The sequence below is a fragment of the Kitasatospora xanthocidica genome (genome assembly GCF_014656195.1).
Classification (GTDB): domain Bacteria; phylum Actinomycetota; class Actinomycetes; order Streptomycetales; family Streptomycetaceae; genus Kitasatospora; species Kitasatospora xanthocidica.
Genome location: NZ_BNBY01000004.1, coordinates 299,790 through 356,613 on the forward strand (window position 1 = coordinate 299,790; position 56,824 = coordinate 356,613).

Below are 56,824 nucleotides of genomic sequence, written 5' to 3' on the forward strand. Positions count from 1 at the left end.
GGAGCCACCCCGCACCCACCCTCCCGAAAGCCCCACCCCACCCCAGCCCCGCGCAGCGGAACCCCACCCCACCCCAGCCCCGCGCAGCGGAACCCCACCCCAGCCCCGCGCAGCGAAACCCCACACCCCGAACACACCAAAAAGGCGCCCCCTCCCCGACCCGAAGGTCGAAAAGGGGACGCCCTCAAAGAGCTCGGCTACAACCTCAGTTGTCGCCGTCCTCGTCGATCAGGAAGCCCCGCATCGGCGCCGGAGCCTGCTGCATCGGCTGCGGCGGCTGCGGACGGACGGCCGCCATCGGCTGGGTCATCCCGGCCGGCTGCATCTGCGGAGCCCCGCTGCCGCCGGCGGACTGCCCGCCGAAGCTCGGCGCCGAGGTGTTGCCGCCGAAGGAGCTGTTCCCGCCGAAGGACGGCGAGTTGCCACCGAAGGACGGCTGGTTGCCACCGAAGCTCGGCGCACTGCCCATCGCACCGGCACCGGCCGGAGCCATCGACGAGGCCGCCGGCGGCAGCGACGCGGTGGCGGGGATCCGCGGCGGGGCGAGCGAGTCGTCGGCCTGCGACTCCAGCTGGCGCAGCTGGGTCTCCAGGTACGACTTCAGGCGGGTGCGGTACTCACGCTCGAAGGCCCGCAGGTCCTCGACCTTGCGCTCCAGCGTGGCGCGGGCGGACTCCAGCGAGCCCATCGCGACGCGGTGCTTCTCCTGCGCGTCCCGCTCCAGGGCGTCGGCCTTGGCACGGGCGTCGCGCTCCAGGCCCTCGGCCCGGCTGCGCGCCTCGCCGACGATCTTGTTGGCCTCGGAGCGGGCCTCGGAGATCGCCTGGTCGGCGGTCTGCTGAGCGAGCGCCAGGACGCGGGCGGCGCTGTCGCCACCGGGGCCCTGCTGCTGCATGGGGGCGCCCATCGGGCCGCCCATCTGCTGCGGCGGGCCGCCCATGGGGCCGCCCATCTGCTGCATCTGCTGCTGGCCCATGCCCTGGCTCATGCCCTGGCCCATGGGGTTGCCCATCTGCTGCGGGCCACCGGGGCCGCCCATGGGCTGCAGCATCTGACCGCCCATCGGCTGGACCAGCTGCTGCTGGCCGCCCATGGTCTGGCCCATCTGCTGCTGCTGGCCGGCCGGCGGGAGCTGCGGCGCGGAGCCGGCGGGCAGGCCGAGGGGCTGGTTGCCCATCTGCTGCTGGGGGCCGGGGCCCATCTGCTGCTGCTGGGGACCACCCGGGCCCATCTGCTGCGGGCCGCCGGGGCCCATCTGCTGCGGGCCGCCCGGGCCCTGCTGGCCGGGGACCGGCGGGCCGGATATGGCGGCCGGCACCGGGGCACCACCCTGGCGGGGGGCGTCCTGCTGCTGCGGCTCCTTGCGCAGGTTGGCCTGGTTCTGCGCGGCGGCACGAGTCGCGGCGGCCAGCTTGGCGCGCAGGTCCTCGTTCTCCCGGAGGAGGCGGGTCAGCTCCGCCTCGACCTCGTCGAGGAAGGCATCGACCTCGTCCTCGTCATAGCCTTCACGCAGGCGGACGGTCGTGAACTGCTTGTTCCGAACGTCCTCGGGGGTCAATGGCATCTCTTCACCTCAACGTGATCGTCGGCACACCGGCATCCTGTCGCATCGCTCACCTACGACTAGGGGTGCACAAGCGAGATCAGGACATACACAATGATCATCAGTACGAAGAAGGACAGGTCGAGCGCCACGCCCCCGAAACGCAACGGCGGAATGAGCCGCCGAAGAAGCTTGAGCGGCGGATCCGTGACAGTGTACGTGGCCTCCAGGACCAGGACCATGGCCTTGCCAGGCCGCCACGAACGCGCGAACTGGAAGACCCAGTCCATGACCAGCCGCACGAGCAGGAACACCAGGAAGACGGTCAGGGCGTAGTAGAGCACCGCCCACACGATGTCCATCGCGTTTTCCCTCTCCCCGGTCCCGGGCCGCTGGGGCCCGCCGCTCGTCACCTGTCGCTAACCCACTGTTGATCAGATCCACACGTAAAGTCGTGGCCGGGTCAGCTCTGGTTGAAGAACCCACCCTCGGCGATCCGAGCCTTGTCCTCCGCCGTGACATCGACGTTAGCAGGCGACAGCAGGAACACCTTCTGTGTCACGCGCTCGATACTGCCGTGCAGACCGAAGACGAGTCCAGCGGCGAAGTCTACGAGCCGCTTGGCGTCGGTGTCGTCCATCTCGGTCAGATTCATGATCACAGGAGTGCCGCCGCGGAACTGTTCCCCGATGGTACGGGCCTCGTTGTAGGTCCGGGGGTGCAGCGTGGTGATGCGGTAGGGCTCTCGTTCGTTCACTACCTTGGGCATGATCACCGGGGAGCTCTTCTCCAGGTTGTGGCGGCGGTCGGGTGTGATGGACGACACGGGGGCCATCCTCGGGGTCTCCTGCCGGATCGGCACCGCCGCCGGCACCGGCTGGGGCGTGATCGAGGAGACCGGGGCGGGCGTGGCGGCGGCCGCGGCGGCCGGCCGGGGAATGTCCTCGGTCCGCTGCCCGGTCCGGATCGGCTCGGGGTCCGCGTCGTAGTCGTCGTCGGGGTCGTACCCCTGGCCGTCGTACGTCTCGTCCTCCACGAGGCCGAGGTAGACCGCCATCTTGCGCATTGCGCCGGCCATGCTCCTGTCTCCTCCGCTCATGGCCACCCGGCTGGCACCCGGTGGCTACTCCGCGAAGCCGCGCCCCTTCCGATGGTCGCTCGCTTCGCTCACTCCGTCGGACCGGCTCCGTCTCCCGGCGGCCCGGGCCCGTACGGCCCTGCCTGCGGATTGCGCGGTCCATCCACGACGGCGCGTCAGGCCGGCGGCCTGTCAGGTTTCGTGGAGTGGGGTCCGCGGAGCTGCGATCCACGGTTCGCTAGCGCTCCGGGGAGCTGCTAGATTCTGTCCTATTTTGTCCTGCAGTCTGATCTACTACCCGGTGACGTTACCTGAGGGGTGACCTCACTCCGAGTACCGCCGTTCCGACGCGCACATGTGTCGCCCCGGCGGCAATCGCCTGCTCAAGGTCGCCGCTCATCCCTGCGGAGACCATGGTGGCAGCCGGATGGTCCGTCCGTACGGCGGTTGCGATTTCCGCCAGCCGATCGAAGGCGCGGGCCGGGTCCCCGGCCAGCGGTCCGGCCAGCGGAGCGACGGTCATCACACCGTCCAGCCGCAGCCCGGGCGTGTCGGCGATGGTGTCGGCCAGTCGCGCGACATCCTCCGGCGCGACCCCGGCCCGGTGCGCGCCCTCGCCGTGCGCCTTGTCGAGCGCCACCTGCACCAGGCAACCCAGCTCCGGCCGCTCCGACTTGAGCACCGCCGCGGCGAGCGACTCGGCCAGCCTCGGCCGGTCCACCGAGTGCACGTGGTTCGCGTACCGGACGACCGAGCGGACCTTGTTGGTCTGCAGCTGTCCGACGAAGTGCCAGTCAAGAGGAAGGTTTCTGCACTGCTCCGCCTTGGGTGCGGCGTCCTGATCGCGGTTCTCCGCGACATCCGTCACACCCAGGCCGGCCAGCAGCGCGGTGTCCTCGGCCGGGTAGGTCTTGGTGACGACGATCAGGGTGACCTCGTCCCGCGCGCGGCCGGCGGCCGCACAGGCGTCCGCGATCCGGCGCTCGACCACCTCGAGGTTGGTCCCGAGCTCCTCGTACCGGGCCCGTTGGCCGTCCGTCAGCCCGTGGAGGAAGTCGGCGCCCCCCGGGAACGGTCCGTAGATGTCGTTCGTCATCAGTGATCAGAGCCCAACCAGACGTAGCTCGCGAGCCGGCCCGTGCGCTGCTCGCGGCGGTAGGAGTAGTGATCGGCGGATTCGAGGGTGCAGACCGGTGACCGCACCAGCTCGCTGACCCCCAGCGCGGCCAGCTGGGCCGCGACTCCCTCCGGCACGTCCAGCGCCGGTGTCCCCCACGAGGTCTCGGCGAAGGCCTCCGGCACCACGGCGGCGACCTCGGCGCGCAGTTCGGCCGGCACCTCGTAGCAGCTGCCGCAGACCGCGGGGCCGGTGGCGGCGGTGATCCGCCCGGGCTCGGCCCCCAGTCCGACCATCGCCCGGACCACCGCGGGCACCACCCCGGCCGCCAGCCCGGGCCGGCCCGCGTGGGCCGCGCCCACCACGCCCGCCACCGGGTCGGCCAGCAGCACCGGCGTGCAGTCGGCGGTCAGCACCGCCAGCGCGAGCGGCCGGTCGGTGACCACCGCGTCGACCGTCGGGGCCTCCCCGAGCGGCTGGCGCTCGGTCACCACGGCGACCTCGGCGCCGTGCACCTGGTTCATCCAGACCACGTCGGCCGGTTCGAGCCCCAGCTCCCGGGCGGCGAGCGCCCGGTTCTCCCGGACGGCCTCCGGGTCGTCCCCGACGGCCCCGCCGAGGTTGAGCTCCCCGTACGGCGAAGTGCTCACCCCGCCCCACCTGTCGGTGAAGGCGAAGTGAGCACCCGCGTGGACCGCGTGATCGATCACTTAAGGAAATCCGGGACGTCGAGCTCCTCGGCCGGGCTCTCCACGTACGGCTGCCGGACCGGCTGCACCTGCGGCGGCACCGGGGCGGCGGTCGTGGTGGCCGGGGTCTCGGCCTGCCGGCTCGGCGCGGCCGGGGCCTCGCCCTCCGAGCGGGACGTCACCGAGCCGATGCTCCCGTACGAGGGGCGGCCGGCCGGCCGCTCCGGGGCGGCCGGCGGGGTCGCCGGGCGGTCCTGGGAGGCGGACTTGACCACCGGGTCGCGGACGATCGCCGGCGGCTGCCCGCCGTCGAAGCCGGCCGCGATGACGGTGACCCGGACCTCGTCGCCGAGCGCGTCGTCGATGACCGCACCGAAGATGATGTTGGCCTCGGGGTGGGCGGCCTCGCTGACCAGCTGGGCCGACTCGTTGATCTCGAACAGACCGAGGTCGGAGCCGCCCGAGATGGAGAGCAGCACGCCGCGGGCGCCGTCGATCGAGGCCTCCAGCAGCGGCGAGGAGATCGCCATCACGGCGGCGGCCTTGGCGCGGTCCTCACCGCGGGCCGAGCCGATGCCCATGAGCGCCGAACCGGCCTCCGACATGACGGACTTGACGTCCGCGAAGTCGAGGTTGATCAGGCCCGGGGTGGTGATCAGGTCGGTGATGCCCTGGACGCCGGAGAGCAGGACCTGGTCGGCCGAGCGGAACGCGTCGAGCACGCTGACCTGGCGGTCCGAGATGGACAGCAGCCGGTCGTTGGGGATGACGATGAGGGTGTCGACCTCTTCGCGCAGGCTCGCGATGCCGTCCTCGGCCTGGTTGGCGCGGCGACGGCCCTCGAAGGTGAAGGGGCGGGTGACCACGCCGATGGTCAGGGCGCCCAGGGAGCGCGCGATGTTGGCGACGACGGGCGCGCCGCCCGTGCCCGTGCCACCGCCCTCACCGGCGGTCACGAAGACCATGTCGGCCCCCTTGAGGACCTCCTCGATCTCCTCGCGGTGGTCCTCGGCGGCCTTGCGGCCGACCTCGGGGTTGGCGCCGGCGCCGAGGCCCCGGGTGAGTTCACGGCCCACATCGAGCTTGACGTCGGCGTCGCTCATCAGGAGGGCCTGCGCATCGGTGTTGATCGCGATGAACTCGACGCCCTTGAGACCGACCTCGATCATCCGGTTGATGGCGTTGACACCACCGCCGCCGATACCGACGACCTTGATGACTGCGAGGTAGTTCTGCGGTGCTGCCACGTCGAAGGCCTCTCGCCTCGAATTTCCGGGTCGGCCCGGCCCGGCGAGGGTCCGTTCCGACGGATGTCGATGGGTAGGGAGCCTGGTTTCTGACTGAATGTCCGAAATGCCGACCGCCGACCCCAACCCTAAACTTGACCTTTAGGGTTAGTCCTGTGCCTCCGTCACATCACCAGGGGACACAGTCTGGTGACACAGGACACTAGGTCGCCCCGGGCACGTGTTTCAACGAACACGCCGAGCTTCCCTTTTTCTTTTGAGCCTATGTGATCATCAGCCGGCTTAGGAAACCGGGGTGACCACCAAGGGTCGGGCCGACACTCCAAGGCGTCAACCCCTCCCTCTGGGACAGAACCTACCGGATCATCCGGACACCGCCGGCGCCTCGGGCGCCGTGACGTCGAAGTTCGTACCCTTCTGGTTCATCAGCGCCACCAGCACCCGGGCTTTCCGCCCGATCTGCTCCGGACTCCCCCAGCGCACCGTGGCACCCCCGCTGAGCTGCAGCTCGATGTCGTCGTACGAGTGCACCAGCACCGCCCCGGCCCGCTTGGCGACCTCCGGCGGCAGCCCGGCGGCCACCGCCACCGCGCCCTGCACCAACTGCGGACGGGAGATCACCCCGTCCACGTCATTCGCCTGCTGACTGAGCCGCAGTTCCACCACCGGCACGCCCTCCGGCGGGGCCGCCTCGGTGGCGAAGCTCACGCCGGCGGCATCCACCTGGGTGAACTGCCCGTCCTCCCCCTTGACGGCGGCCACCGCCGTGCGCTGGACGACCTTCACCTGGAGGGTGTGCGGCCAGCCCCGCCACACCTCGGCCTTCGCCACCCGGGGGATCGACTCCACCCGGCGCCGGACGTCGTCCAGGTCCACCCGGGCCAGCGGGCCGTCGCCAAGCCCGCCGATCGCGTCCCGGACCTGGGTCACCGTCAGTCTGTCGTCGCCGGCGCCCTGGACGGCGACGCTGCGCACGTCCAGCACCGACGAGAGGAACACCAGCCAGGCCAGCCCGCCCAGCACCGCGGTGCCGAGCACGCTCAGCACCACGATGCCCCGCCGGGAGAGCCGGAGGCGAGGAGCGGACTCCTCCTCCTCCAGCTCCGCCTCGAGCGGGTCGGCGAGCCGGCCGTCAGCCACGGCGGCGGCCGCCGCGGTGGGCCTGGATGGCCTCGTAGACCATGCCGACCAGCAGGTCGTCGGCGTCCCGGCGGCCGAACTCGGCGGCGGCCCGGCTCATGTCCCACAGCCGCTGCGGGTCGGTGAGCACCGGCAGCACGTTCTGCAGCACCCAGTCCGGGGTCAGCTCGGCGTCGTCCACCAGCAGGCCGCCGCCGGCCTTGACCATCGGCTGGGCGTTCAGCCGCTGCTCGCCGTTGCCGATCGGCAGCGGGACGAAGGCGGCGGGCAGGCCGACGGCCGCCAGCTCGGCCACCGTCATGGCACCGGCCCGGCAGAGCATCATGTCGGCCGCCGCGTAGGCCAGGTCCATCCGGTCCAGGTACGGCACCGGGCGGTAGGGCGGCATCCCGGGGACGTCCGCGACCTGCGGCAGCTCGTTCTTCGGGCCGACCGCGTGCAGGATCTGCACGCCGTACTGCTGCAGCCGCGGGGCGATCGCGGTGACCGTCTCGTTGAGCCGGCGGGCGCCCTGGGAGCCGCCGGAGACCAGCAGGGTGGGCAGCCGCTGGTCGAGGCCGAAGTACTGCCGGGCCTCGGGGCGGGCGGCGCCGCGGTCCAGGGTGGCGATGGTCCGGCGCAGCGGGATGCCGATGTACCGGGAGTCGCGCAGCTTGCTGTCGGGCGTGGAGACCGCCACGAAGTCGCTGTAGCGGGCGCCGATCTTGTTGGCCAGGCCCGGGCGGGCGTTCGCCTCGTGCACCACGATCGGCACACCGGCCCGCTTGGCGGCCAGGTAGGCGGGCATCGCGACGTAGCCGCCGAAGCCGACCACCGCGTCCGCGTTGACCCGCTCGATGATCTCCTGGGCGGCCCGGACGGTGCCGCGCAGCCGTCCTGGGACGGTGATCAGCTCCGGGGTGGGCTTGCGGGGCAGCGGGACGGCCGGGATGAGCTCCAACTGGTAGCCGCGCTCGGGTACCAGCCGGGTCTCCAGACCGCGCTCGGTGCCCAGGGCGGTGATCCCGATGGACGGGTCGTGCCTGCGGAGGGCGTCCGCGAGGGCCATGGCCGGCTCGATGTGACCGGCGGTCCCCCCGCCGGCGAGTACGACATGCACCGAAATTCACCGCTCCCTGCGTGCCGGCCCGGGGACCGGGCGCGCTGTGGTTCGTCGTCGTGGCAGCACCCGGGCCAGTCGCTTCCTGATCCGGGAGTTCTTGGTCCGGGCGGCCAGGGCCGCCTTCGCGCCCGAGGTGCTCCGTGCCAGGCACAGCAGCACACCGATCGCGGACATGGCCGACAGCATGGCGGAACCGCCGTAGGAGAACAGCGGGAGCGGGACGCCCGCGATGGGCAGCAGTCCCAGCGCCGACCCCAGGTTGATCATGGCCTGCGCCATGACCCAGGTGGTGGCGGCTCCCGCGGCGTACCTGACGAAGGGGTCCTTCGTGCCGATGGCCACACGGATACCCGCGTAGCCTAGTGCCGCGAAGAGACCGATCACCGACAGCGTCCCCACGAGGCCGAGTTCCTCGCCGGTCGCGGCGAAGATGAAGTCGGTGTGCGCCTCGGGCAGCTGGCCCCATTTCTCCACCCCGGCGCCGAGGCCGGTGCCGAAGCCGCCGCCGTTCGCGAACGCGAAGACCCCGTGCAGGGCCTGGAAGCAGGCGCCCTCGGGGTCGAGCTTGGTGACGCCGATGCAGCCGAGGCGCTCCGCCCGGTGCGGGACGGTGACGACCAGCGCGGTGCAGACCACCACCGCCACGCCGAGGGTCGCCACGAACAGCCGCAGCGGTGCGCCGACCATCCAGAGCAGCGCGAACACCATGGCCACCAGGATCATCGAGGTGCCCATGTCGCCGCCGAACATGATCAGCGCGAGCAGCAGCAGGGCACCCGGCACCAGCGGCACCAGCAGGTGCTTCCAGGAGTTCAGGGTGCCGGCCTTCTGCTTGCGGGCTAGCAGGTCGGCGCCCCAGAGGACCAGCGCGAGCTTGGCGAACTCGGACGGCTGGAACTGGAAGAAGCCGAAATCCAGCCAGTTCTGGTTGCCGTTGATCCGCACCCCGATGCCGGGCACGGCGACCAGCGTGAGCGCGCCGATCACCCCGAACATCACCGGGTAGACGATCACCCGCAGCACGGCCACCGGGACGGAGGCGAAGCCGATCAGCAGGACCAGGCCGAGGATGGCCGCGATCAGCTGCTTGAGGAAGTAGTACTGGGCCGCGTGGTGCTGGTTCAGGGCGAGGATCTGCGAGGCCGAGAACACCATCATCAGACCGAGCACGACCAGCAGCAGCGTGCTGCCGACGATCAGCAGGTACGGCGTGAGCGGCCGGTCCAGCCAGTACCCGAGCCGGGCCCGGAAGGCCTGGACGCGGGCCAGCGGACCGGCCGACTTGTACTTGGTCGTGGTGGCGGAGATCACTCGCCACGGCTCGGCGGCGTCCTGCTTCCCCACACCGGATTCCGCCCTGCCCTGCCCCGCCACCACTCTCCCCTTCTCCGCGGCTCCTTCGCCCCCGGGTCGCCCGGCGCGACCCTTCGGCTCACTCGCCGGTGTCCGCCAGCTCCCGGACGGCCGTGGCGAACAGGTCGCCGCGCTCTCCGTAGTTGGTGAACATGTCCATCGAGGCACAGGCCGGGGCCAGCAGCACCGTGTCACCCGATCGGGCGAGCGACGCGGCCGTGCGGACGACCTCGGCCATCGCCACCGCGCCAGTCTGGCCCTCGGCCGCCTCGATCACCGGCACATCCGGAGCGTGTCGCTCCAGCGCCTCGCGGATCAGCGCCCGGTCCTGGCCGATCAGCACCACCGCGCGCAGCCGCTCGGCCGCGCCCTGCACCAGGTCGTCGAAGGTCGCGCCCTTGGCGAGGCCCCCGGCGATCCACACGATCGGCCGGTAGGCGGCCAGCGAGGCCGCCGCGGCGTGGGTGTTGGTGGCCTTGGAGTCGTCGATGTACGTGACCTCGCGGACCACGCCGACCTCGGCGATCCGGTGGGCGTCCGGGCGGAAGGCCCGCAGGCCCTCCCGGACGGCCTTCGGCTCGACGCCGTACGCCCGGGCCAGCGCCGCCGCGGCGAGCGCGTTGGCGATGTTGTGCGGGGCCGGCGGGTTCACGTCCTCGACGGCGCCCAGCTCGGCCGCGTTCTTGGCCCGGTCCTCGACGAAGGCGCGGTCCACCAGCAGCCCGTCCACCACGCCGAAGTTCGACGGGCCGGGGGCGCCGAGGCCGAAACCGATCGCCCGGCAGCCCTCCTCGACGTCGGCCTCGCGGACCAGCGCCTCGGTGGCCGGGTCGGCCAGGTTGTACACGCAGGCGACGACGTTGCCCTCGTAGATCCGGCCCTTGTCGGCGGCGTACGCCTCCATCGAGCCGTGCCAGTCGAGGTGGTCGGGCGCCAGGTTGAGCACCGCGGCCGAGTACGGGCGCAGCGAGGGCGCCCAGTGCAGCTGGTAGCTGGAGAGCTCGACGGCGAGGACGTCGTACGGCTCCTCGGCGAGCACCGCGTCCAGCACCGAGACCCCGACGTTGCCGACGGCGGCGGTGCGCTTGCCGGCGGCGGTGAGGATCGAGGCGAGCATCTGGACCGTGGTGGTCTTGCCGTTGGTGCCGGTGACGGCCAGCCAGGGGGCGGGCTCGCCGGTGCCGGGCAGCGGCTTGCGCAGCCGCCAGGCGAGCTCGACGTCGCCCCAGACCGGCACCCCGGCGGCCCCGGCGGCGGCGAACAGCGCGCTGTCCGGCGCCCAGCCGGGCGAGGTGACGATCAGTTCGGTGCCCTCGGGCAGGCTCGCGCCGTCGCCGAGGCGCACGGTGACGCCCTGCGCCTCCAGCTCGGCGGCCCGGGCGGTCAGGCCCGGCCCGCTGCCGCCGTCCACGACGGTGACACGGGCGCCGAGGCCGTGCAGGACGCGCGCGGCGCTGATGCCCGAGACGCCGAGTCCGGCGACGACGACGGGCAGGTCGGCAAAGTCGGTGTTCGTCATCCGGTCCGGTATCCCGCGTAGAAGAGGCCGAGGCCGACGGCGACGCAGAGGCCCTGGATGATCCAGAAGCGGACCACGACCAGGACTTCGCCCCAGCCCTTGAGTTCGAAGTGGTGCTGCAGCGGCGCCATCTTGAAGACCCGCTTGCCGGTCATCCGGAAGGAGCCGACCTGGATGATCACCGACAGGGTGATCACCATGAAGAGGCCGCCGAGCATGATGAGCAGCAGCTCGGTGCGGGAGCAGATCGCCAGGCCTGCCAGGGCCCCGCCGAGGGCCAGCGAGCCGGTGTCACCCATGAAGATCTTGGCGGGCGAGGTGTTCCACCACAGGAAGCCGAAGCAGGAGCCCATCAGGGCGGCCGCGACCACCGCGAGGTCCAAGGGGTCTCGGACGTCGTAGCAGCTGACGGTCGCGGTCACGGTGTAGGCGCAGCTCTGGGTGTACTCCCAGACGCCGATGAAGGTGTAGGCGCCGAAGGCCATCACCGAGGCGCCGGTGGCCAGGCCGTCCAGGCCGTCCGTCAGGTTCACGCCGTTGGAGGTCGCCGCGATCATGAAGTAGGCGAAGATCACGAACAGGACCGGGCCGATCGACCACTTGAAGTCCCGGACGAAGGACAGCGACTGCGAGGCCGGGCTGAGCCCGCGGTCGTCGTGGAACTGCAGCGCCAGGACGGCGAAGGCGAGGCCGACGATGGACTGGCCCGCCAGCTTCGCCTTGGCCCGCAGGCCCAGCGAGCGGCGCTTGACCACCTTGATGTAGTCGTCCAGGAAGCCGACCAGGCCGAGGCCCGTGGTCAGGAAGAGCACCAACAGCCCGGAGGCGGTCGGGCTCTCGCCCGTTATCGCCTTGGTGCCGAAGTACGCGATCAGGGTCGCCAGGATGAAGGCGATGCCGCCCATGGTGGGCGTGCCCTTCTTGCTGTGGTGCGCCTTCGGGCCGTCGTCGCGGATGTACTGGCCGTAGCCCTGCCGGGCGAGCAGCTTGATCAGGGCGGGCGTGCCGGCCAGCGAGAGGATCAGGCCGATCATCCCGGAGAAGAGGATCTGCTTCATCATCGGGCAGCACCATCCGCCAGGAGGGCCTCGGCCACCTTCTCCAGCCCCACCGAACGGGACGCCTTCACCAGGACCACATCCCCCGGCCGCAGCTGACTGCGCAGCAGTTCGACCGCCGCGTCCGCGTCGGACACCAGCACCGACTCCTCACCCCACGAACCTTCGTTCCTCGCGCCGAGTTCCATGCAGGCCGCCTCGCGTCCGCCGACCGCCACCAGCTTGGTGACGTCCAGCCGGACGGCGAGCCGTCCGATGGCGTCGTGCTCGGCCAGGCTCTCCTCGCCGAGCTCCCGCATCTCGCCGAGCACCGCCCAGGTGCGACGGCGCTCCGGACCGCGGCCCCCCATCGAGACCAGCGCCCGCAGCGCGGCCCGCATCGAGTCGGGGTTCGCGTTGTAGGCGTCGTTGACGACGGTGAGACCATCGGCCCGGTCGACGACCTCCATGCGCCAGCGGGACAGCGCACCCGCCTCGCCCAGGGCTGCCGCGGTGTCGTCGACGGACATCCCGAGCTCCACCGCCACCGCGGCGGCGGCGAGGGCGTTCGAGACGTGGTGCTCACCGTACAGGCGCAGCTGCACGGGCGCGGAACCGGCCGGGGTGGTGAGCGTGAAGGATGGCCGCCCGGTGGCGTCCAGGCGAACGTCGGTCGCCCGGACGTGGGCGTCCGGGGACTCCCCGAACAGGACCACCTTCGCCTTGGTGCGGGAGGCCATCGCGCGCACCAGCCGGTCGTCCGCGTTGAGGATCGCGGCCCCGTCGGCCGGAAGCGCCTCGACCAGCTCGCCCTTGGCCTCGGCGATCGCCTCCTTGGAGCCGAACTCGCCGACGTGGGCGGTGCCGACGTTCAGCACCACGCCGATCCGGGGCGGGGTGATCGAGGTGAGGTACTCGATGTCGCCCTTGTGCCGGGCGCCCATCTCCATCACCAGGTGCCGGGTGCCGGCCTCGACCCGCAGCGCGGTCATCGGGTGGCCGATCTCGTTGTTGAGCGAGCCGGGCGGGTAGACGGTCTCGCCGTGGCGCTGGAGCAGCTGGGCGATCAGGTCCTTGGTGCTGGTCTTGCCGGCCGAGCCGGTCAGCGCGACCACGGCGGTGTCCTCGGCGCGGGCGACCACGGTACGGGCCAGCCTGCCGAGCGCCTCCACCACGCTGTCGACCAGGACGGCGGGGACGCCGACCGGGCGGGAGGCCAGCACCGCGACGGCGCCGGCCCCGACCGCCGTGGCGGCGTAGTCGTGGCCGTCCACGTGCTCGCCGACGAAGGCCGCGAACAGGCCGCCGGGGCTCACCTTCCGCGAGTCGACCTCGACCGGGCCGGTGACCAGGGCGTCCGGGTCCGCGCCGTCCAGGGTGCCTCCGACTGCGGCGGCCACCTCGGCGAGGGTCAGTGCGATCACTGCTGCTCTACTCCTCGGTCGCCCCGCGCGGCCGCGGTCCGCGCGACGGAGCTCTGTTCGATCTCATCGTGCAGCACCTCCCGGTCGTCGAAGGGGCGGATCTCGTCTCGTACGTACTGGCCGAGCTCGTGGCCCTTGCCGGCCACCAGCACCGTGTCGCCCGCCTGGGCGCGGGTGACCGCGAGCCGGATCGCCTCCGCCCGGTCGGGGACGACCAGGACGGTCCCGCGCTCGGCCTCGGGCACCGCCGCGGCGCCGGTCAGCATAGTGGCCAGGATCGCCAGCGGGTCCTCGCTGCGGGGGTTGTCGCTGGTCAGCAGGGCGGTGTCGGCGAGGCGGGCGGCGATGGCGCCCATCGGGCCGCGCTTGTGCGGGTCGCGGTCGCCGCCGCAGCCGACGACGACGTGCAGCCGGCCCTTGGTGACCTCGCGCAGCGAGGCGAGGACGGCCTGCAGGGCGTCCGGCTTGTGCGCGTAGTCCACGACGGCCACGAACGGCTGCCCGGCGTCCACCCGCTCCAGCCGGCCCGGCACGCCGGGCACGGCGGCGACGCCGGCCACGGCCCGCTCCAGCGGGAGGCCGGCGGCGACCAGCAGGGTGATCGCGGCGAGCGCGTTGGCGACGTTGAACGGGCCGGGCAGCGGGACGGCCGCGTCGGCCTCGGCACCGTCCGGGCCGAGCACCCGGAAGGTGGAGCCGACCGGGCCGAGCTGGACGTCCACAGCCCGCCAGTCGGCCTGCGCGGCGCCGGTGGCGGAGAAGGTGGTCACCGGGATCTTGGCCTCGGCGGCGAGCCGGCGGCCGTACTCGTCGTCCAGGTTGACCACGCCGTGGCGGGACTTGCCGGGCTGGAAGAGCCGGGCCTTCGCCTGGAAGTAGTCCTCCATGTCCGGGTGGAAGTCGAGGTGCTCCGGCGTGAGGTTGTTGAACAGCGCGACGTCGTACGAGACGCCGTCGGTGCGGCCGAAGACCAGGGCGTGGCTGGAGACCTCCATGGTCACCGCGTCGGCACCGCGCTCGGCCATCACACCGAGGATCGCGTGCAGGTCGGTGGCCTCGGGGGTGGTGCGCTCGCTCTTGATCCGCTCCTCGCCGACCCGCATCTCGACGGTGCCGATCACCCCGGGGGTGCGCCCGGCGCCGCGCAGGCCGCCCTCGACCAGGTACGAGGTGGTGGTCTTGCCGTTGGTGCCGGTCAGCCCGATCATCAGCAGCCGCTCGGAGGGGCGGCCGTAGACGATCGCGGCGAGCTCGCCCATGACGGCCCGCGGCCGGTCCACGACCAGCAGCGGCAGGCCGGTGCCGGCCGCCAGTTCGGCGCCGGCCGGGTCGGTGAGCACCGCCACCGCGCCGGAGTCCGCGGCCTTGGCCGCGAAGGCCGCGCCGTGGTGGTTGGCGCCCGGGAAGGCCACGTACACATCGCCCGGGCGGACGGCGCGGGAGTCGTGGGTCACGCCGGTGACGGCGCCGCCCTCGACGGGCGCGAGACCGAGCCGGACGGCCAGCTCGGCGAGCGGCAGAGGGGCGGTCCCGGTCGGGCGGGGCGGACTCACGGTGGTTTGATCGGGTTTCGGCACGGCGGGAAGGCTATCCGCCGAAGGGTGCCCAGGGCCAAACCGGCCCTCCGCCGCGCCGTCCGCCGGCCCGGTCCGCTCGTTGCTCATCCTTGCTCACGGCTTCCACTCGACGGGCAGGTTCGGCGCCTGGCTGCCGCTCGGCGGGACCTGCAGGGTCTTCAGGGTGAACTCCATCACCTGCTTGAACACCGGACCGCACAGCTGGCCGCCGAAGTGGCCGTTGACCGGGCCCTGGAGGGTGCAGGAGACGGTGACCCGGGGCGCGTCGGCCGGGGCGAAGCCGATGAAGGAGGCGGTGTAGCCGTCGTAGCCGACGCCGTTGGCCGCCCCCCGGTTGGCCGTTCCGGTCTTGCCGGCGACCCGGTAGCCGGGGATGGCGGCCTTGCCGCCGGTGCCCTGCTCGTCGTCGACGACCGACTCCAGCATCGAGGTGAGGGTCTTGGCGGTCTGCTCGCCGACCACCCGGGTCTGCTCCCCGGGCGGCGTCGGGGTGTACTTGCCGTCCGGGCCGGTGGTCCCCTGGACGATGCTGGGCGCGACCCGCACCCCGCCGTTGGCGATGGTCGAGTAGACCGAGGTGGCCTGCAGCGCGTTCATCTGCAGCGGGCCCTGGCCGAAGGAGATGTTGTACTTCTCCGAGGCGACCAGGTCCTCCGGCTTCTTGAGCATCCCGGCGGTCTCCCCCGGGAAGTTCAGGCCGGTCGGCCGGGCCACGCCGAACTTGCGCATGTAGCCGTCCAGCACCTTGTTGGCCTGGAGCTGGTCGCCGCCGCCGAGGGTCTCGACGGCCTCGATGGTGCCGATGTTGGAGGACTTGGCCAGCACCCCGGCCAGCGTCAGGTACCAGTCCCCGTGCTCGACGTCGTCCTTGAACTGCTGGCCCGCGCGGACCAGCCGGTTGGGCACGGTGACCCTGGTGTCCCAGTTGGCCTTGCCGGAGTCCAGGACGGCGGCCAGGCTCATCAGCTTGGCGGTGCTGCCCGGCTCGTACGCGTCGCCCAGCGCCGGGTTGCCCAGCTGGGCCTGCTTGGACAGGCTCAGGTCGTTGGGGTTGAAGCCGGGCGCGGTGGCCATCGCCAGGACCTGACCGGTCTTCACGTCCTGGACGACGACGTAGCCCTTCTCCGCACCGGAGTTGGCCACCTGGTCGGTGATCGCCCGCTGGGCGGCCCACTGGATGTCCCGGTTGATGGTCAGCTTGACGTCGTCGCCGGGCACCGCCGGGTCCTTCGAGCCGCCGGCGGTGGGCACCAGCCGCCCGCCCGCCTGGGCGTAGCTGCTGTGCCCGTCCTTGCCGGCCAGCTGCTTCTGGAACTGCAGCTCCAGGCCGCCGGCGCCCTCGCCCTCGCCGTTGACGAAGCCGACCAGGTTGGCGGCCAGTCCGTCGGCGGGGTAGACGCGCTTCTGGGTCTCCCGGTTGAACACCCCGGCCAGCGGGTTGGCGCACTCGTTGTCCACCCGGGTGCGCCCGCCCTGGTCGGCGGGCTTGCCGAGCAGCTTCTTCTGGACCTGGCAGGCCCGCGATCCGGCCTGCTTCTCCAGGCCCGACTTGAGGTCGCTGATCTGGTTCTTGGCGGCCGGGGTCTGCTGGGCGGCGAGCCGCTTGTAGCGGGTCTTGGGGGTGTGCAGGTCGGCGGCGATCCGCTCCTTGGGCACGCCGAGGATCGGCGACAGCAGCGCCGCCGCCTGTTCCGGCGCGTCCGGGATGCCGGTCGCCTCCGGGGTGAACATCGCCGGGTCGGCGGTGATGTCGTACGCGTCGACGGTCGCGGCCAGCGCCACGCCGTCGGCGGACGTTATCGAGCCGCGCTCGGCGGTGATCGGGATGTTCAGGTAGCGGTTGGTGTTGGCGTCGGCGGCCAGCGCGTCCGAGTCGACCAGCTGGAGCTGGACCAGACGGCCCGCGAAGACCGAGAACACCAGCGACATCGCCACGGTGATCACCCGCAGCCGGCGCTTCGACTCGGCCAGCTTGAGCGCCTTGGGGCGCTGCGGCGGCCTGGCCTTCGGGCGCGGCCGCACCGCCGCCTGGCCGCGGGCCGGCGGGCGGCCCTCGGGGCGGCGCTGCTGCGGCGTGCGCGGGGCGCTGCGGGAGACGGCGGCCTTGGCGGGCTGCACCTTCGCGGACGGGGTCTTGGCGGCCGGGGCCTTGGCCGAGGGGGACTTCGCCGCGGGCGGCTTGGCGGACTGGCCGCGGACGGGCTGGCCCCGGGTGGGCTGGGGCTTGGCCGACTGTCCCCTGGCCGGCTGTCCCTTGGCCGGTTGTCCCTTGGCCGGCTGGACGCGGCCGGAGGCGGACCGCCCGCTCGGCGCGGCGCCCCTGGGCAGCGGGCGGCGGCCGTTTCCGGAACCGGAGCCCGAACCGGAGGGCTGACGAGGCGTGGTCATCGGCCGGGCCCCCCGTTCGGCGCGGCGGGCGCGGCCGGGTTGAGCTGGATCACCGAGTCACCGGCCGAGGCCGCCGCCGTCGGCGTCGGCGTGGCCGGCGCGGGAGGTGCGGGCGGCGCGGTGGACGGAGCCGCCGACGGAGCCGGCGGCTGGACGGCCGGCGGCTGGGCGGCGCTCGGTACGGGCTTGGTGGGCCAGGGCTCGACCGTCGACCGCTTCACCGGCGGGCTGTCCTGCGCCGGTCCGGGCGTGCCGACCACCTTGCCCCCGTTCGGGACGTCCAGGAAGGCCATCCCCCCGGCCGGGACCATGCCCAGCTCGGCGGCCCGCCGGGCCAGCGCGTCCGGGGCCGAGCTCTGGTCGATCTGGTGCTGCAGGCTCTGCTGCTCGTCGGTCGCCACGGTGGTCTGCCGCTGCAGCCGGGACAGCTCGAAGGAGCCCTCGTTGAGCGCGGTGTTCAGCGCCAGCAGGCCGAGCAGCCCCGCCGCGAGCAGGACCACCACCAGCACCGCGAACGGTGTGCGCCCCCGGACCGGCCGCTTCCCCGGCCGAACCGTGATCCGCGCCCTGCCCTGCCCGGGGAGTCCTCCCCGCCCCACCCGGACCTCACCGGCCACCGGCCCCACCGCTCTCCTCCGCCCTTCGGACCCCGCCGGGGCCGGTTCGTCAGCCCCGCTTGCTTCGGTCCCTGATCCTCTCCGCCACCCGCAGCCGTACGGGCGCGGCGCGCCGGTTCTCCTCGATCTCCTCCTCGGTGGCCAGCTCGGCACCGCGGGTGATCAGTTTGAGCCAGGGCTGGTGCTCCTCCGGGATGAACGGCAGCCCCGGCGGGGCCGTGTTGGTCGCCCCGGCGGCGAGGTACTGCTTCACCAGGCGGTCCTCCAGCGACTGGTAGGACATCACCACGATCCGGCCACCGATCGCGAGGACGTCCAGCGCCCCGGGGATCGCCCGGTCCAGGACCTCCAGCTCGCCGTTGACCTCGATCCGCAGCGCCTGGAACGTCCGCTTGGCCGGGTTCCCGCCGGTGCGGCGGGTCGCCGCCGGAATGGAGTTGCGCACCAACTCGACCAGACGCGCGCTGTTGGTGAACGGTTCCTTCTCCCGCTCCCGGAGGATCGCCGAGGCGATCTTCCCGGCGAACCGCTCCTCGCCGTAGACCTTGAGGATCCGGGCCAGGTCGCCGTGGCCGTAGGTGTTCAGCACCTCCGCCGCGCTGATCCCCCGGGTCTGGTCCATCCGCATGTCCAGCGGCGCGTCCTGCGCGTACGCGAAACCGCGGTCGGCCTCGTCCAGCTGCATCGAGGAGACGCCGAGGTCGAACAGGACGCCGTCCACCCGGTCGATGTCCAGGCGCTCCAGCACCTCGGGGATCTCGTCGTAGACGGCGTGCACCAGGGTCGCCCGGTCGCCGAAGCGGGCCAGCCGCTCGCCGGAGAGCTTCAGCGCCTGCGGGTCGCGGTCCACCGCGACGAGCCGGACCTCGGGGAACTGGGTGAGCAGCGCCTCGCTGTGCCCGCCGAGGCCGAGGGTGGCGTCCACCACCACGGCACCGGGGCGCGAGATCGCCGGAGCCAGTGCGTCCATGCACCGCTGCAGCATCACCGGAACGTGCTTGGGGCCCGGTTCGTTGGTGGTCATGCGCGGCGGCGCCCTTCCTCGGTGCGGAGCAGCCCGACGTCCGGGAGCTGCGACCATTCTCGCCCACCGCCCCCCGGCACGACGAAGCGGCCCGTGGTCCCCGCCCGCTCAGGGGGAAGATCGTGACCGCCCGGCGCCGGGGAAGGTGCGCCAGGTGGGCACGGAGCGGGTGGAGGCCACGGACCGCGTCGACCGGGCCGCACCGGCCGGGAAGGCCCGGTTGACGGGCCCCGACGGGTGTGCTGCACTGCGCCGCAACTCTATCGCCCGGGCCCTTCCAGTCAATGGTCCGCTCCGGCGCACCACCCGGGCGGCGGTACGGATCACCGCAGGTCGCGGCCGTTGGGGTGGCCCCGCGGCGGCCCGATCCGGGGGCCCTCGGACGAGGCCGCGCGCCCCCTCCCCCGCGACCGCGTACGACCCACTCCGGGACCAGGCGGGACAAACCCTCCCGTTGTGGCGATGCACTCGATCACGGCCCCCGGTTCTGTAGCTCCCCGCCCCACCGCGGACACCGGATCGGCACTAACGTCGCCGACATGACAGTGACTCCCGACCGGCCCACGCCGAACGCCGCTGCCGCCCCTGCCGGACCCACCATCATCGACCGCTTCGTCGCGGCCAACCGCGACTACGCGGTGACCTTCCAGGACGGCGGCATGGACGCCCGCCCGGTGCAGAAGATCGCCGTGGTGGCCTGCATGGACGCCCGCCTCGACCTGTTCGCGGCCCTCGGCCTCGAACTCGGCGACGCGCACGTCATCCGCAACGCCGGCGGCGTCGTCACCGACGACACCATCCGGTCCCTGACCATCAGCCAGCGCGCCCTCGGCACCCGCTCGATCGCGCTCATCCACCACACCGGCTGCGGCCTGCTCGGGCTCACCGAGGACTTCCGCCGCGAGCTGGAGCTGGAGGTCGGCCAGCGCCCGCAGTGGGCGGTGGAGGCCTTCGTCGACCTGGACGGCGACGTCCGCCAGTCGATGCAGCGCGTCCGCACCTCCCCCTTCCTGCCGCACACCGACGACGTCCGCGGCTTCGTCTTCGACGTCCACACCGGCCTGCTGCGCGAGATCCACTAGAACACTGGCACCGCTCCGGGCCGCACGGCTTCCGGCCGGCGGGCGGCTCCCCCTCCATTCGGGATCCGCCGAATGGTGACTTCTGGCCATCCCGCGGGGGAGAATGCGCCTGCCGGTCGGACCCCGAACCACCTGGGGCGGCCCGGCCGCAGGCCGCCTCCCCGACGGCGGATCCACCATCGGAACCGACCCCGGGACGGCCGCGTCAAGCATGGGGTGGGGTCCGGCCTCGGCACGGGGCGGGCACAGGTGCCAGGGAGCGTAAACGGGTGACGAGCTACAACGATCAGGCCGGTCTCGGCGGTCCTGCGGGGGGCGAGCAGAGGACGAACGGGTACCAGCAGGTCGGGCTCCCCGAGCTGGCCGCGGTCGTGGACCGGGTGCGCGGCAACATCGAGAGCGTGATCGAGGGCAAGCCGGAGGCCATCCGGATCGCCCTGACCGTCCTGCTCGCCGAGGGCCACCTGCTGCTGGAGGACGTGCCCGGCGTCGGCAAGACCATGCTGGCCAAGGCGCTCGCCCGGTCGGTCGACTGCACCGTGCGCCGCATCCAGTTCACGCCCGACCTGCTGCCCTCGGACGTCACCGGCACCAACATCTACGACCAGCAGCGGCACGACTTCGAGTTCCGCCCGGGCGCGATCTTCGCCCAGATCGTGGTCGGCGACGAGATCAACCGCGCCTCGCCCAAGACCCAGTCCGCGCTGCTGGAGTCCATGGAGGAGCGCCAGGTCACCATCGACGGCACCAGCTACGAGCTGCCGTCGCCGTTCATGGTCGTGGCCACCCAGAACCCGGTCGAGATGGAGGGCACCTACGCCCTCCCGGAGGCCCAGCGCGACCGCTTCATGGCCCGGATCTCGATCGGCTACCCCAGCCCCGAGGCCGAGCTCGCGATGCTGGACGTGCACTCCGGCGCCAGCCCGCTGGAGGACCTCCAGCCGGTCGCGCACGCCGCCGACATCCTCAAGCTGATCGACCTGGTCCGCACCGTGCACATCGCCGACCCGGTCCGCCGCTACGCCGTCGACCTGGTCGGCGCCACCCGCAACAGCCACGAGCTGCGCCTGGGCGCCTCGCCGCGCGCCACCCTGCACCTGGTCCGGGCCGCCCGCGCCGCCGCCGCGCTGGACGGGCGCGACTACGTCACCCCGGACGACATCCAGCGCCTCGCCGTGCCCGTCCTCGCCCACCGTCTGATGCCGACCGCCGAGACCCAGCTCAGCCGCCGCACCTCCGAGCAGATCGTGGCCGAACTGGTCGCCCGGCTGCCGCTGCCGCGCCCGCAGGGCGGCCCGGCCGTCCGGAGGGGCTGAGGTGGCCGAGTCCGACTCCGCGTCGGGGCTGCGGGCCGGGTTCCGCGGCCTCACCACCCGGGGCCGGTCCTTCCTGGCCGCCGGGCTCACCGCGGTGGTGTGCGCCTACCTGCTCGACCAGGACGCCCTGCTGCGCGTCGGCGTGCTGCTCGCCGCGCTCCCGCTGGTCGCCGTGGCGGTGGTCGCCAACACCCGCTACCGGGTGGCCAGCGGCCGCCGGCTCAGCCCGCGCCGGGCGGTCGCCGGCCAGGAGGCCCGGGTCCACCTGCGGCTCGACAACGTCTCCCGGGTGCCCACCGGGCTGCTGCTCCTGGAGGACAAGGTCCCGTACGTGCTCGGGCCGCGCCCGCGCTTCGTGCTGGACCGGGTCGAGCCGCGCGGCAACCGCGAGGTCTCCTACCGGGTCCGCTCCGACCTGCGCGGGCGCTACCCGCTCGGGCCGCTGCAGCTGCGGCTGTCCGACCCGTTCGGCATGTGCGAGGTGACCCGCGCCTTCACCGCCTCCGACGTCCTCACCGTCGTCCCCCAGGTCCAGGCCCTGCCGTGGGTACGGCTCACCGGCGAGTGGCTCGGCCAGGGCGAGAGCCACAGCCGCTCCCTGGCGCTGGCCGGCGACGACGACGTGATCCTGCGCGAGTACCGGCCCGGCGACGACCTGCGCCGGGTGCACTGGCGCTCCACCGCCAAGTACGGCGAACTGATGGTCCGCCGCGAGGAGCAGCCGCAGAAGGCCCGGGCCACCGTCCTGCTGGACACCCGGGAGATCGGCCACCGGGGCAGCGGCCCCGCCTCCTCCTTCGAGTGGGCGGTCAGCTGCGCCGCGTCCGTCACCGCGCACCTGCTGGAGCGCGGCTACCAGACCCAGCTGCTCACCGACACCGGTCTCGCGGTGCCCGGGCCCGGCGCCGGCGGACGCAGCAGCGCCCCCGACACCTCCGGGCTGATCCTGGACGCCCTCGCGATCGCCGACCTGTCCGACGGCGGCACGCTCTCGCGCGCCGAGGAGCCGCTGCGCACCGGTGGCGAGGGCCTGCTGGTCGCCGTCCTGGGCGAGCTGGACGACACCCAGACCGCCCGGCTCGGCCGGCTGCGCAACCGCACCGGCGGCGCGATCGCCTTCCTCCTGGACACCGGCACCTGGGCCGGCCTGCGGATGCTCGCCCCGAACACCGGCGGCGACACGTTCCGGGCGAGGGTCCGGCAGCTGCGCGAGGCCGGCTGGACGGTGATCCCGGTCAGCGCCGGCGACTCCCTGCCGGACCTGTGGCGGGCCGTCGAAGGCGTCGGAACGACCGCCCCCAACCGACAGGAGGCCGGCGCGTGACCACCCGGGCCAAACTGACCGTCTACGCGGCGCTGGCCACCGCCCTCGCCTCGCTCTGCATGATGCCGCTGCTGACCACCCGCAGCTGGCTGACCCACGCCGTCCTGGTGATCATCGTCCTCGCCGCGGTCGGCGCCGGTCTGCGCCGCTCCCCGGTGTACCGCTGGACGGTGCCGGTCGGGCAGCTGCTGGCGCTGCTCCTGCTGATGATCATCGGCTTCGCCGGCACCGTGGTGCCCGGGCCGGCCGCGCTGCGGGTCCTGGACCACGTCTTCGCCTCCGGTCTGGACGACATCCAGCAGTACGCCATCCCGGCGCCGCCCACCGCCGGCCTGCGGCTGATCCTGGTGGCCGCGGTCGGCCTGGTCGCCGTCGTGGTGGACACCGTCGCGGTGACCTACCGGCGCTCGGCGCTGGCCGGCCTGCCGCTGCTGGCGCTCTACTCGGTCGGCAACGGCCTGGCCGGGGAGCACGGCAGCTGGTTCTGGTTCGCGGTCGCCGCGGCCGGCTACCTGCTGCTGCTGTTCGCCGAGGGCCAGGACCGGGTCTCCCGCTGGGGCCGGGTCTTCCGCGGCACCAACCGCGGGTCCACGGGCTCCGGCCAGGTCAGCCCGGGCGGCCGGCAGGTCGGCGTGCTGGCCCTGGCCGTGGCGCTGCTGCTCCCGGTCGTCCTGCCGCACTGGGACCTCGGACTGGTGCACTCCGGCTCCGGCGGGAGTTCCGGCAAGGGCACCGGCGGGAGCCTGGCGACCAGCCTCGACCCGCTGGTCAGCCTGGAGGCCGCGATCACCAAGCCCTCCGACGCCGAGCTGCTCAGCTACACCCTGGACAGCGACCTGGCCGACCAGGTCTACCTTCGCACCGGCTCGCTGGACCAGTTCGACGGCACCAGCTGGCGGCTCGGCAGCACCACGGTCAACGACCTGCCGGAGTCGCTGCCCAACCCCGAGGGCCTGCGCAGCGCCAACCTCCCCAGGATCGAGGGCGACTTCCAGGTCAGCAACGGGCTGGAGAAGAGCTGGCTGCCGATGCCCTACCCGGCGGCCTCCGTCCAGGTCCCCAACCGCGGCGAGTGGAAGCTCGACCCGGTGACCCGCACCGTCCTGCCGGCCAACGACAAGGCGATCCGCGGTCTGCGCTACCACGTCAGCGCCCTGGACCTGCGGCCCACCGCCAACGAGCTGCGCCTCGCGCCGTCCGCGCCGCAGGATGTCCGGGACCGCTACCTCGCCGTCCCGTCCGATCTGCCGGCCCTGGTCGGCGAGCGGGCCAGGGAGATCACCGGCAACGCGCAGAACGACTACGACCGGGCGATGGCCCTGGTGAACTGGTTCACCGGGCCGGACTTCAAGTACGACACCGCGGTCACCCCGGGCACCGGCAACAACGCCATCGAGGTCTTCCTCCGCGACCGCCGGGGCTTCTGCGTGCACTTCGCCTCCACCATGGCGGCGATGGCCCGGGTGCTGAAGATCCCGGCCCGGGTCGCCGTCGGCTTCACCCCCGGCGACAACAAGGGCGGCAACGTCTACTCGGTGACCGGCCGGATGTACCACGCCTGGCCCGAGCTGTACTTCGCGGGCTACGGCTGGATGCGCTTCGAGCCGACCCCGAGCCGCGGCATCCCGACCCGCTACACCGAGTCGTCCACCGCCCCGACCACCGCGCCGACCCAGCACGCCACCGCGGCCCCGCAGCCCACCACGGCCGCCCCGGCGCCGTCCGCCGGCTCGGACTGCGACGCCAAGCAGCGCCAGCTGGGCGACTGCGGGTCCAAGGGCAAGTCGGCCGCCCACGCCGCCGAGGAGTCCTGGCTGCTGTCCGGGCAGGTGCTCGGCACCCTCACGGGGGTGGTCGTGCTGATCGCGCTGCTGCTCCTGCCGATGCTCTGGCGCACGGCCGTCCGCCGTCGCCGGCTCGGCGGCGGACGGCGCCGGCCCGGCGGGCCCGGCCCCGCCGACCTGACCGACGCCCAGGTGCTGGCCGCCTGGGACGAGCTGGTGGACTCCGCCTGGGACCTCGGAATTCCCCCGGACGAGTCACGCACCCCGCGCTCGGCCGTACGGCGGATCTCCGAGAAGGCGGCCCTGGACCAGGACTCGGCGGCCGCCGCCGGCCGGCTGGCGCTGGCCACCGAGCGGGTGCTGTACGCCCCGCCCGGCCAGGTCACCACGGCACCGCTGGCCGCCGACGTGCACGCCGCCCGGCGCGGCCTGCGGGCGAGCGCCGGCCGGGCCGGTCGGACCAGGGCGCTGCTGCTGCCGCCGTCCTCGGCGCAGTTGTGGTGGCGGATCTCCGACTCGGCGCGGTCGGCCCGGGCGGCCGTCTCCACCGCGGTGGGCCGGACGGTCGAGGCGGTCTCCGCGCCGGTCCGGCGGGTCGTCACCCGGCGGCCCAAGCCGGCCGGCCGCGAGTCGGACACCAGCGAGTCCTGAGTCCCGGGAGTCCTGGGTCCCGCGACTCAGGACTCGCTCCCGGGCCGGACACGGCAGACGCCGGGGGCGGGCAGTCGATCGACTGCCCGCCCCCGGCGTCTTCGGTCCTTGTCGCGCCGTACCGCCGGACGGCTCAGAAGCCGCCGGTCTGCTCGTCCCGGCGGCGCTGCCAGCGCTGCTCGACCCGGTCCATCATCCCGGCCTTGCGGCGCGCGGCCGCGGCCTGGCGGGGACCGGCACCCTGGCTCGCGGGCCCGCGGCGCCAACCGGTCACGGCGAACACCGCGCAGCCGAGCATCACCAGGAAGCCCACGACGCTGACCCAGATCTGATCCGGGACGACCATGCCGCCCATCAGCAGGCCGATCCCCACCACGAAGCCGGCGACGGCGAGGTAGACCCGCCGACGGGTGTAGGTGCGCAGCCCGGTTCCCTCAAGCGCCGACGCGAATTTGGGATCTTCGGCATACAGCGCTCGCTCCATCTGGTCGAGCAGTCGCTGCTCGTGCTCCGAGAGCGGCACGGAGTCCTCCTACTCGTCGGTCGCGGGTGCGACCGGTCCGCCCACCCCGGTCGGGGAGGCAAGTCCAAATCAGCCATGGGGCACACGGTCGGACGCCCGTGCGGGGGACCCGGCCCGTGTCGTCCATATGCCCCACGCGTCCGGCTGTCATGCTTTCCGGCTTTACCCAGATCATACGGTCCGTGAGCCCGTTCCGGGGTGGTCTGCGCCGCGTGGGACGGGCCACTTCGACCGGGCACGGCCGCACCGGTGTCAACGCGCCACGCACCGGACAAGTGCCCGATCCGGTGGAATCGGTCCGGACCTGGGGAGCTTCGCCCGCGGCGACCGGAAACCGGCCGGCCGACCGGGCCGGGCAACCGGCGGGCGTACGGAACGCCAACCGCCGCCGTACGGTGTGCGAACCGTGCGGCGGCGGAAGGTCTCGCGAAGGCTTCGCGGAGGCTCCGGGGAGCGCCGGCTCAGGCCAGGGTGGCCAGCAGGTGCAGCTGGGTCGCCACCGCGTGGAAGGCGGGCTGCCCGGCGGCGGCCTCCTCCAGCTTCAGCAGCGCGTCCAGCGCGCCCGGCTCGGTGTCCACCAGCACGCCGGGGACCAGGTCGGCGAAGATCCGGACGCCGTGCACCGACTCCACCCGCAGGCCGGCCGCCCCGGCCAGCCGGCTCAGCTCCTCACCGGTGAAGCGGCGCGGCATCGGGTCCTGCTCGCCCCAGCGGCCGTCGGCGGCGGAGAGCACTGTCCGGGCCTCGTTGAAGTGGCCGGCCAGCGCGCGGGCCAGCACGGCGCCGTTGCGGTTGGCGGCCAGCAGGCTGACCAGGCCGCCCTCGCGCAGGGTGCCGGCCAGGCTGCCGAGCGCCTCGGCCGGGTCGTCCACGACCTCCAGGACGCCGTGGCAGAGCACCGCGTCCACGGTGCCGGGGGCGACCAGCTCGGGGAGCGTCTGGGTGTCGCCCTGGACGGCCCGCACCCGGTCGGTCACCCCGGCCTCGGCGGCCCGGCGCTCCAGGGCGAACAGCGCGTCCGGGCTCGGGTCGACCACGGTGACCCGGTGGCCGAGCTTGGCGACCGGCACGGCGAAGTTGCCGGTGCCGCCGCCGGTGTCGACCACGTCGAGCACCGGCTGGTCCAGCTCGGCCGCCCGCTTCTCCAGGGCTGCCCGCACCACCTCCCACACCACGGCGGTACGCAGGGCACTGCGGGGACGCGTCGGGTACACGGTGGGACTCCTTGGCACGTGCAGTTCGATCAGGATGGCTCCACCTTAAGCCTGGGAAGCGCCGCCTCAAGCCTGGGAAGCGCCGCCCCGGCCCGGCGGCTCGTCGCCGTCCAGCGGCAGCCGCGGTGCGGGCGGGACCGCCCGCAGGCCGAGCAGCCGCTCGACCAGGCGTACGAACAGGGCGGAGTTGCGGATCAGGTCGTCGGCGTCGCGGGCCGACGCGGCGCCCCGGATCCCGGCCTCGGCGGCGGCCCGGCGGCGGGCGCCCGCGCCGTAGTAGACCGCCCACTCGGCGAGCTCCGGGGCCACCTCGGGCAGCACCTCCCACGCGCTGCGGATGGCCTTGCGGCGCCGCGGGTCCTTCTCCGGGCGGCCGCGCACCGCCAGGACCGCCGCCACCGTGCGCAGCGCGGCGAGGTGGGCGGTGGCGTAGCGCTCCAGCGGGTCCTCCAGGGCGCGGGCCCGGGCGAGGGTGCGGTGGGCGTCGGAGAGCAGGTCGAGGGCGGCCGGCGGCGCGGCGGTCCGGCGCAGGACCGGGTGGACGTCCCGGCCGGCCGGGCGCGGGCCCGACGGGTCCGGGGTGTGCGGGAGGGCGGCGGAGTGGAGGCGGGCGGTGACGGGCTCAGGGTGGCTGATGGTCATGGTCTCCCCCGTTCCGAGGCAGCGCGCGGACCGGGTGGTCCGTGCCCCTCCATCGTGAACGTCACCACTGACAATCCGTCGGCTCCGGTGACGATCCGTCGGCTCCGGCCGCTCCGCACGTGCCCCGGGACAGCAAAGCGGCGGCGAGCGCGGGCCCTCCCCCGGACCGCGCCGCCGCCGTGTGCCGTCGCTCCGCCGTTCCCCCCGTGGGCGGCGGTGCGAGCTTCCCCCGTGGCCGGTCTCCCCCCGGCCCGCTCCGCCGCCCCGTGCCGGCGGTGCGGGGACCGTGACCAGCCCCGTCGCGGATCTCCGCCGTCGTCTCCCCCGGCCTGCGCGGCCGACGGGACGGGCGGGATCCGCCACCCGGGCGGGCGGCGCCCGACGCGCTGCCCTCCCGGTGCCACTACTCTCTCGTCTCCGCAGGTCGGAGGCCATCCGCTGATGTACTCAACCGCGGATCTGAGTATCCGTACTCAGTCCTCCCGCGCCGTCCGGGCCGGAACCGGCGCACGGCCCCGCGGCGTCCCGGCTCCCGGTACGGTACGGCGTGGCCGGGCGGAACCCGGCCGGGTTGCACGAGGAGGGGGAGACCGCATGACGATCCTGCCGCTGATCTTCACCAGCGGACTGGCCAGCGGCATCAACGCGTACGCGGTGGTGCTGCTGCTCGGGCTGCTGGGCCGGTTCGCCGGCGCGGAGTCGGTGCCGCACGCGCTGGAGCGCACGGACGTGCTGATCGTGGCCGCCGTGCTGTTCGCGGTGGAGGCGGTGGCCGACAAGATCCCGTACGTGGACAGCGTCTGGGACGTCGTGCACACCGTGATCCGGCCGATCGCCGGCGCCACCGTGGGCGTGCTGATCGCGAGCAACGACCCCGGCTCGCTGAGCGAGGTCGCGGCCGGCGCGATGGGCGGGACCACGGCACTGGTCAGCCACCTGGTGAAGGCCTCGCTGCGGATGGCCGTCAACACCTCCCCCGAGCCGGCCAGCAACATCGTGGTCAGCATGGCGGAGGACCTGTCGGTGGCCGGCCTGGTCACCCTGGCGATCTTCCACCCGTGGCTGGCCGCCTCGGTCGCCGCCACGGTGCTGGCCGTCGGCCTGCTGCTGGTCTGGCTGGCGATCAGCAAGATCCGCGCCTTCCGGGCCCGCCGCCGCGAGCGCAGGGCGGCCCGGGCCGCGGAGCCCGCCTACGCCCGTCAGCCGGGGGTCTGACCCACACCCTAGGATCGGGTGCCATGGCACGGATCGTCATCATCGGCGCAGGAATGAGCGGGCTCGCGGCGGCCTCCCGGCTGGCGACCCTCGGGCACCGGGTGACGGTCTGCGAGGCGAGCGGTACGTACGGGGGCATGGTCGGCCGCCACGAGCGGGACGGCTTCGCCTTCGACACCGGGCCCGGGCTGCTCGCCCTGCCCGCGGTCTACCGCGACCTCGCGCTGAAGACCGGCAAGGAGCCGCTGGAGCAGCTGGTCGAGCTGGCCCCGGTCGAACCGGAGAGCCGGCACCTCTTCCCCGACGGCACCGCCGTCACCCTGCCCAACGCCTCCCGCGGCGGCGTCGGCCAGGCCCTGGACGCCGCCTTCGGGGCCGGCTCGGGCGCCCGCTGGAGCGCGGTGATGAACCACGGCCGGACGGTCTGGGAGGCCACCCGCCGCCCGCTGCTGGAGGAGCCGCTCCCCGCCGACCGGGCGTTCCTGGGCACCGACCCGTACCCCGTGCCCCCGCGCACCGGCCTGGCCCGGCTGCGCCGTGCCGCGCCGTGGACCCTGCGGGACGTGGCGCTGCGGCAGCTGGACGGCCACCCCGGGCTCACCGCCCTGCTGTTCGAGTCCGCGCTCCGGTACGGCTTCGCCCCGGGCCGGGCCCCCGCCGGGGCCACCGTGCTGCCGTACATGGAGCAGTCCTTCGGCGTCTGGTACGTCCGGGGCGGCCTGCGGGCCCTGGCGGAGGCGGTGTACCGGCGCTGCGAGCTGCGCAAGGTCGACTTCCGCTTCGACACGCCCGTCACCCGGGTCGTGGTCGAGGACGGCCGGGCGCGCGGCGTCGAGACGGCGGGCGGCCGGATCCCGGCGGACCTGGTGCTCTCGGCGATGGACGCCGGCGCGCTGTTCGGCCGGGGACTGGCCGACTGGCCCGGGAAGCCGGCCGCCGGGTGGCGGCCGTCCGGGGCGCCCGGCCGGTTCGTCCTGCTGCTGGCCCTGCGCGACCCCCGGCCGGAGGGCACCGCGCACCGCACGGTGGTGCACGCGGCGGACCCGGCCGCCGAGGAGCGGGCGCTGACCGGCGCCGGCCCGCTCTGCGAGCGCCCGACCGTGCAGGTGCTGCGCCCGGACGACCCCGCGCTGCGTCCCGACGCGGCGCACGAGAGCGTGGTGCTGACCGTGACCGTCCCGGCCCGCGGCGAGGTCGACTGGAGCGCCCCCGGCGTCGCCGACCGGTACGCCGACCGGGTGCTCGCCCACGTCGACGCGGCCGGTCTGGGCCTGCGCGAGCGGGTGCTGTGGCGGGTGGTGCGCACCCCGGAGGACACCCGCCGGGAGACCGGCGCCCCGGACGGCTCGGTGGCCCTGCCCGTCCTCGCCGGCGCCGACGGCGAATGGCTGAAGACCGCCAACGAGACGCCCGTCCCGGGCCTCTACCTGATCGGCGGCACCGCCCACCCGGGCGGCGGCCTCGCCCGGGTCGGCATGTCGGCCTGCATCGCGGCCGCCCTGGTGGGACCGGCCTAGGCCCTCTCTTTCGGATCTTGTCGGATCAGCGCGCGGCGTTGGGCGCCCGGCTGGGCGTGCCGGCGGATCGTCCTCGTACTGGGTCGTACTTGGATGATTCGCCGGTGCGTCCAGGCGGGATGCCCGGCGTCGTGCGCCCGGCAAGATCCGAAAGAGAGGGCCTAAGGACCCGGCCGGGTCAGCCCTGGTGCCAGGTGTTCTGCTGCTGGTAGCCGTAGGTCTGGTCGTACGTCGGCTGCTGCGGGATGCCCTGGGTCTGCGGGTCCGGCTGGGGCTGCCACTGCTGCTGGTGCTGGACGTTCGGGTCCCAGGCCTGGTGCTGCTGCTGGTAGCCGGCGTACTGGTCCTGGTGCCCCTGCTGCTGGTAGCCGCCGTAGGGGTCCTGCTGCTGCGGGTCCTGCTGCTGGGGGTAGGCGCCGTAGGCCTGGTCGTAGGCGTACGCGGGCTGCTGCTGGGTCTGCCACTGCTGCTGGTCGTAGCCGCCCTGGTAGGCGCCGGCGTACGGGTCCTGGACCTGCTGCTGCGGCTGCTGCTCGTAGTACCCGGGGGCGTAGACGCCGTCCTGGGCGAGTTCCCGCATCTCGAAGGCGGCGGTCTGCTCGACCTCCGGCGCCTCGTCCGGCACCGGCAGCGGCGCGGGCTCGAAGGCCGGGGGCTCCTCGACGGCGCTGACCTCGCCGACCCGCTCCTCGGCGACCGCGACGGCCGCCACCGCGGCCCCGCCGCCGGTGAGCGCGCCGAGCAGCGGCACCTTGGCGAGCGGGCCGGGCAGGCTGCCGTCGGCCTGCCGCAGGGACCAGCCGTTCCGGTAGCCGCGCTTGACCGACAGCGTGACGAAGGCCTGGCCGACCGCGAACAGCGCCGCGCCGAGGCCGATCACCACGACCGATTCGAGGCTCATCCCGGCGGCCACGCCCAGGAAGCCGGTCAGGGCCAGCACCCGCCAGTGCAGCGGCGCCCGGTTCTGCAGCAGCACCTCGGCCAGCAGCCAGAGCGCCACCACCGCCAACGCGGCGTACAGCAGCAGGTATCCGATGCCCATCCGCCCGCTACCTCCAGTCGCGTGCCCGCGCGTCCAAGCCGCGCGTGTGCGGCGACTGTACCGGTTCAACGGCCGGGGTACCGCATCGCGTTCCCACGGCGCCCGGACCCGGCCGCACACGACCGAGCCCGCCACCGTCGGTACGGTGACGGGCCCGTGAACGGCCGCCGTCGGCGGGGCTTCGACCCGGCCCGGAAGGGGACCGGGCCGGTCAGCGCCGGTGCAGCCCGAGGTTCTGGTAGATCTCCAGCGTCGCCGTCGAGTGGTTGAGCGTGATGAAGTGCAGACCGGGCGCGCCCTCGGCGAGGAGGCGTTCGGCCATCGCCGTGGCGTGCTCCATTCCGACGGCCCGCAGCGCCGCCGGGTCGTCGATGGCCGCCCGCAGGCGGGCCTCCAGGTCGGCGGGGAAGGGCGAACCGCTGAGCTGCGGGAAGCGCTCCAGCTGCTTGGCGTTGGTGACCGGCATGATCTCCGGGATGATCGGCGTCTCGCAGCCGGCGGCGGTCACCCGGTCGCGCAGCCGCAGGTAGTCGTCGACCTCGAAGAACATCTGGGTGATCGCGTAGTCGGCGCCGGAGCGGATCTTCGCGACGAAGTGCCGGATGTCCTCGTCCCAGTCCGTCGACCGCGGGTGCATGTTCGGCGAGGCCGCGACGCCGACGCAGAAGTCGCCGATGCCCTTGATCAGCTCCACCAGCTCGTAGGCGTAGGTGACGCCCTCGGGGTGGCTGACCCACTCGCCCATCGGGTCGCCGGGCGGGTCGCCCCGGACCGCGAGGACGTTGCGCACGCCCTGGTCGGCGTACTGGCCGATGATGTTGCGCAGCTCGGCGATCGAGTGGTCGACGGCGGTCAGGTGGGCGACCGGGGTCAGCGTGGTCTCGGTCGCGATCCGGCCGACCATGTTGACCGTGCGCTCACGCGAGGAGCCGCCGGCGCCGTACGTCATGCAGACGAAGTTGGGGTCGAGCGGTTCGAGTCGGCGGATGGCGTCCCAGAGCTTCTGCTCGCCGGCCTCGGTGCGCGGCGGCATGAACTCGAAGGAGAAGGAGCGCTTGCCGGCCGCCAGGAGATCGCGGACCGTCAGCGCGCGATCCGTTCTCGTGGATGCGATACCGAGTGCCATATCGGCAGGCTATCCGGCCTTGGAGGAGGCCGGACATCCCGGTTCCACGGATTGAGACAAAAGATGGACGGCATTCCGGTTGGTCCGGGGCAACTCCGGGGCAACTCCCGGGCATCTCCGCGGCAACCGCCCAGCAACTGTCCGCCACTCCCTGGCGCCGCCCCGGCGCGCCGGCCCCGCGAGCCACCCCCGGGGCCGCTCGCACGCCCGTTCCCAGTCGCCCCGCTACGCTTGCCACACCCCAGAGAACCAGCGGAGCCCCATCGTGATCTCGTCCAGCACCCGGCCGGCCAACCCCATTGACGTGGAGGACGTCCGCACACGCGTCAACGCCGCGCTCGCCGCGTTCATGGACGGCCAGTCCGCGCTGCTCGGAAGGATCTCGCCCCAGCTGGGCCCCGCCTCCGACGCGCTGCGCGACTTCCTGCTGGACGGCGGCAAGCGGCTGCGCCCGGCCTTCTGCTACTGGGGCTGGCGCGCCGCCGGCGGCCCGGCCGACGGCTCCGGGGGCGACGGCTCCGGGGGCGACGGCATCGCCAACGCGGCCGCCGCCCTGGAGCTGCTCCAGGCGAGCGCCCTGGTGCACGACGACCTGATGGACCGCAGCGACACCCGCCGCGGCCTGCCCTCGGTCCACCGTCGCTTCGAGGCCCTGCACCGGGACAGCGGCTGGCGCGGCGACCGCGAGCAGTACGGCGCCTCGGCCGCCGTCCTGCTCGGCGACCTGCTGCTGATCTGGTGCGACGAGCTGTTCCTGCGCTCGGGCCTGGAGCCGGCCGCCGTCCTGGCCGCCAAGCCGGTGTTCGACCTGATGCGCACCGAGGTCATGCTCGGCCAGTACCTGGACGTGCTGGAGCCGGTGGCCGGCGACTCGACGGACGAGGGCGCGCTGGACCGGGCGCGGACCGTGCTGCACTACAAGTCCGCGAAGTACACGATCGAGCGACCGCTGCAGGTCGGCGCGCTGCTCGCCGGAGCCGGCCCCGAGCTGGTCGAGGCCCTCGGGGCGTTCGGGCTGCCGCTGGGCGAGGCCTTCCAGCTGCGCGACGACCTGCTCGGCGTCTTCGGCGACCCGGCCGTCACCGGCAAGCCCGCCGGGGACGACCTGCGCGAGGGCAAGCGCACCCTGCTGGTCGCGCACGCGATGCGCGGCCTGCCCGCCGCCGACGCCCGGCACCTGGACGAGCGGCTCGGCGCGCCGGACCTGGCGCCCGAGGAGGTCGCCGGACTGCGCGGGCTGGTCGCCCGCAGCGGCGCGCCAGAGCTGGTGGAGCACCGGATCGAGGAGCTGATGCGGCAGTCGCTGGCCGCGCTGGCGGCGGCGCCGCTGGCCGACGAGCGGGCCCGCGGGGTGCTGCTGGCGCTGGCCGAGGCCGCCACCGTCCGCAAGTACTGAGGGACGGCGGCGGCCCGGGGCCAGGCGGCCTGGAGTTCAGGCGGCCCGGAGGGGGCAGTCAGCCCCGGGGGAGTCAGCTGGACCGCACCCGGCGGGACAGCTCGGCGGCGGCCGCCCGCGGGTCCTCCGCGGCGGTGATGGCCCGGACCACGACGATCCGGCGGGCACCGGCGGCCAGCACCTCGTCCACATTGCCGAGGTCGATCCCGCCGATCGCGAACCACGGCCGGTCGGTGACCTGCTTAGCCGCGTACGAGACCAGGCCGAGGCCCGGTGCCGGGCGGCCCGGCTTGGTCGGGGTCGGCCACACCGGGCCGGTGCAGAAGTAGTCCACGCCCGGCTCGGCGACCGCCGCGTCCACCTCGGACTCGGCGTGGCAGGACCGGCCGATCAGCACGTCCTCGCCCAGGATCGCCCGGGCGGCCGGGACCGGCAGGTCGTCCTGGCCGAGGTGCAGCACGTCCGGCCGGGCCGCGTGGGCGACGTCGGCGCGGTCGTTGACGGACAGCAGCTTGCCGTGCCGGCGGCAGGCGTCGGCGAAGACCTCCAGGGCCGCCAGCTCCTGCTTGGCCTCCAGGCCCTTGTCACGCAGCTGGACGATGTCCACGCCGCCCGCCAGCGCCGCGTCGAGGAACTCGGCGAGGTCGCCCTGCTCCCGCCTGGCGTCGGTGCACAGGTAGAGGCGCGCGTCCGCCAGGCGGGCGCGCAGGGTGTCCGCCGCCATCAGATCAGCATCGCCTGGGCACGGCGCTTCACCTCGGTACCGCGGTTCTCCCGCAGTGCCTGGATCGGGCTGCCGGGCAGCGACGGGTCCTCGGTGAAGAGCCACTCCAGGATCTCCACGTCGTTGTACCCGCAGTCGCGCAGCACGGTCAGGGTGCCGGACAGGTGCTTGACCAGGCCCGGGCCGTCGATGAACGCCGCAGGGACCTGCAGCGACTTGTTCGGGCCGCGCCGGACGGCGATCAGGCCGCCGTTCTTGACCAGGTCACGTACCTCGGTGACCCGGACCCCCCACTGCTCCGAGATGTCGGGGAGGTACATCCAGTCGGTGACCAGGGCTTCAATCTTGCTTTCGATCTCGCTCACGCCACCAGACTGCCACCTCCGCGGCCCGTCGCGCACCAGCCGCTACCCCGCGACCGCCGACTTCAGCGGCACCGCCGGGTCCGCGGCGAGGACCGGATCCAGCGCCGCACCCCGCTCGACCAGCTTCCGCCCCTGGGTGAGGTCGCGCGGCCGGTCCACCGTCAGCAGGGCGCTCGGCACCCCGGCGCGCAGCCAGAGCACCGTCCAGGAGGCGTCCCGCGGGCCGCCGCGCCACAGGAGCTCGTCGCCCTCGGCGTGCCGGCCCGCGTACTGGACCATCCGCCCGAACTGCTCCGACCAGAAGTACGGCACCGGGTCGTACGGCGGCGCGTCCGCGCCGAGGACGGCGGCGGCCACCGCGTCGCCGGACTGCAGCGCGTGGTCCCAGTGCTGGACGGCCAGCCGGCCGCCGGCCCGGGCCGAGGGGTAGCTGACGCAGTCGCCCGCCGCGAAGACGCCGGGCAGGGCGGTGCGCAGCCGCGCGTCCACCACGACGGCGCCGGTCCCGTCCAGCTCCACGCCGGAGCCGGCCAGCCACCCGGTCGCGGGCCGGGCACCGATGCCGACCACCACCTCGTCGGCGGGCAGGTGCGAGCCGTCCGCCAGCAGCACCGCGCCCGGCTCGACGGCGGCCACCCCGACCCCGCAGCGCAGGTCCACGCCCGCCTCCGCGTACCAGGCCGCCATCGCCGAGCCGACCGCGGTCGGAAGCGCGCCCGGCAGCGGCGCCGGGCCCGCCTCGACCACGGTCACCTCGCAGCCCGCCTGGCGCGCGGCGGTGGACACCTCGGCGCCGATCCAGCCCGCGCCGACCAGCACCAGCCGCAGACCGGGGCGCAGCAGCGCGCGCAGCGCCAGCGCGTCGTCCAGGGTGTGCAGCAGGTGCGCCCGCTCGGCGCCGGGCAGGGCGCGGGGCACGGCGCCGGTGGCGATCACCAGCGAGTCGTACGGGAGGTCGCCGCCGTCGGTGTGCAGCACGCCGGGGGTGAGGCCGGTGGCCCGGCGGCCGGTGAGGACCTCGATGCCCAGGAGCGCGTAGTCGATGTCCAGCGTGGTGCTGTCGCTCTTGCCGAGCAGCACGTCCTTGGAGAGCGGCGGCCGGTCGTACGGCGCGTGCGGCTCCTCGCCGACCAGCGTGATCCGCCCCCGCCACCCGCCCTGCCGCAGCTTCAGGGCGCACTGCGCCCCGGCCAGCCCGGCCCCGACGACGACCACCCGATCCGTTCCGCTCAGCTCTGCCACGCCCGTCACTGTACTCAGCGGCACGGCGCCGCCCGGGAGCCGTCCACCCGTCGTACGGGCCTTCGCTCACACCCGGGCCCCCGCCGACCTCCCCCTGTCCACCCCTCGTACGGCCTTCGGCCGCACCGCGCCCCGGCGTTATGGTGGGGGCACCATCACGGGAGCCCGGCGAACCGGGCTGAGAGGCGGGCTGGCACGGCCTGCGACCGTCCGAACCTGATCCGGGTCATACCGGCGAAGGGAGAGGAGCGGCTTTGACACGCTTGTCATCAACCGCCCGTGCCGACGTCCTGGTGATCGGCGGAGGCGTCATCGGCCTCGCCGTCGCCTGGCGGGCGGCGCAGCGCGGGCTGCGGACCGCCGTGGTCGACCCGTCCCCCGGCGGCGGCGCCGGCCGGGTCGCAGCGGGGATGCTCGCCCCGGTCACCGAACTCCAGTACGGCGAGGAGCCGCTGCTGCGCCTCGGCATGGCCTCCAACGAGCGGTACGCGGACTTCGCCGCCGAGCTCACCGGGGCGAGCGGCGGCCAGGACACCGGATACCGCCGGTGCGGCACGGTCGCCGTCGCGCTGGACTCCGACGACCGCGAGGAACTGCGCGAACTGCACGCCTTCCACCGGCGGCTGGGCCTGGAATCGACCTGGCTGACCGGCCGGGAGGCCCGCAAGCTGGAGCCGATGCTCGCCCCCGGGGTGCGCGGCGGCCTGCACGTCGCGGACGACCACCAGGTGGACGGCCGCCGGCTGCTCACCGCGCTGCTCCAGGCCTGCGAGAACGCCGGGGTCCTGGTCCACCGCGCCGAGGCGGTGGAGCTGCTGGTCGAGGGCGACCGCGCGGTCGGCGCCCGGCTGAGCACCCACGAGACCCTGGCCGCCGGGCAGGTCGTGCTCGCCGCCGGCCCGCACAGCCACCGGCTGGCCGGGCTGCCCGGGGGCGTGCTGCCCGCGATCCGACCGGTGAAGGGGCAGGTCCTGCGCCTGCGGGTGCCCGACGCCTACCGGCCGTTCCTCTCCCGCAACGTCCGTGCCGTGGTGCGCGGTCAGCACATCTACCTGGTGCCGCGGGAGAACGGCGAGCTGGTGATCGGCGCGACCACCGAGGAGCAGGGCTACGACACCACCGTCACCGCCGGCGGGGTGTACGAACTCCTGCGTGACGCCCATGAGTTGGTCCCCGGCCTGACCGAACTCCCGCTGCTGGAGACCTCGGCGGGCCTGCGCCCCGGCTCCCCCGACAACGCACCGCTGCTCGGCCCGACGGCGCTGCCCGGGCTGGTCGCCGCGACCGGCCACTACCGCAACGGCGTCCTGCTCACCCCGGTGACCGCCGATCTGGTCGCCGAGTACCTCGCCACCGGCGAACTCCCCGAACTGGCACAGCCGTTCACCCCCACCCGGTTCTCCCCCGCCCGCTCCACCACGAAGGCCCTGGCATGACCGAGAGCACACCGCACGACACCGCACCGCACAACACCCCGCCGCACGGCACCGCAACGGCCGACACCGCCCCCGCCGAGATAGCGCTGACCGTCAACGGCCGCCCCCGCGCGGTCGCCGCCACGGCGACACTCGCCGAGGTGGTGGCCACCGTGAGCCGGGCCAACACCGGTGTCGCCGCCGCGCTCAACGAGGCCGTGGTGCCCCGTGGTTCGTGGTCCGGGACCCGGCTGAGCGCGGGCGACCGGGTCGAGATCCTCACCGCCGTCCAGGGAGGCTGAGATGGCCGACGACCTGCTCACCATCGCCGGGACTGCCTTCTCCTCCCGGCTGATCATGGGCACCGGCGGCGCGCCGAGCCTGGAGGTCCTGGAGCGCGCGCTGCTCGCCTCCGGAACCGAGCTGACCACGGTCGCGATGCGCCGGGTCGACGCCACCACCCAGGGCTCCGTCCTGGACGTGCTGACCCGCAACGGCATCCACGTCCTGCCCAACACGGCCGGCTGCTTCACCGCCGGCGAGGCCGTGCTGACCGCCCGGCTGGCCCGCGAGGCGCTCGGCACCGACTGGGTGAAGCTGGAGGTGATCGCCGACGAACGGACCCTCCTGCCGGACCCGATCGAGCTGCTGGACGCCGCCGAGACCCTGGTCGACGACGGCTTCACGGTGCTGCCGTACACCAACGACGACCCGGTGCTGGCCCGGAAGCTGGAGGACGTCGGCTGCGCCGCGATCATGCCGCTGGGCTCGCCGATCGGCTCCGGTCTCGGCATCCGAAACCCGCACAACTTCCAGCTGATCGTGGAGAGCGCGGGTGTCCCGGTGATCCTGGACGCGGGCGCCGGCACCGCCTCCGACGTCGCGCTCGCGATGGAACTGGGCTGCGCCGCGGTGATGCTGGCCTCCGCGGTGACCAGGGCCCAGGACCCGGTGCTGATGGCAGAGGCGATGCGGCACGCCGCCGAGGCGGGCCGGCTGGCCCACCGGGCCGGCCGCATCCCGCGCCGCTTCCACGCCGAGGCCTCCTCCGCGATGGCCGGCCGGGCCGACCTGGACACCCGCGAACGACCGGCGTTCTGACCCGTTTCGACCGCGCTCCGACGTGTCACAACCCGGGCACAGCCGGGCCCTGAGGCGGTGTCCTCCGGGTCCGGCCGCCCGGCCCGGCACTAGACTCGCCCGGGTGGACATGGCATTGCACGACCCGCTGATCGGCGCCCTGCTCGACAACCGGTACCGGGTCGAGCAGCGCATCGCCACCGGCGGGATGTCCACCGTCTACAAGGGCACCGACACCCGGCTGGACCGGGTGGTCGCCCTCAAGGTGATGCACCCGGCGCTGGCCGGCGACGAGGGCTTCACCGCCCGCTTCATCCGCGAGGCCAAGGCCGTCGCCAAGCTCACCCACCCCAATGTGGTCAACGTCTTCGACCAGGGCGCGGACGGCGGAAACGTTTTCCTCGCCATGGAGTACGTGCCCGGCGCCACCCTGCGCGACCTGCTGCGCGACCGCGGCGCGCTCTCCGTCCGGGCCGCGCTGGACGTCCTGGAGCCGGTGCTGGCCGCCCTCGGCGCCGCCCACCGGGCCGGGCTGGTGCACCGCGACGTCAAGCCCGAGAACGTGCTGATCACCGAGAGCGGCCTGGTCAAGGTCGCCGACTTCGGCCTGGTCCGGGTGCTCGGCACCGCCGACGGCGCCCCCACCTCGACCAGCACCGCCACCGGCGGCACGGTCCTCGGCACGGTCTCCTACCTGGCGCCCGAGCAGATCCTCCCGGACGCCCCCACCGACCAGCGGGTCGACGTCTACGCGGCCGGCATCCTGCTGTACGAGATGCTCACCGGCCGCCGCCCGCACACCGGCGACAACCCCGTCCAGGTCATGTACAAGCACCTGCACGAGGACGTCCCCGCGCCCTCCCTGACCGCGCCCGCGGTCGGCCCCGAACTGGACGCGATAGTGGCCGCCGCCTGCGCCCGGGCCGCCGAGGGCCGGCCGTACGACGCGGTCGAGCTGCTCGCCGCCCTCCAGCGGGTCCGCCGCACCCTGACCCCGGCCGAGCTGGACGCCGAACCGCCGGCCTCCACCCGCCCCAGCCCGCGCTACCCGACCAGCGAGCCGACCTCGGTGATCCGGCAGCCGCCCGCCGACGCGGTGCCGCCGGAGCGCACCAGCGTGCTGGACGTGCCCGCGGACCTGATGGACCAGCTGCTCACCGAGCCGCGCCCGTACGACGAGCCCGCCCCGGCGCGCGAGCGCCGGCCCGGCCTGCTGCGCCGGGTCCCCCGCAAGGCGCTGATCTGGGCCGCCGCGCTGACCGCGCTGGTGCTGGCGGTCGGCGGCGCCACCTACGGGCTCTCCGAGGGGCTGTACGGCTCGGTGCCCGGGGTGCTCGGCAAGGACCGGACGGAGGCGCAGCGGATCCTGGACAAGGAGGGCCTGCACGGCAGGTTCGTGGAGTCGTTCAGCGAGTCCGTTCCGGCCGGGCAGGTGATCTCCACCGACCCCGGGGTGGGCGCGCGCACCCGCCGGAGCGACACCGTCACCCTCACCGTCTCCAAGGGCCCCAAGCGGATCGCCGTACCGGACCTGGCCGGCAAGAGCGCCGCCGACGCCGCAGCGGCCCTGGCCGGCGCCCAGCTCACCAGGGGCGGCGTGACCGAGACCTACGACGACAGCGTCCCGGAGGGCTCGGTGATCAGCAGCTCGCCGGCGGCCGGGCAGCAGCTGCAGGAGAACGCGGCGGTCTCGCTGGTGGTCAGCAAGGGCATGGTCCCCGTCCCGAACGTCACCGGGCTGACCAAGGACGAGGCGCAGAAGGCGCTGCAGGCGGCGGGCTTCACCATGCAGACCACCGGCTGGGACGTGTTCGGCGCGGTCAAGGTGAACGGCCAGTCCCCGGCGGCCGGCGAGCGGCGGCCGCAGCGCAGCGCGGTGACGGTCAGGTTCTCGCTCTTCTAGGGCGTTCCCGAGGCCCCCGCCGGGCTCAGCGCAGCGGGCCGTCGCCCGGGTCCTCCTGGTAGGAGTAGCGCTGCTCGCTCCAGGGGTCGGCGAGGTTGTGGTAGCCGCGCTCCTCCCAGAAGCCGCGCCGGTCGGCCCGCATGTACTCCACCGCGCGGACCCACTTGGGGCCCTTCCAGGCGTACAGCTGCGGGACGACCAGCCGCACCGGGAAGCCGTGCTCGGCGGTGAGCGCCTCGCCGTTGCGGTGGGTGGCCAGCAGGGTGCGCGGGTCGGCGAAGTCGGCCAGCCGCAGGTTGGCGCTGTAGCCGTACTCGGCCCAGACCATCACGTGGGTGACGCCGGGCGCCGGGGGCACCAGGTCGAGGACGGCGGCGGCCGATACGCCCGTCCAGGTGTTGCCGAGCACGGAGAACTTGGTGACGCAGTGCAGGTCGGCGACCACGGTGGTGCGCGGGAGGGCGTTGAAGCCCGCGAAGTCCCAGCTGTGCTTCTCCGCCGAGGCGGTGGCGCCGAACACCTGGAGGTCCCAGCTCGGCGGCTTGAAGCGGGGCACCGGCCCGTAGTGCAGGGCGGGCCAGCCGCGCTGCACGCGCTGGCCCGGGGGGAGCCTCGGGTCAGACGGCGGAAGCGGTTCGTATTTGGACTGACCCATGGATCCATGGTGACAGACGGCGGACGAGCGCCGACGCGCGCCCCTTGGCACGCATTCGCGCCCCGCCCGTACGGGCCAGTGGTCGGCCCTCCGACGGGCGGTTTCCCACCAAATCGGATATTCCGACACATGTCCTAGTGAGTGTGAACTTACTGGAATTTCTTCCCATCACGGTGCCAGGATGCCCAGCGCAGGCCCCCACCCCCAGGACGAGCGCAGGAGGCACCCCCATGCAGGGCGATCCCGAGGTCATCGAGTTCCTCAACGAGCAGCTCACCGCCGAGCTGACCGCGATCAACCAGTACTTCCTGCACGCCAAGATGCAGGAGAACTTCGGCTGGACGAAGCTCGCCAAGTACACCCGGCACGAGTCCTTCGACGAGATGAAGCACGCCGAGACGCTCACCGACCGGATCCTGTTCCTGGACGGGCTGCCCAACTACCAGCGGCTGTTCCACGTCCGGATCGGCCAGACGGTCAAGGAGATGTTCGAGGCCGACCGCCAGGTCGAGGTCGAGGCGATCGACCGGCTCAAGCGCGGGATCGTGGTGATGCGGGCCAAGAACGACGTCACCTCGGCGAACATCTTCGAGGACATCCTGGCCGACGAGGAGCACCACATCGACTACCTCGACACCCAGCTGGAGCTCCTGGAGAAGCTCGGCGAGGCGCTCTACCTGGCCCAGCTCATCGAGCAGCCGGAGTCCTGAGGGCTCGGGCCACCCGCGCCCAGACGGCTCGGGCCGCCCGCGTCCCGAGGGCTCAGGCCACTCGCAGCGAGACCACCGGCGCGAGCGGGGCGACCTGGGCCGCGGCGGGCACCGGAGCGGTCGTGGCGCCGGGCGCGGCGCCGACCGCCGGCTCCGGGTCGGCGAGGCCGAGCTTCGCGGCCAGCCGCGCGGTCGGGCAGGGCCGGGCGCCGTGCTCGCCGAGCAGCGCCTGGATCCGGCGCACGCAGGACCCGCAGTCGGTGCCGGCCTTGCAGCCCTTGGCTATCTGGCGGGGGGTGTTGGCACCCCCGTCGATGGCCTTCTTCACCTGGTCCTCGGTGACCGCATGGCACATGCACACGTACATCGCGGAATCTCCCGGGGTGAAGCGGAAATGGATCTTGACTAAGGCTTGCCTTAGCTCACTAAGCCTCACCTTACCTGGCGATCCGGGTGTGAAAAAGCCCCTCCGGCCTCGGGAATCCCGAAACCGGAGGGGCCTTCGTCACAGTCGCCCGCCCGCTCACCGGGGCGGCTCGGGGCTCACTGCCCCCGGTACATCTCCGCGACCAGGAACGCCAGGTCCAGCGACTGGCTGCGGTTGAGCCGCGGGTCGCAGGCCGTCTCGTAGCGCTGGTGCAGGTCGTCCACCAGGACCTCGTCGCCGCCACCGACACACTCGGTGACGTCGTCGCCGGTCAGCTCCACGTGGATGCCGCCCGGGTGGGTGCCGAGCGCGCGGTGCACCTCGAAGAAGCCCTTGACCTCGTCCAGGACGTCGTCGAAGCTGCGGGTCTTGTGCCCGCTGGAGGCCTCGAAGGTGTTGCCGTGCATCGGGTCGCAGATCCACACCGGCTTGGCGCCGGAGGCGGTGACCTTCTCCACCAGGGCGGGCAGGTGGTCGCGGATCTTGCCCGCGCCCATCCGGGTGATGAAGGTCAGGCGGCCGGGCTCGCGCTCCGGGTCCAGCTTCTCGATCAGGGCCAGCGCCTCGTCCACCGAGGTGGTCGGGCCGAGCTTGACGCCGATCGGGTTGCGGACCTTCGAGGCGAACTCGATGTGCGCGTGGTCCAGCTGCCGGGTGCGCTCGCCGATCCACACCATGTGGCCGGAGACGTCGTACAGCTCGCCGGTGCGCGAGTCCACGCGGGTCAGCGCGGTCTCGTAGTCGAGGATCAGGGCCTCGTGCGAGGAGAAGAACTCGACGGTCTTGAACTCCTCCGGCGCGACACCGCACGCGTTCATGAACGCCAGGGCGTTGTCGATCTCCCGGGCGAGCTGCTCGTAGCGCTGGCCGGCCGGCGAGTTGCGCACGAAGTCCTGGTTCCAGGCGTGCACCTGGCGCAGGTCGGCGTAACCACCGGTGGTGAACGCGCGGACCAGGTTGAGCGTCGCGGCGGACGCGTTGTACATCCGCTTCAGGCGCTCCGGGTCCGGGCGACGGGACTCGGGGGTGAACTCGAAGCCGTTCACCGAGTCACCGCGGTAGACCGGCAGGGTCACGCCGTCGCGGGTCTCGGTCGACTTGGAGCGCGGCTTGGAGTACTGGCCGGCGATCCGGCCGACCTTCACCACCGGCACCGAGGCCGCGTACGTCAGTACGGCGGCCATCTGCAGGAGGGTCTTCAGCTTGTTGCGGATGTGCTCCGCCGAGACGCCGTCGAAGGCCTCGGCACAGTCACCGCCCTGGAGGAGGAATGCCTCCCCGCGCGCCACGGCTCCGAGCCGGGCGCGCAGCTGGTCGCACTCGCCGGCGAAGACGAGCGGCGGATACGAGGCGAGCTCGGCAAGGGTCTTGCGCAGAGCCTCTTGGTCCGGCCATTCAGGCTGCTGCGCCGCGGGCAGGGACTGCCAGGAGTGGGCAGCCCTCGATGTCTCAGTCGTAGCGGTCACACGGCCAAGGCTACGGGGTGACACGAGCGATTCGTGACCATTGCCCGAGTGGTGAGACACATCTCGGACAAACGCGTGACCAGCCTCACCCGTCCTGCCGGATCCGCTACGCTCGAACCATGCACGCGCCCCACAACCACTCCTGGTGGTGGGCCTCCTCCAAGGGTGGCCCACCGATCGCGCGTTCCTAGACGAACACGACGGCCGCCCCTCGGGGCGGCCGTCGGCGTCTGAGCAGACGGCCCTCCGGGAGCGGAACCCAGCACCGCCCTCGCCATCCACCCGGAAGGAAGCCGCACCGTGACCACCGTCACCGACCTGCTCAGCCGTCTCACCGCCCCCGGCGCCCCCGCCTTCGCCCTGCTGCACCGCCGCACCCCCCGCCTCGCCCCGGACACCGTCGAGGTGCTGCTCGGCACCGTCGACAGCTACGAGCGCCTCGCCGACCTCCCGGTGCGCGAGGGCGCCCCGGCCGGCGGCACCCCGGTGCACGACCTGCTCGCGCTCGTCCCGTACCGGCAGATCCGCGAGCGGGGGTTCGAGGCGCATGACGACGGCACCCCGTTGCAGGCCCTCGCGGTGGCTGAGCAGCACGTTCTCCCCTTGGCCGAATTCACCACCGCCCTACCGCAGTTGCCGGTGTCACTTGCCGGTGGCGCGTTCGACGTGGACGACGATTCGTACGCCTCGATCGTCCGCCGGGTGATCGAGGAGGAGATCGGCAACGGCGAGGGCGCCAACTTCGTGATCCGGCGCGACTTCCACGCCACCCTCGAAGACTTCTCCCCCGCGCTCGCGCTGACGCTGTTCCGGCGGCTGCTGGAGCAGGAGCGCGGCGCCTACTGGACCTTCCTGGTGCACACCGGCGACCGCGTCCTCGTCGGCGCCTCCCCCGAGGTCCACGTCCGGCAGAGCGGCGGCACCGTCGTGATGAACCCGATCTCCGGCACCTACCGCTATCCGGCGGGCGGCTCCGACATCGACTCGCTGCTCCGGTTCCTGCACGACCCGAAGGAGCTGGAGGAGCTCACCATGGTCGTGGACGAGGAGCTCAAGATGATGTGCACGGTCGGCGACCTCGGCGGCCAGGTGCTCGGGCCCCGGCTCAAGGAGATGGCCCACCTCGCCCACACCGAGTACGAGCTGCGCGGGCGCACCTCGCTGGACGTCCGCGAGGTGCTCCGCGAGACGATGTTCGCCGCGACCGTCACCGGCAGCCCGGTCGAGAACGCCACCCGGGTCATCCGGCGCTACGAGCCCACCGGCCGCGGCTACTACTCGGGCGCGCTCGCCCTGATCGGACGCTCCGCCAGCGGCGGGCAGCTGCTGGACTCGCCGATCTGCATCCGCACCGCCGACATCGACCCGGCCACCGGCCGGCTGGCCGTCCGGGTCGGCGCCACCCTGGTGCGCCACTCCGTCCCGGAGTCCGAGGTCGCCGAGACCCACGCCAAGGCCGCCGGGGTGCTCACCGCGATCGGTGCCCGGCCCGTGCCCGCCCGGCTGCCCCACCCCACCGGCCCCCGGCTCGCCGACGACCACCGGGTGCAGGCCGCCCTCGACTCCCGCCGGGCCGGCCTCGCGCCGTTCTGGCTGCGGATGCAGGCGCCGACCCCGGTCACCGAGACCGAGCCGACCCTGGTGGTGGACGGCGAGGACACCTTCACCTCGATGCTGGCCCACCTGCTCGGCTCCCTCGGCCACCGGGTGACGGTCGTGCGCTACGACGAGCCGGGGCTGCGCGCCCTGGTCGCGGCGCACCGCGGCCCGCTGGTGCTCGGCCCCGGGCCGGGCGACCCGGCCCTCGCCGACGACCCCAAGATGGCCGTGCTGCGGCCGATCGTCGCGGACGCGCTGGCCGCCGTCCGCTCCGGCGCCCGGACGGCGCCGCTGCTCGCGGTCTGCCTCAGCCACCAGCTGCTCTCCGCCGAACTCGGGCTGGCCCTGGGCCGCAAGGCCGTCCCCTACCAGGGGGCGCAGGAGACCATCGATCTCTTCGGCACCAAGCGGACGGTCGGCTTCTACAACACCTTCACCGCGCGCTGCTCGGAGGCCGACGCGGCCCGGCTGGCCGCCGAGGGCGTCGAGGTGGCCCGGGACGCCGCCACCGGCGACGTCCACGCCCTGCGCGGGACCGGCTTCGCCGGCCTCCAGTTCCACCCCGAGTCGGTGCTCACCCGCGAGGGCGTGGACATCGTGGCGGGCCTGCTGCGCGAGGCGGTGGCCGTACCGCGCTGAGCGGCCGCGGAGCCGAGGATCCGACGGCGTCCCGGGCGGTTCGCGGCCGCCCGGGGCCCGTCGGATCCCGTCTTCCGGGGCCTGCTCGATCGCGTATCAGATCTCGTCGAGGCCCTGCTCGATCGCGTACCGGACCAGCTCCACCCGGTTGTGCAGCTGCAGCTTCCCGAGCGTGTTCTGCACGTGGTTCTGGACCGTGCGGTGCGACAGCACCAGCCGGTCCGCGATCTGGCGGTACGACAGGCCCTTGGCCACCAGCCGCAGCACCTCGGTCTCCCGGGTGGTCAGCTGCGGCGCGGCCGGCGCCGAGGCCGCGACCGGCTCGGCGGCCAGCCGGCGGAACTCGCCGAGCACCAGGCCGGCCAGGCCCGGGGTGAACACGGCGTCCCCGACGGCCGTACGGCGCACCGCGTCCAGCAGCTCCTCCCGCCCGGCCGACTTCACCAGGTACCCGGTCGCACCGGACTTCACCGCCTCCAGCACGTCCTGGTGCTCCCCGCTGGCCGACAGCACCAGCACCCGCACCGCCGGGTCGTGCGCGACCACCTGGCGGCACACCTCGGCGCCGGGCAGCCCGGGCAGGTTGAGGTCCAGCACGACGACCTGCGGCGTGCAGGCGCGGGCGCGGCGGACGGCCTCCTCGCCGTCGCCCGCCGTGGCCACCACGTCCAGCCCGGCCTCGGCGAGGTCGCGCGAGACGGCGTCCCGCCACATCGGGTGGTCGTCGACCACCATCACCCGCACCGGCCGGTCGGTGGTCGGCTGATCGGTCGTCAGCTGGTCGGTCATTGATTGGCCTTCCTCGGGACCCGCAGTTCGACCTCGACGCCCTCGCCGGGCGCCGAGTACAGCTCGGCCGTGCCGCCGAGGTCCAGCAGCCGGCCGCGGATGGACTGGGAGACGCCCAGCCGGCCGGCCCGCTCCGCCTCGCCGAGCCGGCCGGGGGCGTACCCCGGGCCGTCGTCGCGGATGCTGACCGTGACGGCCTCCGGCTCGTCCTCGACCAGGATCCAGGCCCTGGCCTCCGCCCCGGCGTGCCGGCGGACGTTGTCCACGGCCGCGCCGACCGCCGCGGCCAGCTCCCCCGCCGCCGGGGCGGAGAGCAGCACCGGGGTGCCGGGGGCGGAGAGCGTGATCCGCTCGTCCGCGTACGGGCGCAGCAGCGCGGTCAGGTCGCGCGGTTCGGCGGCGTCGGGCTCCGGCAGGCGCTGGGCCGGGATCGGTCCGCCGGTCATCAGCGTCCGCAGCGCGCGTTCCTGCTCCCCGGCCAGCCGGCCCAGTTCGGCGAAGGAGGCGCCACCGCCGGTGCCGCTGCCGCCGGTGTCACCGCCCGGCCCGCCGCCCAGCTCGGCGCCGCGCCGCTGGACCAGCGCGAGCACCTGCAGCACACCGTCGTGGATGTCCCGGGAGAGCCGCTCGCGCTCCCGGGTGGCCGCCTCGACCTGGAGCGCCCGGGTGAGCGTGGCCTCGCTGGCCCGGGCCAGTTCGATCACGTAGCCGATCGCGCACCCGGCGACCATCAGCAGCACGATGTTGTGGATGTTGTCGCCGGTCGGCCCGCCGTGGCCGAGGATGTTGGCGACCCCGATCACCGAGCCCGCGGCCGCCGCCGGGCGCCAGCCGCCCTTCGCGGCGCAGCCGAGCACCGTCCCGGCGGCCCAGATGGTGGGCAGGGTGGGCGCGCCGTGGCTGATCCGGGCCGGGGCGTCGGTCAGTCCGCTCATCACGATGCCGGTGACGGCGAGCGTGAGGTCGACGCCCAGGACGTACCAGGTGCAGCGCTGCGGGTTGGCGAAGGCCCGGACGGTGGCGAGCGTCCAGAGGGTGAGCGCGCCGAGGAAGATCCAGCCGGCCACCGGGTGCAGGAAGTGCAGGTACGAGTTGACGTACCGCAGCAGCGCGTAGATCAGGGCCAGCACCCGGAAGTAGGAGATGGCCCGCCACAGCGGGAGTTCGACGGACATGCCGCCGGCCGCCACCGTTCCCCCCACCGCGCCGGCTCTGCCGCCGTCCGTCATCCGCCCCTCCCCGGGCCCGGCCGGGCCGTCAGGACGACCCGGTCTCCTTGTCCGCCTCCGCGGCCTTCTCCGCCTTCTCGGCCTCGGCGGCCTCCGCCTTCTCCGCCTTGGCCGCCGCGCGGCGCTCGGCGTCCGCCTTCTTCTTGTCGTCGGCGATCTGCCGCTTGGCGGCGGTCGCGTAGATGTCGACGTACTCCTGGCCGGAGAGCCGCATGATCTCGTACATCACCTCGTCCGTCACCGAACGGAGGATGAAGCGGTCGTTCTCCATGCCGTGGTAGCGGGAGAAGTCCAGCGGGCGGCCGATCCGGATGCCGGGGCGGATGCCGAAGTTCGGGACCACCTGGCCGGGCGGCTGCACCTTCTCGGTGTCGATCATGGCGACCGGGATCACCGGCGCGCCGGTGGCGAGCGCGACGCGCGCCAGACCGCCGACCTTGCCGCGGTACAGCTTGCCGTCGGGCGAGCGGGTGCCCTCGGGGTAGACGCCGAACAGCTCGCCGCGGTCCAGCACCGCGATGGCACTGCGGATCGCGGCCTCGCCGGCGCCGCGCACACCCGAGCGGTCCACCGGCAGCTGGCCGACGCCCTTGAAGAAGGCGGCGGTCAGCCGGCCCTTGAGGCCCGGGGTGTTGAAGTACTCGGCCTTCGCGATGAAGGTCACCCGGCGCTTGATCAGCGCGGGGAAGAAGAACGAGTCCGAGAAGGACAGGTGGTTGCTCGCGATGATCGCCGCACCCTCGGTGGGGATGTTCTCCTCACCCTCGATCCACGGCCGGAAGAAGATCCGAAGCAGTGGCGCGACGATCATCTTCATCAGTCGGTAGAACAACCCGGGCCTCCTGTTATGCGGACCGGTCGATCCTAATGCCCCGCGGCCCCCGGCTGTGCCCGGCCCCGCCGAAGCCGTCGTCCGGCCCGGTCCGAGGGCCCGCCGAAGCCGCCGTCCGGCCCCGTCGAAGGGGGTGTACGACCCGGCGCGGGGCGTGGGACGATGCGAATTCCCGCAGCTCCACCCCCAGCGTCCCCTCCCCCAGCGCCATCCGCCCGCGAAGGAGTCCGCCATGCCGCTGCTGCCCGGTGCCGAACCGTACCGCCACCGCGGCGGACCGGTGGGGGTGCTGCTCTGCCACGGCTTCACCGGGTCGCCGCAGTCGCTGCGGCCGTGGGCCGAGGAGCTGGCGGCCGCCGGGTTCACCGTCGCGCTGCCGCTGCTGCCCGGCCACGGCACCCGCTGGCAGGACATGCAGCTCACCCGTTGGGAGGACTGGTACGCGGAGGTCGAGCGCGAACTGCTGGCCCTCGCCGACGAGTGCGAGCAGGTCTTCGTCTGCGCGCTGTCGATGGGCGGCGCGCTGGCCCTGCGGCTCGCCGCGGTGCACGGCCCGACGGTGTCCGGGCTGGTCCTGGTCAACCCGTCGGTCCGCTCGGACACCCCCGCGAGTGTGCTGCTTCCGGTGCTGCGCCACCTCGTCCCCAGCCTGCCCGGGATCGCGAACGACATCGCCAAGCCCGGTGCGACCGAGCTCGGCTACGACCGGACACCGCTGCACGCCGCCTGGTCGCTGAGCCGGCTGTGGCAGGAGGTCCAGCACCGCCTGCCGGAGGTGACCCAGCCGGTCCTGCTCTTCCACAGCCCGCAGGACCACGTCGTCTCCCCGGCCAACTCGGAACTGGTGCTGGCCCGGATATCCTCGACCGACGTGACGGAACGGCTGTGCCAGCGCAGCTTCCACGTCGCGACGCTGGACCACGACGCGGCGGAAATATTCGCGGCCAGCCAGGACTTCATCCGACGGCTGGCCCCCGCGCACGCGGCGGGCGCAACCCGGGTCGAATCCGACGATCACCATGGCTGAAGGGCCGGAAGTGCACGAGAGCAGCACGGCGGGCGGCGGGGACGAGGCTCCCCGCGAGGACGGCGCGACGAAGGACAGTGCGACGACGGACGGTGGGGCGAAGGACGGCGGGGCGAAGGAGCCCGCCGCCCCGAGCGGTGCGCCGACCGGGCGCGGCGGCGCCGACGGCGGCGTGACGCCGGCGCCCGCGAACGACGTCGCCGACGTCACCGAGGAGGCCACCGCACCGGAGGCCCCCGCCGAGGCCGCCCGGCCCCGCCGCGCGCCCGAGCGCAGCCAGGCCGAGCAGGACGAGATCTTCGCCGCCCTGGTCGCCCAGTTCGACGATCCGGTCGACCTCAACAACCCCAACTGGCCCGAGGTCGAGAACCTCCGCGCCCAGAACGAGCTCAAGGGCGGCTACAAGGACGGCACCGGAGGCGGCGGCGAGCAGGACGGCCTCGCCGACCTCGCCCCGCAGCCCCGCCCCCGCTCCGGCCGCCCGGTGCTGCCCGCCGCCGCCTCCGGCCCGCGCGACTTCGAGCTGGCCGAGGAGACCGACGAGGACCACTACGTCCCGCCGGAGCCACCGCCGCTGCCCGCCGCCGACGTGACCGCCAAGTTCGCCTGGCTGGCCGTGCTCGGCGGGCCCGCGCTGCTGCTGGTCGACGCGGTGGTCTGGCGGGAGATCTCCGGCTGGCCCGCCTGGGTCGGGATCACCGCCTTCCTCGGCGGCTTCGTCACCCTGGTGGCCCGGATGCGGGACCGCGACGAGGACGAGCCGGAGGACCCGCACAACGGCGCGGTGGTCTAGGGCCTGCCTACCGGCAGCTCCAGCACCGCGAGCACCGGCAGGTGGTCGGTCGCGGCCCGCAGGTCGGCCTCGGTGACGCCGGGCAGTCCGTGCGGCACCCCGCAGCCGAGGACGGTGACCCCGGGCGTGGCGAAGACGGCGTCGATCCGCTGGTAGGGGCGCTCCGGTACGGACGTGAACTCGCCGCCCCAGGGCGCGGTCGGGTACCCGTCCTGCAGCCGGGAGGCCAGCAGCTGCCAGCCGGGCCCGTCCGGGTGCTCGTTGAAGTCCCCTGCCACGACGCCGTGTTCGGCGATCCCCAGCTGGTCCAGCAGCAGCTCGAACTGCCCGTACCGCTCCTCGGGGTCCAGGCTGAGGTGGCAGCTGGTGAGGGTGAAGGGCGCCGTGCCGGGCAGCCGCAGCAGTGCGGTGGCGAAGCCCCGGGCGTGCAGGCCGCGGGTCTTGGGCAGCAGCCGGTCGCGCACGCCCAGCACCTCCGCCGCGCCGGGCCGGCCGAGCAGCAGCGGCCCGGCGGCGGTGCGGCCGCCACCGGCCAGCACGACCGTCCCGGTCTGCCGGGCCAGCCACCCGGCCTGGCCCTCGGGACGCCAGTAGCGCGGCGACTCCTGGACGCAGACCAGGTCGGGCGCACAGGCCCGGACGACCCGGGCCAGCGCCCGCCGGTCGTCCCGCAGCGAGCGGATGTTGTAGCTGAGCAGGCGCAGCCGGCGCGGGCCCGCGGGCGGCAACGGCCCGACGGGGGCGGCGGTCTCGGTCGCGGCGGTCATGGTCCTCCCCGGTACGTCGTCGCCGGTGGCGTCGGCACTGGCTCCGACCGTACGCGGCGGCGCCGGGACGTGCGACGGCGGCGGTGCGTCCGGGATTGGTCGGGGCCCGGTCGCACCGCCGCCGGCGGGCTGGGAAGAGGGAAGGGGTGTTCCCCGGAGGCGAAGCGGGAGCCCCGCCTGAGCCGAAGGGACGCGCCGGTGCCGAAAGGAAGAAGCGAGGAGGCCCGAGGGACGAAGGGCCTTGGAGCGCCGACCGTCGGCACCGGGTCAGAGCGTCCCGGAGGCGAAGGGGGAGTAACGGCTACGCGGGGATGCGGGCGAGGTCCGCGGCGCCGACGATGCCGGCGGCGGAGCCCATCGAGGCCAGGACGACCTCGGCGCGGGGGCGGTGCACGCCGCCGGTCAGGTAGTGCTCGAAGGCCTTGGCGACCGGGTCGAGCAGCAGCCGTCCGGAGTCGGAGACGCCGCCACCGAGCACGAAGACGCCCGGGTCGAACAGCGCGGCGAGGTCGGCCATGCCGCGGCCCAGCCAGTCGGCCAGTTCGGAGTAGCACTCCAGGGCGAGCGGGTCGCCCGCCTCGGCGGCCTCGGTGATGTGGATGCCGCGGATGGTCTCGGCGACACCGTCGTTGAGGTCCAGCATCCGCTTGCCGCGCACCGGGTCGGCCGCGGCCTTCTCCCGGCCGTAGCGGCGCAGCGCGCGTCCGGAGCCGTACTGCTCCCAGCAGCCCTTGCCGCCGCAGCCGCACTGCAGGCCGTCCGGGACCATGTTGAGGTGGCCGATCTCGCCGGCCACGCCGAAGCGGCCGCGGTGCAGCCGGCCTTCCAGGACGATGCCGCCGCCGATGCCGGTGCCGACGGTGATCAGCACCATGTCCTGGTGGTCGGCGGCCGCGCCGAAGCGGAACTCGGCCCAGGCGGCGCAGTTGGCGTCGTTCTCGACGACCGTGGACAGGCCGGTGAGTTCCTCGATCCGCCCGCGCAGCGGCTCGTTCTCCCAGTCGATGTTGGGCGCGAAGATCACCGTGGAACGGTTGCTGTCGACGAAGCCGGGGGCTCCGACGCCGACCGCGGTGACGCCGGGGTGCTGCTCCTTGAGCTCGCGGACGGCCTGCGCGATGGCGTCGACCGCCCACTGCGGGTCGGCCGGGGTGGGGACCCTGGTCCGGGCCAGGATCGCGCCCGCCTCGTCGACCACGCCTGCCGCGATCTTGGTCCCGCCGACATCGACGCCGATGGTCAGAGCCATGTGTGCCTCAGCTATTCACTCGTTCCCGCTGGACGGAACCGTACCGCCCAACCCTGTCCCCGTCACCACCCTCGCATACATTATCCGAAGACAATTCTGGGCGATCAGGGCCGAGATACTTCAAAAGTCGTATCTAATCGCCCGCTTCGTCACGCACGAGAGCAACGCGATCACCCTCCGAAAGTTACGGTTTCACTGCTTGGCGGACGGCTCGTCAGGCCCGTCGAGGTCGATCTTCTCGGTGTCCGCGCCCTGCCCGGCGGTCCAGCGGCTCTCGTGCCCGGCCACGGCGGCGCGGTAGGCGGCCAGCAGCTCGGCGCCCGCGGCGGCGATGCCGGAACCGGCGGCGGCGAGGTGGGTGTAGACCTCCGGCTGCTGGGTGCGGAGGCGGTCGGCCAGCCCGGAGAGGCCGATCAGGGTGGTGGCGCCGGCCTCCTGGGCCTTCTCGCCGAGCGCACCGGCGAACCGGCGCACCTCGTCCACCAGCGGGCCCAGCTCCGGCCCGAACGGATGGGCCTGGGCCTCCCCCGGCCCGCCGGACTCCGCGCGGTCGTCCGCCGCAACCCGGTCCTGGCCGGGCTCAGCCCGGTCCCCGTCAGCCTCGGTACGGCCCCCGACGGGCTCAGCGCGGTCGTCGACGGGCTCGGTGCGGTCGTCGGTGCTGGTCATCGCGGGCGCCTCCTCAACCGTGGCCGCACCCCGCGGCCCTCCGGCCCGACGCTACCCGACCGCCCGCGGGGCCCGTCCTCGGTCGCCGGCCGGGGAGGCCGGACGGCCCGTCAGCCCCGCGGCCAGAGCGCGGGGTCGGGTGCGAACCGCACCGACAGCACGCCGTCCAGCAGCCCCGCACCGGCCACGGTGCAGCGGCGCAGCGCGGAGGGCAGCGGGAGCACCCGGCGGTGGGCGCCGATGCCGACCACCAGGTCGTCGCCGCGGCGGACGAGGTCCAGCTCGGCCCGGTCGGCGCCGGGCAGGCCGAGGTGCCAGACCAGCAGGCCGTCCGCGGCGAGCCGGTCCTCGACCGTCCAGGGCGCGGGGGCCGGCCGCTCGGGCCCGGGGCCGTCCCCGTACAGCCGGTCGGCGACGGCTTCCAGGGTGGCGTCGGCCAGGCCGGCGACCAGGACGGGGGCGTCGGTCCCGGCGGCGAGGGCGGCCAGTTCCTCCTGCCGGCGGCGGGCCAGGGCGGCCAGCCAGGGGTCGGGTGAGGAGAGGGCGGCCTCGGGCAGCGCGCCGTGCACGACCACGGCGTCCGGCCGGTGCCCGTACAGCGCGAGCCCGGCCCGGATCCGGCGCAGCTCCTCGAACGGGTGGCCGTCGGCCGGGACGACCAGGCGGACGCTGGTGCCGGGGTCGGTGATCGCGGCCTGGGACTCGGCGAGCGCCGCGGCGGCCTTGCCGCGTCCCTCGTACAGCCAGTCGGCGGGCATCGGGACGCCGGCCAGTCCGGCCAGCAGCGGTCGCAGTGCCCGGGCGGCCTGCCGCTGCTCAGGGACGAGCCGGTCCAGGTAGCGGGCGAGCTGCTCGGGCAGGGCGAGGCTCGCGATCAGTTCGGCGGGCGGCGGGGCGAGCACGACCAGGACGTCCTGGTCGGCGGCGGGCAGCGCGCGCAGCAGGGCGAGCCGGGCGATGCCGGGGAGGGCGGTGAGCTCCTCGGGGTCGAGCTGTTCGGCGCCGAGCAGGTCGAGGGCGGGCTTGAGCCGGGTGGTGAGCTCGCCGACGGCGTAGCGGAAGGCGGCCTGCTCGTCGATCCGGGAGACGGTCAGGCCCGGTGCGTAGTGGAGCGGTTCGGGCTCCAGCCGGGTGCCGAGGGCGGAGTCCAGTGCGCGGTGCGGGTCGTCGGCCGCCAGCAGCCAGGTGCGGTGGCCGCGCCGGGCGGCGTGCAGGGCGGTGGCGGCGGCCACCGCGGGCGCGCCCGCGTCGCCGCTGACCAGGATGGTGCGTGTCGCCGTCATGCCGTCGGCCCCCGTTCCGCGCGTCAGCCCTCGACGCGCTTCTTCAGTCCGGCGAGGGCGCGGTCGATGATGACCTTCTCGGCCTTGCGCTTGATCATGCCGAGCATCGGGATCTTGACGTCCACGGCCAGCTGGTAGGTGACCTCGGTGCGGCCGCCGGACAGCGGGGCGAGGGTGTAGGTGCCGTCGAGCGAGCGGAGCATCTGGCTGCGCACGAGGGTCCAGCCGACCTCGCGGTCGCCGTCCCAGGTGTAGGCGAGGACGTGCTCGTCGCGGATGGCGCCGGCGTCGAGGAGCAGCCGGACCTGGGCGGCGCGGCCGTCCTCGCCGGTCTCCAGGACCTCGATCTCCTTGACCTCACCGGTCCAGGCCGGGTAGGCGGCGAAGTCGGCGATCACGGCCATGACCGTGGCCGGGGTCGCGTCGATGGTGATGCTCGACCTGGTGTGCTCCGCCATGGAATGGCCCTCCGCGTCGTCCCTCTGCCTGCCGGTCCCGGCCGGGGCGCGCTCGGCCCGTCCCGCCCGGAGCAGGCTATCGCGACCGGAGATCGGATCGACGGCGCGGGCCAGGCCCGGTGGACCCGGAAGCGGGCGTCGGGCAGGCGGGTCACCGCATGCTACCGACCGGTCACCTACGGGCTGTCGTAGGGTGCCATTCGAACGACCCGGTCACGGCCTGGTCGGACCCGGCCGGGTGTGACACTTCGAACACCGGGGCCGACCCCCCTGGTCGAAGCCGCCTACCGGGCAGTAACGTCCTGCCGTCCCGCAGCGTCGCGAACGAGGAGCAGTCTTGCTCGACTTCAGCCTTCCGGCCCTCTACCAGGTACCGAGCGGCGGTAACCTCTCCGACCTCGTGCACCAGAACGCCGAGCGGCACCCGGACGTCGTGGTGCTCAGCCGCAAGGTGGACGGCCGGTGGCAGGAGTTGACCGCCGCCCAGTTCCTGGTCGAGGTGCAGGCCGCCGCGAAGGGTCTGATCGCCACCGGGATCCGTCCCGGCGACCGCGTGGGCATCATGTCCCGCACCCGCTACGAGTGGACGCTGCTGGACTTCGCGATCTGGTCGGCCGGTGCCGTCACCGTGCCGGTGTACGAGACCTCATCCCCCGAGCAGGTGGAGTGGATCCTGGGTGACTCCGGCGCGGTCGCCGTGCTCACCGAGACCGACCAGCACCGCGACGTGGTCGAGGAGGTCCGCAACCGCCTGCCGGAGCTGAAGCACACCTGGCAGATCGAGCGGGGCGGGGTCGCCGCGCTGGCCGAGGCCGGCCGCGAGGTCTCCGACGCGACCGTCACCGAGCACCGCCGGAGCGCCGGCTCCGACTCGATCGCGACGATCGTCTACACCTCGGGCACCACCGGCCGCCCGAAGGGCTGTCAGCTGACGCACGGCAACTTCCTCGCCGAGTGCGGCAACGTCGTCGAGCGCCTCGCCCCGCTGTTCCGCACCGGCGAGAGCTCCGTGCTGCTCTTCCTGCCGCTGGCCCACGTGCTCGGCCGGATCGCCGAGATCGCCCCGGCGATGGCCCCGATCAAGCTCGGTCACGTCTCCGACATCAAGGACGTCACCGCCGAGCTGGCGGCCTTCAAGCCGACCCTGATCCTGGGCGTGCCGAGAGTCTTCGAGAAGGTCTACAACACCGCCCGCGCCAAGGCCCAGGCCGACGGCAAGGGCAAGATCTTCGACAAGGCCGCCGAGACCGCGATCGCCTACAGCCGGGCGCTGGACGCCGGCGGTGCGGGCCTGGTGCTGCGGCTCAAGCACGCGGTCTTCGACAAGCTGGTCTACAGCAAGCTGCGCGCCGCCCTCGGCGGCCGGGCCACCCACGCCATCTCCGGCGGCGCCCCGCTCGGCGAGCGGCTGGGCCACTTCTACCGGGGCATCGGCTTCACCGTCCTGGAGGGCTACGGCCTGACCGAGACCTGCGCGGCCACCACCTTCAACCCGTGGGACAAGCCGAAGATCGGCACGGTCGGCCAGCCCGTCCCGGGCGCCTCCGTCCGGGTCGCCGAGGACGGCGAGGTCTTCTTCAAGGGCCCGCACGTCTTCACCGGCTACTGGAACAACCCGCAGGCCACCGCCGACACGCTCAAGGACGGCTGGATGGCCAGCGGCGACATCGGCTCGCTGGACTCCGAGGGCTACCTGACCATCACCGGCCGCAAGAAGGAGATCATCGTCACGGCCGGCGGCAAGAACGTCGCCCCGGCCGTGATCGAGGACCGGATCCGGGCCCACGCCCTGGTCGGCGAGGTCATGGTGGTCGGC

At 73.7% G+C, this 56,824-nt stretch carries 51 protein-coding genes and 1 riboswitch (1 of these 52 running past the window's edge); of the genes, 16 read left to right on the top strand and 35 right to left on the bottom strand.

The genetic code is table 11. The features are described from left to right. Positions 1-205 precede the first annotated feature (205 nt). From IE332_RS09710 to rsmH, 16 genes are all read right to left on the bottom strand, one after another. Positions 206-1,564, bottom strand: coding sequence for a DivIVA domain-containing protein (locus IE332_RS09710; protein WP_189915051.1), 1,359 nt, complete (start codon positions 1,562-1,564; stop codon positions 206-208). 59 nt (positions 1,565-1,623) lie between these two features. Then, positions 1,624-1,905, bottom strand: a complete 282-nt coding sequence (locus IE332_RS09715; protein ID WP_030060143.1) for a YggT family protein — start codon at positions 1,903-1,905, stop codon at positions 1,624-1,626. A gap of 101 nt (positions 1,906-2,006) precedes the next feature. Beyond that, positions 2,007-2,621 carry a cell division protein SepF gene (locus IE332_RS09720; RefSeq protein ID WP_189915053.1) on the bottom strand — a complete coding sequence of 205 codons (615 nt, stop codon included), beginning with the start codon at positions 2,619-2,621 and terminating at the stop codon, positions 2,007-2,009. A 307-nt stretch (positions 2,622-2,928) separates the two neighbouring features. After that, the gene (locus IE332_RS09725; protein ID WP_189915055.1) at positions 2,929-3,717 is read right to left on the bottom strand and encodes a YggS family pyridoxal phosphate-dependent enzyme; all 789 of its coding nucleotides are present in this window, start codon (positions 3,715-3,717) and stop codon (positions 2,929-2,931) included. Next, positions 3,717-4,448, bottom strand: a complete 732-nt coding sequence (pgeF, locus tag IE332_RS09730; protein ID WP_189915056.1) for a peptidoglycan editing factor PgeF — start codon at positions 4,446-4,448, stop codon at positions 3,717-3,719. Before pgeF ends, IE332_RS09725 begins: the two co-directional genes overlap by 1 nt. Continuing rightward, a complete protein-coding gene (gene ftsZ, locus IE332_RS09735; protein WP_189915058.1) occupies positions 4,445-5,674 on the bottom strand; it encodes a cell division protein FtsZ in 1,230 nt (409 codons plus the stop codon). Before ftsZ ends, pgeF begins: the two co-directional genes overlap by 4 nt. Before the next feature lie 363 nt (positions 5,675-6,037). Continuing rightward, positions 6,038-6,814: a cell division protein FtsQ/DivIB gene (locus IE332_RS09740; protein WP_189915060.1), complete on the bottom strand. Its 777-nt coding sequence runs from the start codon at positions 6,812-6,814 to the stop codon at positions 6,038-6,040. Next, entirely contained in the window at positions 6,807-7,913 is a 1,107-nt protein-coding gene (gene murG, locus IE332_RS09745; protein WP_189915062.1) for an undecaprenyldiphospho-muramoylpentapeptide beta-N-acetylglucosaminyltransferase, read from the bottom strand. Before murG ends, IE332_RS09740 begins: the two co-directional genes overlap by 8 nt. 6 nt (positions 7,914-7,919) lie before the next feature. Then, positions 7,920-9,260, bottom strand: coding sequence for a putative lipid II flippase FtsW (ftsW, locus tag IE332_RS09750; protein ID WP_308437543.1), 1,341 nt, complete (start codon positions 9,258-9,260; stop codon positions 7,920-7,922). Between the two features lie 88 nt (positions 9,261-9,348). After that, the gene (murD, locus tag IE332_RS09755) at positions 9,349-10,788 is read right to left on the bottom strand and encodes a UDP-N-acetylmuramoyl-L-alanine--D-glutamate ligase (protein WP_189915066.1); all 1,440 of its coding nucleotides are present in this window, start codon (positions 10,786-10,788) and stop codon (positions 9,349-9,351) included. Continuing rightward, complete coding sequence (mraY, locus tag IE332_RS09760) at positions 10,785-11,846, bottom strand: phospho-N-acetylmuramoyl-pentapeptide-transferase (RefSeq protein ID WP_189915411.1); 1,062 nt, start codon at positions 11,844-11,846, stop codon at positions 10,785-10,787. Before mraY ends, murD begins: the two co-directional genes overlap by 4 nt. After that, positions 11,846-13,249, bottom strand: coding sequence for a UDP-N-acetylmuramoyl-tripeptide--D-alanyl-D-alanine ligase (locus tag IE332_RS09765; RefSeq protein WP_189915068.1), 1,404 nt, complete (start codon positions 13,247-13,249; stop codon positions 11,846-11,848). Before IE332_RS09765 ends, mraY begins: the two co-directional genes overlap by 1 nt. Next, on the bottom strand, positions 13,246-14,913 hold the full coding sequence (locus IE332_RS09770) for a UDP-N-acetylmuramoyl-L-alanyl-D-glutamate--2,6-diaminopimelate ligase (protein WP_189915070.1): 1,668 nt from the start codon (positions 14,911-14,913) through the stop codon (positions 13,246-13,248). Before IE332_RS09770 ends, IE332_RS09765 begins: the two co-directional genes overlap by 4 nt. A 6-nt stretch (positions 14,914-14,919) precedes the next feature. Next, positions 14,920-17,214 carry a peptidoglycan D,D-transpeptidase FtsI family protein gene (locus IE332_RS09775; protein WP_189915072.1) on the bottom strand — a complete coding sequence of 765 codons (2,295 nt, stop codon included), beginning with the start codon at positions 17,212-17,214 and terminating at the stop codon, positions 14,920-14,922. Beyond that, a complete protein-coding gene (gene ftsL / locus IE332_RS09780) occupies positions 17,211-17,723 on the bottom strand; it encodes a cell division protein FtsL (RefSeq protein WP_229928473.1) in 513 nt (170 codons plus the stop codon). Before ftsL ends, IE332_RS09775 begins: the two co-directional genes overlap by 4 nt. A gap of 157 nt (positions 17,724-17,880) precedes the next feature. Further along, a complete protein-coding gene (gene rsmH, locus IE332_RS09785) occupies positions 17,881-18,855 on the bottom strand; it encodes a 16S rRNA (cytosine(1402)-N(4))-methyltransferase RsmH (protein WP_189915076.1) in 975 nt (324 codons plus the stop codon). Between the two features lie 539 nt (positions 18,856-19,394). Between rsmH and IE332_RS09790 the strand changes: the two genes are divergently transcribed. From IE332_RS09790 to IE332_RS09805, 4 genes are all read left to right on the top strand, one after another. After that, positions 19,395-19,937, top strand: coding sequence for a beta-class carbonic anhydrase (locus IE332_RS09790; protein WP_189915078.1), 543 nt, complete (start codon positions 19,395-19,397; stop codon positions 19,935-19,937). A 269-nt stretch (positions 19,938-20,206) separates the two neighbouring features. Then, positions 20,207-21,253, top strand: a complete 1,047-nt coding sequence (locus IE332_RS09795; RefSeq protein ID WP_189915080.1) for an AAA family ATPase — start codon at positions 20,207-20,209, stop codon at positions 21,251-21,253. A gap of 1 nt (position 21,254) precedes the next feature. Beyond that, entirely contained in the window at positions 21,255-22,577 is a 1,323-nt protein-coding gene (locus tag IE332_RS09800) for a DUF58 domain-containing protein (RefSeq protein WP_229928474.1), read from the top strand. Further along, the gene (locus tag IE332_RS09805; RefSeq protein ID WP_189915082.1) at positions 22,574-25,012 is read left to right on the top strand and encodes a transglutaminase TgpA family protein; all 2,439 of its coding nucleotides are present in this window, start codon (positions 22,574-22,576) and stop codon (positions 25,010-25,012) included. Before IE332_RS09800 ends, IE332_RS09805 begins: the two co-directional genes overlap by 4 nt. Positions 25,013-25,145: 133 nt before the next feature. Here the strand turns inward: IE332_RS09805 and IE332_RS09810 are convergent, their stop codons facing one another. The 3 genes from IE332_RS09810 to IE332_RS09820 all read right to left on the bottom strand — a co-directional run bounded on the left by IE332_RS09810 (position 25,146) and on the right by IE332_RS09820 (position 27,385). Next, positions 25,146-25,535 (bottom strand): SCO2097 family morphological protein, encoded by a 390-nt coding sequence (locus tag IE332_RS09810; protein WP_189915084.1) that lies wholly within the window; start codon positions 25,533-25,535, stop codon positions 25,146-25,148. A gap of 461 nt (positions 25,536-25,996) precedes the next feature. Next, positions 25,997-26,749 (bottom strand): methyltransferase domain-containing protein, encoded by a 753-nt coding sequence (locus tag IE332_RS09815; protein ID WP_229928475.1) that lies wholly within the window; start codon positions 26,747-26,749, stop codon positions 25,997-25,999. Between the two features lie 66 nt (positions 26,750-26,815). Beyond that, positions 26,816-27,385 carry an SAV_6107 family HEPN domain-containing protein gene (locus IE332_RS09820; RefSeq protein ID WP_373313698.1) on the bottom strand — a complete coding sequence of 190 codons (570 nt, stop codon included), beginning with the start codon at positions 27,383-27,385 and terminating at the stop codon, positions 26,816-26,818. 600 nt (positions 27,386-27,985) lie between these two features. On the opposite strand from IE332_RS09820, the gene IE332_RS09825 reads away from it, so the two are divergent. Together IE332_RS09825 and IE332_RS09830 are read left to right on the top strand one after the other, a co-directional pair. Beyond that, a complete protein-coding gene (locus IE332_RS09825) occupies positions 27,986-28,606 on the top strand; it encodes a DUF4126 domain-containing protein (protein WP_189915089.1) in 621 nt (206 codons plus the stop codon). 23 nt (positions 28,607-28,629) lie between these two features. Next, entirely contained in the window at positions 28,630-30,123 is a 1,494-nt protein-coding gene (locus IE332_RS09830) for a phytoene desaturase family protein (RefSeq protein ID WP_189915091.1), read from the top strand. A 178-nt stretch (positions 30,124-30,301) separates the two neighbouring features. Here the strand turns inward: IE332_RS09830 and IE332_RS09835 are convergent, their stop codons facing one another. Next, the gene (locus IE332_RS09835) at positions 30,302-31,165 is read right to left on the bottom strand and encodes a hypothetical protein (protein ID WP_189915093.1); all 864 of its coding nucleotides are present in this window, start codon (positions 31,163-31,165) and stop codon (positions 30,302-30,304) included. Between the two features lie 211 nt (positions 31,166-31,376). Then, on the bottom strand, positions 31,377-32,291 hold the full coding sequence (gene metF / locus IE332_RS09840) for a methylenetetrahydrofolate reductase [NAD(P)H] (protein ID WP_189915095.1): 915 nt from the start codon (positions 32,289-32,291) through the stop codon (positions 31,377-31,379). Positions 32,292-32,556: 265 nt separating this feature from the next. On the opposite strand from metF, the gene IE332_RS09845 reads away from it, so the two are divergent. Beyond that, entirely contained in the window at positions 32,557-33,687 is a 1,131-nt protein-coding gene (locus tag IE332_RS09845; protein WP_229928476.1) for a polyprenyl synthetase family protein, read from the top strand. Positions 33,688-33,760: 73 nt separating this feature from the next. Here IE332_RS09845 and thiE read toward each other — a convergent pair whose 3' ends face one another. Genes thiE through IE332_RS09860 form a run of 3 tightly spaced genes read right to left on the bottom strand, consistent with a single transcriptional unit; the run spans position 33,761 to position 36,027 of the window. Next, entirely contained in the window at positions 33,761-34,411 is a 651-nt protein-coding gene (gene thiE, locus IE332_RS09850) for a thiamine phosphate synthase (protein ID WP_189915097.1), read from the bottom strand. Continuing rightward, complete coding sequence (locus IE332_RS09855) at positions 34,411-34,776, bottom strand: Rv2175c family DNA-binding protein (RefSeq protein WP_189915099.1); 366 nt, start codon at positions 34,774-34,776, stop codon at positions 34,411-34,413. Before IE332_RS09855 ends, thiE begins: the two co-directional genes overlap by 1 nt. A 42-nt stretch (positions 34,777-34,818) precedes the next feature. Further along, positions 34,819-36,027, bottom strand: a complete 1,209-nt coding sequence (locus tag IE332_RS09860; RefSeq protein ID WP_189915101.1) for an NAD(P)/FAD-dependent oxidoreductase — start codon at positions 36,025-36,027, stop codon at positions 34,819-34,821. Between the two features lie 138 nt (positions 36,028-36,165). Continuing rightward, a riboswitch (TPP riboswitch) is annotated at positions 36,166-36,278 on the top strand. Between the two features lie 3 nt (positions 36,279-36,281). On the opposite strand from IE332_RS09860, the gene thiO reads away from it, so the two are divergent. The 4 genes from thiO (at position 36,282) to pknB (ending at position 40,416) form a co-directional block, all read left to right on the top strand. Then, positions 36,282-37,454, top strand: a complete 1,173-nt coding sequence (thiO, locus tag IE332_RS09865) for a glycine oxidase ThiO (protein WP_189915103.1) — start codon at positions 36,282-36,284, stop codon at positions 37,452-37,454. Further along, positions 37,451-37,735: a sulfur carrier protein ThiS gene (thiS, locus tag IE332_RS09870; RefSeq protein WP_189915105.1), complete on the top strand. Its 285-nt coding sequence runs from the start codon at positions 37,451-37,453 to the stop codon at positions 37,733-37,735. The genes thiO and thiS overlap by 4 nt, the downstream gene beginning before the upstream one ends. A gap of 1 nt (position 37,736) precedes the next feature. Next, on the top strand, positions 37,737-38,534 hold the full coding sequence (locus tag IE332_RS09875) for a thiazole synthase (protein WP_189915107.1): 798 nt from the start codon (positions 37,737-37,739) through the stop codon (positions 38,532-38,534). 109 nt (positions 38,535-38,643) lie between these two features. Next, a complete protein-coding gene (gene pknB, locus IE332_RS09880; RefSeq protein WP_189915109.1) occupies positions 38,644-40,416 on the top strand; it encodes a Stk1 family PASTA domain-containing Ser/Thr kinase in 1,773 nt (590 codons plus the stop codon). Positions 40,417-40,441: 25 nt separating this feature from the next. On the opposite strand, the gene IE332_RS09885 is transcribed toward pknB, so the two are convergent. After that, on the bottom strand, positions 40,442-41,071 hold the full coding sequence (locus tag IE332_RS09885; RefSeq protein ID WP_189915111.1) for a sulfite oxidase-like oxidoreductase: 630 nt from the start codon (positions 41,069-41,071) through the stop codon (positions 40,442-40,444). Between the two features lie 230 nt (positions 41,072-41,301). Between IE332_RS09885 and bfr the strand changes: the two genes are divergently transcribed. Then, positions 41,302-41,781, top strand: coding sequence for a bacterioferritin (bfr, locus tag IE332_RS09890; RefSeq protein ID WP_030239990.1), 480 nt, complete (start codon positions 41,302-41,304; stop codon positions 41,779-41,781). 52 nt (positions 41,782-41,833) lie between these two features. Here the strand turns inward: bfr and IE332_RS09895 are convergent, their stop codons facing one another. Beyond that, positions 41,834-42,136: a (2Fe-2S)-binding protein gene (locus tag IE332_RS09895; RefSeq protein ID WP_373313693.1), complete on the bottom strand. Its 303-nt coding sequence runs from the start codon at positions 42,134-42,136 to the stop codon at positions 41,834-41,836. A 188-nt stretch (positions 42,137-42,324) separates the two neighbouring features. Next, on the bottom strand, positions 42,325-43,674 hold the full coding sequence (locus IE332_RS09900) for a class II 3-deoxy-7-phosphoheptulonate synthase (protein WP_189915114.1): 1,350 nt from the start codon (positions 43,672-43,674) through the stop codon (positions 42,325-42,327). A 300-nt stretch (positions 43,675-43,974) separates the two neighbouring features. Between IE332_RS09900 and IE332_RS09905 the strand changes: the two genes are divergently transcribed. After that, on the top strand, positions 43,975-45,912 hold the full coding sequence (locus tag IE332_RS09905) for an anthranilate synthase family protein (RefSeq protein WP_189915116.1): 1,938 nt from the start codon (positions 43,975-43,977) through the stop codon (positions 45,910-45,912). A 96-nt stretch (positions 45,913-46,008) separates the two neighbouring features. Here the strand turns inward: IE332_RS09905 and IE332_RS09910 are convergent, their stop codons facing one another. From IE332_RS09910 to IE332_RS09920, 3 genes are read right to left on the bottom strand one after another with little or no spacing between them, the layout of a single operon-like run. Further along, positions 46,009-46,701, bottom strand: a complete 693-nt coding sequence (locus tag IE332_RS09910; protein ID WP_189915118.1) for a response regulator — start codon at positions 46,699-46,701, stop codon at positions 46,009-46,011. Next, on the bottom strand, positions 46,698-47,930 hold the full coding sequence (gene macS / locus IE332_RS09915; RefSeq protein WP_229928477.1) for a MacS family sensor histidine kinase: 1,233 nt from the start codon (positions 47,928-47,930) through the stop codon (positions 46,698-46,700). The genes IE332_RS09910 and macS overlap by 4 nt, the downstream gene beginning before the upstream one ends. Before the next feature lie 28 nt (positions 47,931-47,958). Next, entirely contained in the window at positions 47,959-48,762 is an 804-nt protein-coding gene (locus tag IE332_RS09920; protein WP_189915120.1) for a lysophospholipid acyltransferase family protein, read from the bottom strand. A 232-nt stretch (positions 48,763-48,994) separates the two neighbouring features. On the opposite strand from IE332_RS09920, the gene IE332_RS09925 reads away from it, so the two are divergent. Then, positions 48,995-49,789, top strand: coding sequence for an alpha/beta hydrolase (locus tag IE332_RS09925; RefSeq protein WP_189915122.1), 795 nt, complete (start codon positions 48,995-48,997; stop codon positions 49,787-49,789). A gap of 10 nt (positions 49,790-49,799) precedes the next feature. Continuing rightward, a complete protein-coding gene (locus tag IE332_RS09930) occupies positions 49,800-50,582 on the top strand; it encodes a hypothetical protein (protein WP_229928478.1) in 783 nt (260 codons plus the stop codon). Here the strand turns inward: IE332_RS09930 and IE332_RS09935 are convergent. The 5 genes from IE332_RS09935 to IE332_RS09955 form a co-directional block, all read right to left on the bottom strand. Then, on the bottom strand, positions 50,579-51,349 hold the full coding sequence (locus IE332_RS09935) for an endonuclease/exonuclease/phosphatase family protein (protein WP_189915124.1): 771 nt from the start codon (positions 51,347-51,349) through the stop codon (positions 50,579-50,581). The genes IE332_RS09930 and IE332_RS09935 overlap by 4 nt on opposite strands. A 301-nt stretch (positions 51,350-51,650) precedes the next feature. After that, positions 51,651-52,598, bottom strand: coding sequence for an ROK family glucokinase (locus IE332_RS09940; RefSeq protein ID WP_189915132.1), 948 nt, complete (start codon positions 52,596-52,598; stop codon positions 51,651-51,653). 192 nt (positions 52,599-52,790) lie between these two features. Next, complete coding sequence (locus IE332_RS40850) at positions 52,791-53,267, bottom strand: DUF5304 family protein (RefSeq protein WP_229928479.1); 477 nt, start codon at positions 53,265-53,267, stop codon at positions 52,791-52,793. A 110-nt stretch (positions 53,268-53,377) separates the two neighbouring features. Next, a complete protein-coding gene (locus IE332_RS09950) occupies positions 53,378-54,550 on the bottom strand; it encodes an ArsA family ATPase (RefSeq protein ID WP_189915133.1) in 1,173 nt (390 codons plus the stop codon). Between the two features lie 23 nt (positions 54,551-54,573). Continuing rightward, entirely contained in the window at positions 54,574-55,008 is a 435-nt protein-coding gene (locus tag IE332_RS09955; protein ID WP_189915135.1) for an SRPBCC family protein, read from the bottom strand. 337 nt (positions 55,009-55,345) lie between these two features. On the opposite strand from IE332_RS09955, the gene IE332_RS09960 reads away from it, so the two are divergent. After that, positions 55,346-56,824 carry the 5' portion of an AMP-dependent synthetase/ligase gene (locus IE332_RS09960; RefSeq protein WP_189915137.1) on the top strand. 315 nt of this gene lie beyond the right edge of the window, so 1,479 of the gene's 1,794 nt are visible here — the first part of the coding sequence; its start codon is at positions 55,346-55,348; its stop codon lies off the right edge, out of view.

Excerpts from the sequence above, each read along its gene's own strand:
- IE332_RS09710 (WP_189915051.1), bottom strand. The coding sequence starts at position 1,564 with ATGCCATTGACCCCCGAGGACGTTCGGAACAAGCAGTTCACGACCGTC.
- IE332_RS09715 (WP_030060143.1), bottom strand. The coding sequence starts at position 1,905 with ATGGACATCGTGTGGGCGGTGCTCTACTACGCCCTGACCGTCTTCCTG.
- IE332_RS09720 (WP_189915053.1), bottom strand. The coding sequence starts at position 2,621 with ATGGCCGGCGCAATGCGCAAGATGGCGGTCTACCTCGGCCTCGTGGAG.
- IE332_RS09725 (WP_189915055.1), bottom strand. The coding sequence starts at position 3,717 with ATGACGAACGACATCTACGGACCGTTCCCGGGGGGCGCCGACTTCCTC.
- murD (WP_189915066.1), bottom strand. The coding sequence starts at position 10,788 with ATGACGAACACCGACTTTGCCGACCTGCCCGTCGTCGTCGCCGGACTC.
- mraY (WP_189915411.1), bottom strand. The coding sequence starts at position 11,846 with ATGAAGCAGATCCTCTTCTCCGGGATGATCGGCCTGATCCTCTCGCTG.
- IE332_RS09770 (WP_189915070.1), bottom strand. The coding sequence starts at position 14,913 with ATGAGCAACGAGCGGACCGGGCCGGCGGACGGCGCGGCGGAGGGCCGG.
- IE332_RS09775 (WP_189915072.1), bottom strand. The coding sequence starts at position 17,214 with ATGACCACGCCTCGTCAGCCCTCCGGTTCGGGCTCCGGTTCCGGAAAC.
- rsmH (WP_189915076.1), bottom strand. The coding sequence starts at position 18,855 with ATGACCACCAACGAACCGGGCCCCAAGCACGTTCCGGTGATGCTGCAG.
- IE332_RS09790 (WP_189915078.1), top strand. The coding sequence starts at position 19,395 with ATGACAGTGACTCCCGACCGGCCCACGCCGAACGCCGCTGCCGCCCCT.
- IE332_RS09825 (WP_189915089.1), top strand. The coding sequence starts at position 27,986 with ATGACGATCCTGCCGCTGATCTTCACCAGCGGACTGGCCAGCGGCATC.
- IE332_RS09830 (WP_189915091.1), top strand. The coding sequence starts at position 28,630 with ATGGCACGGATCGTCATCATCGGCGCAGGAATGAGCGGGCTCGCGGCG.
- IE332_RS09835 (WP_189915093.1), bottom strand. The coding sequence starts at position 31,165 with ATGGGCATCGGATACCTGCTGCTGTACGCCGCGTTGGCGGTGGTGGCG.
- metF (WP_189915095.1), bottom strand. The coding sequence starts at position 32,291 with ATGGCACTCGGTATCGCATCCACGAGAACGGATCGCGCGCTGACGGTC.
- thiE (WP_189915097.1), bottom strand. The coding sequence starts at position 34,411 with ATGGCGGCGGACACCCTGCGCGCCCGCCTGGCGGACGCGCGCCTCTAC.
- thiS (WP_189915105.1), top strand. The coding sequence starts at position 37,451 with ATGACCGAGAGCACACCGCACGACACCGCACCGCACAACACCCCGCCG.
- IE332_RS09875 (WP_189915107.1), top strand. The coding sequence starts at position 37,737 with ATGGCCGACGACCTGCTCACCATCGCCGGGACTGCCTTCTCCTCCCGG.
- pknB (WP_189915109.1), top strand. The coding sequence starts at position 38,644 with ATGGCATTGCACGACCCGCTGATCGGCGCCCTGCTCGACAACCGGTAC.
- IE332_RS09885 (WP_189915111.1), bottom strand. The coding sequence starts at position 41,071 with ATGGGTCAGTCCAAATACGAACCGCTTCCGCCGTCTGACCCGAGGCTC.
- bfr (WP_030239990.1), top strand. The coding sequence starts at position 41,302 with ATGCAGGGCGATCCCGAGGTCATCGAGTTCCTCAACGAGCAGCTCACC.
- IE332_RS09895 (WP_373313693.1), bottom strand. The coding sequence starts at position 42,136 with ATGTGCCATGCGGTCACCGAGGACCAGGTGAAGAAGGCCATCGACGGG.
- IE332_RS09910 (WP_189915118.1), bottom strand. The coding sequence starts at position 46,701 with ATGACCGACCAGCTGACGACCGATCAGCCGACCACCGACCGGCCGGTG.
- macS (WP_229928477.1), bottom strand. The coding sequence starts at position 47,930 with ATGACGGACGGCGGCAGAGCCGGCGCGGTGGGGGGAACGGTGGCGGCC.
- IE332_RS09925 (WP_189915122.1), top strand. The coding sequence starts at position 48,995 with ATGCCGCTGCTGCCCGGTGCCGAACCGTACCGCCACCGCGGCGGACCG.
- IE332_RS09935 (WP_189915124.1), bottom strand. The coding sequence starts at position 51,349 with ATGACCGCCGCGACCGAGACCGCCGCCCCCGTCGGGCCGTTGCCGCCC.
- IE332_RS09940 (WP_189915132.1), bottom strand. The coding sequence starts at position 52,598 with ATGGCTCTGACCATCGGCGTCGATGTCGGCGGGACCAAGATCGCGGCA.
- IE332_RS40850 (WP_229928479.1), bottom strand. The coding sequence starts at position 53,267 with ATGACCAGCACCGACGACCGCACCGAGCCCGTCGACGACCGCGCTGAG.
- IE332_RS09950 (WP_189915133.1), bottom strand. The coding sequence starts at position 54,550 with ATGACGGCGACACGCACCATCCTGGTCAGCGGCGACGCGGGCGCGCCC.
- IE332_RS09955 (WP_189915135.1), bottom strand. The coding sequence starts at position 55,008 with ATGGCGGAGCACACCAGGTCGAGCATCACCATCGACGCGACCCCGGCC.